Below are 57,671 nucleotides of genomic sequence, written 5' to 3' on the forward strand. Positions count from 1 at the left end.
CCTTTACTGGAACTGAACGGCCTGGAAGATGCCGTCAAAGATTTGCAAGAAGCCTGGGGAGTTACGTTAAAACACTCCATTGTGCGGGCTTCCAAGGGATAATTCCCATCGCCTCCGTCTGACTTCTCAGCGGGGGCTTTTCATTTTTTACGAATATATAATTGCCGTTTGGCATAAGTTCTCTGGCCTTCACATTGTCATTCAATGACAGATTGAGGATATCCACCAGCATTTTTTTCAATGAAGGATCAAATACAGGACACATCAGCTCAATACGTCGATTTAAGTTACGTGACATCCAGTCTGCACTGGAAATGAAAACATCGGGGTTACCGTCATTTTCAAAGTAAAACAACCGGGAATGTTCAAGAAAACGGTCTACAATACTAATGACTCGAATGTTCTCGCTCAGCCCTTCTACACCTGGACGTAAGCAACATACGCCGCGGACAATCAGGTCAATCTGCACCCCTGCCTGCGAAGCTACATATAATTGATCTATCATTTCCTGATGTGATAAAGAGTTGATCTTGGCAATGATTCGGGAACGTTTGCCTTTTAATGCATGCTCTGTTTCTCGGCGAATCAATGTGAACAACTCGTCCTTCATGCCATCTGGCGCAACACGGAATGCTTGCAGTGCCTTCGGGCCGGAATAACCGGTAATCTCGTTAAACAGTTCGGATGCATCCTCACCAATGATCGGGTTAGAGGTGAACAAACCTACATCCGTATACACTTTGGCGGTGCTTTCGTTGTAGTTCCCCGTACCAACGTGAACATATCGGCGCAACCCTTGCTGCTCCCGGCGTACAACGAGAATGATTTTTGCATGTGTTTTCAGACCGACCAAACCATAAACGACATGGCAGCCTGCTTTTTCCAGCTTCCGAGCCCATGCAATATTCCGTTCCTCATCAAATCGGGCTTTCAGTTCCACAACAACGGTAACTTGCTTCCCGCTCTCTGCAGCGAGCGCGAGCGCTGGAATAAGACGTGAGTCACCATTTACCCGGTAAAGCGTCATTTTGATCGCCAAAACCTGTGGATCTTCTGAAGCTTCCAGTATAAAATCTGTCACCGGTTCAAACGATTCATACGGGTGATGAACCAGCACATCCTGTCTGCGAAGCAGCTCAAAATGACTTTCTCTCGGCAGGAACTCAGGCGGGTATACAGGTTGTACAGGACCATATTTGAGATGTGAGAAACCTTCGAGGCTATCTACAAATCCAGCTAAAAAGCTAAGATCCAGCGGTCCATCAATTTCAAAGATCGGGTCTTGAATTTCAAACTCCTCTTGCAGCTCCTGTAGCGCGTCACTCCGGAAATCCTTGCACACTTCCAGTCTGACAGGGGCTCCGCGACGTCTGCGACGCAGCTCTTTTTCGATGGCCTCCAGCAAGTCTTCCGCTTCTTCTTCATTAATGGAGAGATCTGCGTTTCGAGTTACCCGGAACTCCTGCACAGCCAGCGATACATATCCGCTGAACAAGGTGTGCACATGCTGTTTAATCAGGTCTTCGATCAGAATGAAACTTTTTTTCTTGCTATTGGCCCTCAGAGGAACCTTCACAATGCGAGGAAGATTGGAAGGTACCTGCACGATCGCCATAAACGGCTCGCCATCCTGCTCATCTTCTTTTTGCAGCATTACGGACAGATAAACGGACTTGTTATGCACCAGCGGAAAAGGCCGACTCTGGTCGATAGCCATCGGCGTAAGCACCGGAAAAATAATGTCATGATAATATTGATCCATTGCCCGTTGCTGCGTCACATTAAGATCCACATACTCCTGGATGTGCACGCCTTTCTTGGCGAGAAGACGAATGAGCTCACGGTACGTTTTATATTGCTCCGCGACCATGGCCCCGGTTCGTTTAATGAGTCTGCGGTACAACCCCGAAGGGGTATAACCAGTGAAATCTTTTTGTGTGAATCCAGCCTTGATTTTCTCCTTGGTCTCTGCGAGCCTGACACTGACAAACTCATCCAGATTGCTAGCAACAATGCCAAGAAACCTCATCCGCTCCAGCATAGGCGTTGTAGCGTCCTGTGCCTCTTGAAGCACACGCCGATTAAATTCAACCCAACTCAAATCACGATTAACATAGTTGCCTGTTTTAATATCTTTATGCATGTATGGCCTCCGAATGTGATGCATGTCAATTCTTATTTGAACTTCTACTATAATTGTACTATTCGTAATCGACTCCAAGCGTCATCGGAATGTTAACGCAGTGTTAAATTTATGTAAATGATAACTCATGACCGCAACTTTTTCCATCCCTTTACAAAGCACTATAGACAAGGTAAAGTGAACTACAGTGTGATTTGATCGGCTGTCGTTATTATTCCAAATTCACGTTATTTTAAAGGAGTATCTCATGAAATCGAACAAACCTAGAACGTTGCAAAAAAACATCGAGTTTTTCACCGCTGCCCTGTCCCAATGTGTGGTTACCGCATGGCAGGAAGATCCCGCAGGTGTGTATTGTGAAGTCGGTCACGGCATTGTCGAGCAGATCAGTGATGACAGCGTGCGAATTCGCAATGAGGATGGAACGAAAAGCCATTATGCTCGGGACACGACGATGTTTCAAACCGAAAAATAATTTTTGCGTAAATATGAAAAAAAGACTAGCTTTCCGAAACAGAGTGTTGTATACTCTTGCCACAAGGAAAGGAGGTGCGTCAACATTTCTAATGTCATGTTGAACGTGTCCCTTACCCGATCCACTACTTCCAAATAAATTGGATGGTAATGGAGGCGCGGGATACGGATCAATGTTTTAAAAAGCGCCACGGGTAGAAAAGCCGTCTTCGGACGGCTTTTTGTTTTGTCTTTTTCTATATAATACATAGGAATGTAACATGTGAAAAAGATGAGAAGTTAAGAAAACAACCAAAATATTGGAAACGGACCCTTTAGCACCATGATTTCGGAAGGCTATAATGAGGATGCATCTCAACTTATAACCAAGGAGGCATGTTGTTATGTTTAGAAATGTAAGGGGTTTCAAGACAAGCATTTTGCTAGCTTTTGTTTTATTAATCACTTCGATCCTGCTACCTGCAGGTCAGCACGCCAGTGCCGCACCGAGTTTTGCCAAAGGAGCAGACATTAGCTGGGTTCCCGGCATGGAAGCTCAAGGGTACAAGTGGAAAGATAAAAACGGGGTACAACGGGACATCATTGATATCTTGAAAAAGGATTACCAGATTAACTCTGTTCGCATCCGTGTTTTCGTTAATCCTTCGAATGATTATGGTAACGGTTACATGAATAAAGATCGCGCTGCCGCTCTCGCACAACGTGCTAAAAATGCAGGTATGAGTGTCATGCTGACACTGCATTACAGCGATTCCTGGGCAGACCCAGGCAAACAAACTAAGCCAGCCGCATGGAAAAATTATACGTTCCAGCAGTTGATGGATGTTGTCTGGAGCTATACCCGTGACGTTATGACGACCATGCAGAGCAAAGGTGTCACTCCAGACTGGGTACAGATCGGCAACGAAACCAGCAACGGTATGTTGTGGGATGATGGTAAAGCTTCGGTTAACATGAAAAATTATGCTTGGCTCGTGAACACAGGACATAACGCTGTAAAATCCATAAGCAGTGGTACCAAAACGATAGTGCACCTTGCAAACGGAGATGACAATGCCCTGTTTGTCTGGAATATCGGTGGACTGATCAACAATGGGGCCAACTTTGACATGATTGCAATGTCTCTCTACCCTTCTGCTTCCGGCTGGAATACAGCTGTGACAAAAACGGTCAACAATGCAAAAGATATGATTAATCGTTATGGTAAAGAAATTATGATCTCCGAAATTGGCATGGACAATAATCAGCCCGCGGCAGGAAAAAGCTTTGTCGCAGCGATGAAAAATCAGATTCGCAATTTGCCAAGTGGCAAAGGAAAAGGTGTATTCTACTGGGAACCACAAGCTACTCCAGGTTATAATGCTGGTTACACCAAAGGCGCTTGGCAGTCCAATATGATGCCAACGGCTACCATGGAAGGGTTCATTGACTAAGCACAGGAGTTAGAAGCATTTTTGGGGAGGAGACTGCGAGTGGACGTTCCGGGGGGCGGGGCGTTCTTTCGATCGCTGGTTGTCCTCGGATTTCTTTTTTGAATTCCCCTCATAGGGGAAAATCCGATGACAAACGCGAACGCTTCGCTTCTACAGAATCGCTCCCGCCCCCTCCACTACACGCTGCTCCTTAAGGCAGGCTTCTAAAACGTGCTTCGGCTTTTCACGGGAGTATGTGGAAACATTTATAAAAGGCGCCCACCCATTCGGATGGCGCCTTTGGACGTTGAAGAGCGTTATTGCACCCTATTGACTGGGTGCTTGGAGATATCTACGGTTGAGCGTTTCGAGGGGCAAGTTCAAATGATCCTGCTCGAACTTACATGAACACCATAACAGCTATAAGAGATACAAAAAGACTGAGGATAGCAATCATCGCTTGAATACAGCTAAACGATATATTCTCGATCAGGATCATGTGTTTTCTCTGTACAACATACGAAAATAGAAATGAAGGAAGGATAACCGGAAGATATTGATGAAGATCCGCAACACTCGTACTTGGCAATAGTGTGCCAAGATATCCGTTTGTCGTTTCGTTCACGATTAACCACGTATAGATCATGCCACTGATTACTGAAAAAAGAAACGGAGATATGAAACGAATCCTGTTCCCCGGTAGAACGAAACGACCAGGCTTGTGCTCTGACAACTCATCATTAACCATCATCATTCTCCTCCTAATTCATCATTTGACGATTTTGTTCCTGAAATGCCCTAAAATTCAGCAAACCAGCAACAATAGCCAGAATCGTTAGTACAGCTGCAAACAAATAGAGGTTCACGATTCCTATGATTTCAGCAAGCCATGCCATGCCTAGCAAAGATATGCAAAATATGAGATGCATCATGGAGGCTTGAGCTGATAAAACCTTGGGTAACATCGGATTAGCCACACTACTTTGAATCAACGTACGTCGGTTAATCATAGCAAGCTCAGCAAATGGACCCATTAACATGACCAGGAACAACGCAACAAAAGGCTGTGAGTTTAAAGCATAAACGGCAGTTAGGATTCCATACCCTGCCATCCCTATCATCATAACTGAAAAATATCGACGTCCAATGATTCTGCCTAGGGCAAGTACCAGCAAACCACCACTAATGGTTCCAGCAAAATAAGCTGCATTGATGAAGCCCCACCATTCTTCTCCCTGTCCAAGCGCCACTTGCACAAACGCAAGCGTGAAGGCACCTACCCAAATAGAGCCGCCAAGCATGTCGATCATATCCATGAACGTAAGTACTCGCAGACGAGGTGTCTTCCATATCATTTTCCAACCTTCGGTTAACGTGTGCCATCTACTTGTGCCCAGATCAGAAGAAATATCTGCTGCTGCATTCACACGCTTCTCTGGTATCCCTCCATGCGTTGGTTCCTTAACGCCAAGTGTAAATACGGCCGCCAAGCCATAAATAACGGCTGCGATTAGCAACGTTGAACTTGATCCAATAAATGCAACAATTACGCCGCTTAGGCCCCAACCTGCAAATTGTACAACTTGATCGCTGACGCTCATGAGTCCATTGGCTTTGAGTAGACCTTGTTCATGAGTCACCAGTCGTGGAATCAGCGCATTTCGAGCTGGTGTTGTCCACCCATCGAGAAAAGACATCACAAATATAAGCGAAAACACAAGCACTAATGAGGATTCTACGCTATTAAGCTGTATGTACACTGCCAGACAGATGAACAACAAAAACTGCCCGGTTTGTGAAAAAAAGAGTAGACTGGGCAACTTAAAACGCTGAATGAATAGCGGTGCAACTAAACTACTCAACAACTGAGCCCCACTGCGAATCAATGGCAAAAGTGCCGCAGACACAAGCGAATTTGTACGATCCAATACCATAACCGTAAGGGCCATAATATACAATACGTCCGCGGCATTGGCTGCTGTTTGGGTTGTCCACAGATAATAAAAAGCACGGGTTAAATACGAGGACTTCATGAACATCTTTCTCCATTTCTATAGCATGCCGTGAAAAAGCATTAAGGGATACTCTCTTTTAGTAATTATATTATCCGTAATCTGCAACATCACTTCGCGGTCGCGCAATTCCAGCACATCCGATGTAGACAGGTCTTCCGGCGTAATCCACCTCGCGTCTGCAATTTCTATAGTATCCAGTTGCAAAGAACCGCCTATAATCTCACCGATAAAATGGAATAAAACCACCTGTTGCTGAAGACTGCTTGTGAAATTGTAAATTCCTGTTGTGGCTGTAAGTCTAACCTCATATCCCGTCTCTTCTCTGGCTTCTCGGCGTGCCGCATCCATGATGTCTTCCCCATACTCTACTCGACCCGAGGGGAAATTCCATGTATCTCGAACAGATGCTTTGTTCTCTTTGATGATAAGTACTTTGCCCTTATGTAAGATCGAGACACTCACAACCATGATAATTCCCTGCTGCCCCATCACCCTAACCTCCACCGTCGCACAAAGCTTCTTTTCTATAATTAGAACACGTGTTCCTTTATTTGTAAATAAAAAAATCCATCAAATGATCTCCATAACTTTGAACTTAAAATAAAAAAAGCCCTCCTCATCCCCGAGGATGGAAAGGCCACATAAACAGAAATGATTAGACTCTCTCTAATCATTCCATCGCTGTGAACATATTGCATTGATGAACATACGCCGCCACTTTCTGTTTCTAGACGGACTTCGCCAGTTTTGTAGCACGCATCGAAGCAATAGCATAGACGATAAGTGCTACCCAAATGAAGGCGAAACCAACCAGCAACACAGGAGAAACAGTTTCCTTAAACACAAATATGCTCAGGACCAACATAATCGTTGGACCGATGTATTGCACAAATCCGAGCGTGGACAGCGACATGCGGGCAGCTGCACGTGCAAAAAACAGCAGCGGCAATGCGGTTACAACGCCGGAAAGCAACAATTCAAAAAATATTGGCGCTGGCAATGTCCAGGCCGTTGTTTTACCCACAATGCCAAGATAAATCCAGTAACCTAATGCAACAGGCAGGACAACCGCGGTCTCTGACAGCAAGCCTACTGACTCATCTTGCTTGATCTTTTTCTTAGCCAGACCATATAAACCAAAGGATGCAGCCAGTGAAATGGAGATCCACGGGAAACGTCCGTAGTCGATCGTAATAATCAGCACGGCAAGCGCTGCAATAGCAATGGCCAGCCATTGCCCCCGGTTCGGTTTCTCATGAAGGAAAACGACGGCAAGCAGCACATTCAGCAAAGGGTTCAGATAATAACCAAGACTAGTCTCCACCACATGACCGTTGTTCACAGCCCAGATGAAAATCAGCCAGTTGATCGCAATCAACAGTCCACTAGCCGTGAGGGACAGTAAAGTTGAGCGGCTGGTCCAGATTCGTTTTACATCACTCCAGCGGCGCTGGATAGCTACTAGAATCCCCATAAATACAAATGACCACACCACCCGATGTGACAAAATCTCACCAGCCGGCACGTTGTTAAACAGCTTCCAATAAAGTGGGAGAATTCCCCACATGACATACGCAATAATGGCATTAATTAATCCGCTATTCATGAAACATACCTCTCTTTATGATCTCTGTCTGAGTCTCTATTTAATCTCTGATGTCTCAACGGATTATACGCCTCGTTCCTTACATAAGTAAAGAAATACTTATAAAAATACAATTTTGTAACAATATACATAGCAGTCTAAACACACAACTTCATTGAAGTGCATTGCTTCTCTTCATAATAGCGTATAATAAGATAAATTCTTTCTCTATGGGGGCCATGACGATGTCACAAGATATCTGGTTTAACTTGCCGGTCAAAGATGTAGAAAAGGCAACTTCTTTTTTTAATGCAATAGGATTTAAAACGACGAACGTTGGTAGCGAGAGAGCCATGATCTCCATAGGCCAAACTACAATTATGCTTTTTCCTTATGCAACTTTCGAGAAATTTACCGGAGCCAGAGCTGTGGACACTTCGCATAGCGCAGAGGTTATCATCTCCATTGGTGCTGATAGCAGAGAAGCAGTCGACTCCTTTATTCAGAATGTAGAGCGTGCCGGAGGAGGCATCTTTGGCAAGCCAGGAGAGACGGACGGTTGGATGTATGGTGCAGGGTTTTCGGATTTGGATGGTCATCGCTGGAATCTGCTGTACATGGATGAGAGCAAGATGCCAAAGCGTCAATAATGAGCCCAATCATAGATAACATCTGATAGATCATAAATAATTTTACATCAACAAAAACGGACACTCGCTTATCCAAGCAAGTGTCCGTTTGTTTTTAGTTTATCCTACAAACATATCTAATTATTACTTCGCTTCGCCAACTACAGTAAAGCGTTCATTTTTATGCTGCGGGTTCTCAATTTCATCCACAAGCGCAATCGCGTAATCGGCATAGCTGATGTAGCTGTTGCCTTCACTGTTTACCATAATTACATCGTTGCCGGACTGGTATTTTCCAGTACGTACGCCTTCCGGATTGAAGAAACCAGCCGGGCTAAGGAATGTCCATTGAATGCAGGAAGATGCTTGTAAGTCTTGCAGGTTCTTTCCTTGGTTGGATGCTGTTGCTTTGTACGCATCAGGGAATCCAGGGGAATCGACAACACGCAGCGTTTTGGACTCGTCCGTGAACAAGCTTCCCGCACCACCCACAACGATCAGACGAGTGTTAGGAGCATCTTTCAAAATGTTGATCAGGGCTTGTCCAGCTTCCACGTGCAGGTTTTCTTTGCCTGCTGGTGCACCAAACGCATTCACAACCACATCAAAGGCCTGAACATCTGAAGCCGTCAGATCAAATACGTCTTTTTCCAATACATTCAGGCTTTTGTCTTCTAATTTGGATGCATTTCGCACAATCGCTGTTACTTCGTGCCCGCGGTCTACCGCTTCTTTCAAAATAGTACTTCCCGCTTTACCTGTTGCACCAATAATTGCAATTTTCATCGTCAATCTCTCCTTCAGTATCGTTTTTTTACTACCTATTATGTTAAGGTTGTTTCCCTAATTCACAATGTAACTATAAATGTTACAACTTATCTTGTCAATACGTTTTCTTTTATCTTTTAACCATACATCCACGAAAGATGTGGAGCTGGAATGAAGTTCATTAGATAACAATGAATAAAGTTGATCCTTGCACTAAAAATAAACAGATGAATATCCTCCTGCCAATATTATTAATGCCATAATAAGAAGCCTTGTTCTCAATAAACAAGGCTTCTTTCCTTTCTTCTTCACACCATCAACTTAGGCGCTCCTACGTCCCAATCTCCAAGGGGAAGCATGGATAAACTCTACTGGCAAAGATGTCACTGGGCTGTCACCATTACTTGAAAATGTTGCTCCCGCTGGGGCTCCTGATGTGATGACACCAGCATGATAAGTGCTTACCCCAAGAGGAAATACATAATTGCGACCCCCGTTGTTATCCCAAGTACCACTTCCGTTGTTGAAAACGGCCTCCAGTCCGGTCGATGTACCTACATCGATTGTAATTTTGTTATACCCTGGCAGGTCTGATACTGGGATTGGAACACCTGGAGGTGTCGTCCATGTCCCTCCTGCCGGACGGTAATGAATGTTAGGCTGCGCGTATCCCTGCTTATAGTAGAGTGTGACACTATTGCTCTTTGGTGCAGCATCGGTCGTCACACGGACTTCCGCACTTGCTGCCGATTTGTTCTGCGCTGCATCATAAGCTACAACATAGTAAACATGAGCTGTCTCAGCGTTCAAACCTGTATCCGTATACGCAGTTGTTGTGCTTGTGCCAATGTTGACGCCATCCCGAAATATTTCGTATCCGGTTACACCTGTATTATCTGTTGATGGACTCCAAGCAAGGGATACACGATCGGAAGCTTTTGAGGTGACTGTCAGATTTGTGGGTACGCTAGGCGGAGCCGTATCTGCTTGTGGCCCACCTTGAGTGATGACCCCTGCATTATAGGTGCTCACCCCTAAAGGGAACTGATAGTTCTTTCCACCGTTGTTGTCCCACGTACCGCTGCCATTGTTGAAAACCGCTTCAAGTCCGGTAGCAGTGCCTACATTCACGGTCATTTTCATGTATCCTGGCATTTCAGCTGCCGTCATTTTTACACCCGGAGCCGTCGTCCAGGTTCCACCTGTCGGACGATAATGAATATATGGATTGGTGTAACCCTGTTTGTAATATATGGTGACCACATTGCCTTCTTTGGTCTTTACCGTGACTGACTCACTGACGGCCGAGACATTTCCTGCCGCATCGACGGCTTTGATGGTGTATACATAATTGGTTGCGGGAGCGAGAGAAGAATCGGTATACGTCAGTCGGGTTGCTTCTCCAACTTTACTTCCATCACGATAGATGTCGTATCTCGCAACTCCGTAATTATCCTGACTTGCTACCCAGTCCACAGTTACAGTGGATGAAGTAGACTCTTTAATCACAACGTTTGTCGGTGCTGTTGGTGGCTCAGTATCTGCAACGAGTGTCTGCACTTGTAAAGTTTGACTGGCATCAGATATGTTATTGGCCTTATCCCTGGCTTTAATGCTGTACGTGTAGGTTTTGGCAGGTTCAAGTCCGGTATCTGTATACTCCGTCGTCTGGGAACTGCCCACTTTGGTGCCATTCCGATAGATATCATAACCATCGACACCAACATTGTCCGTAGCTGCTGTCCATTGAAGAGTGACACTTTGATCCGTTACACGTGTGGATTTCACCCCGGTTGGAGCGGAAGGCGGCATCTGATCCACGACTAGGAATGGGTGAGTACCCTGGATCGTTCCACCCGCATCCTCCACCACTTTACCAGTGGTGTCCTTCTTGTATTTTCCGGTTCCTACATACACCGTCTGAATCTCACTGCGAGTCACATTGCCGTTACCGTCTACCGCCTCGATATAATAGTCAACCAGTTGATCCCTGAAATCGTTGAAATAGGTATAATACATATCGCCGATTTCTTGAGCTCTTACACGTTTAAACATGTCCGTACTGCTTGGTTGCCAAGCCACCCCGTTGATGTCAGGCTTCAAATCACGCTTGGTCATCGGATATTCCTTCCAAAGGCTCACTTTTGCAGGATCAATGTTGGACACACCTTTGGCTTTGAGCGCTGCCGGATCATACACACGGAAAGTGTTATCCTTCGCATCCGCCTGCTTATCCCGATGAGTCCGTACTTTCACTTTGATATCACGAATCCCGCTCACATCATAAGCGTAGGTGTAGATGCCAAACGTATTGTCAAAATAATGAAGCGTCCATCCCTCTGCCTTACTAACATTGGCACTGCCTGGATTATACGGATAACGCTGCGGCCACCAGACTGACGGGCCTGTGCGATCCTTAGTTAGCTGGCCATTAACGTATGGCTTGGAGAAAAACAGAGACTGATTAAAGGATAGTGTCGGCTTCACACCGTCATCCACATTTTCATCATAGTATCCAAAACCGGAATCCAGCGCTGGCAAAAGGAAATACCAGCTCAGCTCTGCCGGGTTCGCCCCACCCTTATAATTGTTTGCCGGATCTCCCTTGACTGGGTAAGCCATCATCCATGGATTCAGCTGATTGCCTTCGTAGGTGATCTCCCGATCCAGTGCTGTAGAAGGTTTCCAATGGTTCGGGTTGTCATCCAGCCACATTTGTTCGGCTGTCTTTGCATAGTTGAGCGCTGCCTGTTCCAGGGCAAAGTTACGCTCCAGATAGTGATAACCGTATTCAAAGGATACCGTCATGCCTTCCTGAACCCCGTCCAGATTCTTTTTGGGCTCCAGTTGAAGACCGGTAGCTTTGTTGAACGCATCAAACTGTCCTTTCCAGATGCCAAAAGGTAGACGCCAGTGATACCATGTCGGATCGGATGAGGAGTCACGCGTATCGATCCACGAGCCATCCTGCACATGTACCACATCCTCGGCTTTTGGCGTATTCGTACGCAAGTACTCGTTGATGCTCTCTCCTTTTACCCCGGGTTGTGCATAAGTCACATCGCCTGCATTGCGCCAAGTGTCCTCAGAACCTGCACGGCCTGAAGAATTATCCCCATCATGTGCAATAACAAAAAACTGCTTCTGATCCACTAGTCCCTCAAATGGTTTGAGTGCATCTGCCTTCACCGAGCCTTGGTAGCCTTCTTCCCATGATTCTGCCTGAGCTACAGGGATACCAACAATCTTCTTCTCTGCTCCGGTTTCGGGATTCACGTGCCGCACCCAGTGCGGTGTAGAGGCAAATGGGTATTTGTTGTACACGACCTGTTTTTCATTGAACATCGGTGCAGACACCCACGAACCAACACTACTGGTGTTTTGCAGATCGGCTCGATTTGGTGGAGAAATCATCGTATCCTTGCCAGGATCGTTCAACAACGGATAATCTTTGAGAGTACGTGAAAAGTGATTGTTGCCGATCACAGACCATTCAATGCCCAGCTGATCCAGCACGGGAATAATGCGTTCCGAGAAGCCAAGCTCGGTCGGGAAGAAACCTTTGGATGATTTGAAGCTGTCCCCTAGGAAAAAGGGTTGAGCCATGACTGCATTTTGGTATATCAGATCCTTGAGCAAATATTCATTACCCGCAAGTGGCCCCATAGAGTGGTGCCCGGTAAAATGAACGAGATCCATCGTACGTTCTCCATGGGTCGTTTTCAGATTGTTGTACGCGCTCTTCCAGGGAGCACCCCAAGCTTTGTTGTTGTAACCGTTTACATTATTGGTATACATAAAGCTGTCCACATTGTTAAGAAGGGAGCCTGACATGGTTACCTGCATACCTGTGGCTGGATGGTTATTTTTGAGATCACCTGCCACTTGCCATGGCCAACTGAGATAGGCTCCTGTTTTCGCATGATGCGTGTAATAAGCGACCAGATCGTCATGTGGCATCGGTGCACCACCAGGCAGAAAATACGGATAACCTGCTGGGGGATTTTTTTTCAATTCTATGACTTGCCCGTCATAGGTGTATCGGATGGGTGATCCTACAGGTGTGGAAGCATACTTGGCCGTATCGTAGTAAGCCCAGAAATTCGGCATATGGTTATGGTACACATGGGAAGCGGAGATTTCAGCATAAGCTGCTGGGGTATGTGTGGAAACAACGATGGATAATGCCAACAGAAATGCGCCTAGCCTGCGCACAAGCTTCATGTTTTTCCTCCCTTATCTGTTGCCCCTGTGGGGACCATGAATTTGAATTCATTTGAAAGTCAGTAGAACCTTGCTAACGAATCTTTTGTTTGAATGTGAAAATGAGCCTGCTATCGCGCCTCCTCTCTCCTGTAATCCTGTCATTCTTTGATTTTCTGCTAAAAAAATCTTCGAGCGATCCAAGCAAGATAACGCCTTTTTGCACAAACGTTTGCATATTTAAGAAATGAATAACCTCTTATACACCAACGATTATCGGGTATGACACCGGCAAATACGTCGATTATAAGTTTAATTATTGCAAACGTTTGCACAAAATAATATACCTACACATGGAACAAAATGTCAATATCGGAAATGCGTAATCAACCCTCCCCACTTCAGACTGGCTTAAAGTACCTATCAAACTACACGAAGCACAAAAAAGCACACTTCCAGCGAATCCTCTTCGCCGAAAATGTGCCTTGACCGTTGTATCTTTTTGAACGCTTTAATGTATTGACACGCTCAACCCCATACTATTCGCAGATTAACAATCTTTATCCGGTACCCCTGCTTCTTCACGTGTACGGAAGGATGAGCCGCAGCCGCATGTAGCTACTGCGTTCGGGTTGTGAATGGTGAATCCGCCGGACATGCCGGAATCTTCAAAATCAATTTCAAGTCCATTCAAATATTTCACATTTTCTTTTTCCACAACGACTTTCATGTCCTGAATGTCCATATATATATCCTTATCGGACTCTTTATCGTCAAAGCCCATGGCGTACGAAAATCCGGTACAACCGCCCGGTGCTACGCCAAGACGCAGGAACATTCCAGGGGTCTCTTGCTGTGCAAGCATCTCTTTCAATCGGTCTGCAGCCGTTTCGCTGATACTAATCATGCCAGGTCACTCTCCTTTTCATCACTCTTCCTTCAAATTATACTCCACTCCGTCAAGGGGCTCAAGTCATGTTTGCCCGCTTCCGCGTTCCCCATGAACTCCTTTTTCTTCCCAGTGTATTGAACCCCTGCGACACGAGGTTTATAATGGATAGGTGGTCACTCTGAAAATGTCAATATTTTGTCATGAGATATTCGGATGTTGGTCATATATGGAGTTGTAATTTTTTTCACATTTCGAGACTGGTTATCAGTCCCCAATGCATATAGAGTCACTTTGACTCCTTTTGAAAAAATAAACTTTTCGATTGCAGCACACGCTGCACCGGGTAATAAGAGTTAGTCTTTCACAGGAAGGCGGCAGTTGACCGCATCTTTGCTATGTATTTCTGTTTAATGGTTCAACACACCACAACTCGAATTCCGGTAAAGAACAGGAGGAAACAGCATGTCTACATTGGTAACACCGTTCACCGACAAAAGAATGGCTGAAATCGTTGAGAAAGTACAGAACGGCGTAAGGCTGAGCGTAGAAGACGGCGTATATCTGTATCAAACAGATGATCTGCTGACTTTGGGCCAGCTGGCCAATGAGGCCAATCTGCGGAAGAACGGCAAGAAAGTCTATTTTATTGAGAACATGAGCCTTTATTTCACCAACGTATGCGAAGCTCGCTGCGCATTTTGTAATTTCCGCAAAGACCAGGGTGAGGAAGGCTCTTATACGTTATCCGGTCCGGAAATGATCGACTATGTGGAACAGCATATTCATCCAGGCGTGCGTGAGTTCCATATTGTAGGTGGACATAACAACCATGTTCCTTTTCAATATTATGTCGATTCACTACGTGCTTTAAACGAAAAATATCCGGATGTCACGCTGAAAGCTTACACTGCGGCAGAGATTGATTTCTTCACCCGCATCAGCGGCCTGAGCATCAAGGAAGTTCTGCAGGAGTTGCAAAAAGCTGGCCTGAAAACACTGACTGGTGGCGGCGCCGAGATTCTCTCGGATGAATACCGCAAAAAAATGCGTGTAGACAAAGCCAACGTGGATCGTTATCTTGAGGTGCACCGCACAGCTCATGAGCTCGGCATGCGTACACATACGACGATGTTGTATGGATCGATCGAATCCTATGAGGACCGCGTCAATCATATGGTGCAGATTCGTGAACTGCAAGACGAGACCAACGGATTCATGGTCTTTATTCCGCTTTCCATGCAGCCAAAAAGTAAAAACGCAAGCATTATGCGTCGTAACTCGGCTTATGAGGATCTGAAAACAATTGCGATCAGCCGACTGATGCTGGATAACATCGATCATATCAAAGCATACTTCATTAACATCGGTCCACAGCTGGCTCAAGTTGCCCTTGGATTCGGTGCTTCGGATGCACATGGTACGATTGTTCGCGAACGGATTAGTCATGCCGCAGGTGCTCTCACACCTGAAGGCCTTACACGTAAAGAGCTCATATGGCTTATTAAGGGTGCGGGACGTATTCCAGTAGAACGTGATACGTTCTACAATGAAATACAAGTTTACGAATAGCTCTGATTAGTTTCATTGATCTAGGCAAGGATTACAGCAGCAGAAGCATCACTCATCAAAGAACGATACTTTCTTCAATCAGAGGGGACGTTTGATCAGAGTGATGCTTAACTGTGATCACATATTTCAAATTTTTATCTTTTCATTATGAATTATTCAAATTATCAAACTAAAACAACACACGGAGCAGCTATGTGAGGACATAGCTGCTCCGCAGGTTACAGCCCCAGCAGTGGGACTGATGCAGAAAGGAAGCCGAGTCATGAAAAATTTCGTCATTCTTGGAGGCGGTTATGGCGGCCTCACGATCATCAAGGAACTTCTGGAAGGTAAAATTCCGTCAGATACGCAAATTGTACTGGTGGATCGCAGCCCCTTTCAAGGATTAAAGACCGAATATTACGCACTCGCAGCAGGAACAGTATCCGATTACGACCTGCGTATCCATTTTCCGGTAAATGAGAAAGTAACACACCGTTTCGGTGAGGTTACAGCCATTAATCTGGAGCAGCGTCAGATTGAATTCGAAGGTCAGGAACCGCTTGAATATGACAAGCTTGTGATTGGACTAGGTTGTACGGATCGTTTCCACAATACACCTGGTGCTGAAGAATACAGCTGTACCATTCAGAGTTTCAGCAAAACACGCGAGACGTACCTGCGTCTGAATGAGGTAAAAGCTTATGGGCATGTTCACATTGTGGGCGGTGGCCTAAGTGGTGTTGAGATGGCAGCCGAATTACGCGAAAGCAGACCGGATCTGAATATCAGTATTCTGGATCGCGGTGAACGAGTATTATCCGCATTCCCTCAACGTCTCTCCTCTTATGTTCACGAATGGTTCGGCGAACATCAGGTTGAAGCACGAGGACATATTGCTATCTCGCGAGTCGAGCCTAACGCGATCTACAACCGCGATGAACAGATTCAAACGGATGCTGTTGTATGGACGGCAGGCATTCAGCCGGTGAAAGTCGTTCAAGACCTTGATGTAACGAAAGACCCACAAGGTCGTGTCGTATTAAATGAGTACTATCAGATTCCGGAGTATACCGACGTTTACGTGGTAGGTGACTGTGCCAGTGTACCTTATGCACCGAGTGGTCAGGCTGCGGAGGTTCAGGGTGAACAGATCGCTCATATTCAGCATGCCCTCTGGAAAGGCGAAAAGCCCAATCCGCAGCCTCTTAAGCTTCGCGGCACACTGGGCGCGCTTGGCAAGAAAGCTGGATTTGGGCTGATGGGCAAAACGTCCATGATGGGACGAGTGCCTCGTATTCTGAAAAGCGGCGTGCTCTGGATGTCCAAGCGTCATCTTGGTTAATTGAGGTTAATCGAGATCCAGCGCGTCCCAGGCATCCGCTTCGGCAATTTTGGCTAGAATGGCGTTATATAGATCTTCTACTTTATCTGTGGTTACGACTTCACCATTGACCAAGGCAAAAGGTGTCATATAACATTGACCACAATTGGTCAGACAGCCGTATTCAATCACGTCATAGTCCGGATTTTCATCCAGTTGATCCATGACTTCATCCGTGCCAAAATGCATATTGTTAGCACAAAATTCAATAATTGGTCTCATTTCAGTTCACCTGCTTTGTTTGACCATTTTAATTTATGGTCATTTGTAATATAATATAGGAAGGAAAGGAGTTGAACAATATGAGCGAAAACGCACAAAGCACCATGTATGATGAGGTATCTGATGTGCTTGATAAACTTCGTCCGTTCCTGCAACGCGATGGCGGTGACGTGGAACTGGTCGACGTGGAGGACGGCATCATTAAGCTGAAACTGGTCGGTGCCTGCGGCAGTTGCCCAAGCTCCACCATTACCTTAAAAGCCGGGATTGAACGCGCCCTTCTTGAAGAAGTTGAGGGTGTACAAGAAGTTGTACAAGTATTCTAATCAATCCTTCACGAAATAAACCTCAGAGAGCCTTTCGCTTCGCAAGAAGCGAGAGGCTCTTTTTTTGTAATTCCATCAGATGGTAGGCCGGATCGGATCAAGTCCTCCAGATACATCCATAATGTTGCCTGTTATAAAATCCGAATGATCTAAGCACAGGTACGTGATCACTCGCGCAATATCTTCTCCACTGCCAGGCCGACCTCTTGGTGTTTCTTTATCAGTTATGCCCGCAATCTCATCAATCATTTTCTCTTTGTTCGCACCACGAATATCTCCGGGGCAAACCATATTGACCGTAATCCCATAAGGTGCCTCTTCAACAGCAAGAGTCTTGGTAAACGAAACCAGACCTACCTTGGCAGCAGCATATACGGCACGATGAGGCCAGGATCTTGCTTCACCCGCGTGACTGAAGCCAAAATGAATAATACGTCCCCACTGCTTGCGGCGCATTTCCGGCAAAACAAGCTGATCCAGAATCATTGGCCCGAGCAGGTTGCCCTGCACTAACATCTGTACCTCTGCTTCGGAATAATCTGCGAACACCCGACGCTCTCGTACAAAAGGGCCGGCGTTATTCACCAGAATATCAATATTCCCCAACTGCGTTTGTACCGTATCAACGAGCGTATGAATCTCTTCTACTTTGGATATATCCGCCTGAACGGCAATGCAGCGCACCCCTTTAGCGATAATCTGAGCTTGCAACGATTCGGCTTCTGTTCTGCTATGCACATAATTAAGGGCAATGTGGCATCCCTGATCCGCCAGACTGAGGGCTGTCATTTTACCAAGACCTTTGGCACTTCCCGTTATGAGGGCAATCTTTCCCTTCACGTTCATCCCCCTCTTCAAAGAGCAGTCACTCATTCAGTATAAAAGATTTAGGCTTGCCTCACAACTTGCATGTGCTCACAATCTGTTCCAGTTATTTAACTAATACAAATAAGTCCTGATTATCCAAATTTATCTTGATCATCTTACATACCTGTGATAATGTCTTAACGTCGTTTCTTATCTAAAAAAACGCCATTATCATGTTCGAAAGGATCGTGTTCAATGAAGAAATGGTTCAAATTGAGTTCATTTAGACTCACAGTGCCATTAGTTCTAATGTATTCTATACTATTAGCGGATATCGGACCCGTCTCTGCTACCAATGAGCACATTACCTCATCATCCAATGAATACGAATGGGTGGATGGTCCGAATAGCGTATCTCTCGATGGCAAAGCCTCACTTGAGCTTCCAGCAAACTACTCATTTCTAGGTAAAACGGATACACAACGTTCCATGCTGGAACTTGGTAATCAACCGAACGGGAATGAGATCGGAAGCCTGTACAGTAACGACCCCATGGGTTCATGGTCTGTCATATTCGAATACGTGCAAAGCGGGCATATTCATGACGATGACGAAAATCAATTGGATGCTCACGAGTTATTAAGTAACTATATGCGTTGGGAAGTTGAACATAACCGTAATGCAACAGAAGAAAATGAACTCCATGTAACAGGGTGGGAGGTTGCACCTGATTATAATCCTTCCAGTCATCAACTGATTTATGCACTCGGATTCAAAGATAGCTACGAACAAGCCTTGGTCAATTATAATGTTAATCTTTTAACACGCGAAGGTTATATCACGGCGATTCTGGTAACCGAAAAAGCGAATTTGGAGCAAAGTCGTGCTGCTTTTGAAGAAACGGTACTTGGGCATCTTACCGTGAATCCAGGATTCAGATATGAGGATTATAATGATAAAACCGACCAAACATCACGTCTTGGCCTGAACAGTCTCGTGCTGGGGGGAATTCCTTATACCGCGGAAGAGGAAAGTATTTGGAAATTTTTGAAGCATAGATGGTATTGGGGTCTGGGTTTATTCATATTGTTATTTAGCTGGGTCAGATACCAACAGAAAAGAGATGCACTCCATCAAGAGGAAACACAGTATCCGGTGACCCGGGAATATAACTATGAAGAACACGAGCAACAACATACTGCGGAACAGAATGAACTAACGTACTACCGCTCTTCGGATAAAAATTCAAAAACAGAGAATACATAATCATAAATTCAAGTTAACCAACACAGTTTACTAACAATAAGAAAAGGCCGCGCTCTCACATTAGAGAGCCGCGGCCTTTGTTGTAATACATATCAGCAATACTTACGCTGATCTCTCAGAGAACCTTAAAATGCAGGTTCAACTGCACCTTGGTAACGTTCTTTGATGAATTTTTTCACCGTTTCGGAGTGAAGAGCTTCTGCCAGTTTTTTGATAGCGTCGGCGTCTTTGTTATCTTCACGGGACACGAGAATGTTAGCATATGGATTGCCTTGCAGATCTTCGATCAACAATGCATCTTTAGATGGATTGAGGTTTGCTTCCAGCGCATAGTTTGCGTTGATAAATACCAGATCAGCTTCATCCAGCTGACGAGGCATCATAGCTGCATCCAGTTCGATGATTTCCAGGTTTTTCGGATTCGCCGTAATGTCCTGTTTAGTGGATGCAATGTTTGTATCATCTTTGAGGGTAATCAGCCCTTTTTTCGCAAGCAACAAGAGTGCACGTCCACCATTCGATGGGTCGTTTGGAATAGCCACTTTAGCGCCATCTTTCAGTTCATCCAGGGATTTAATCTTTTTGGAGTAACCACCGAAAGGCTCAACATGGACTGGAGTCACAGCAACAAGGTTGAATCCGCGCTCTTTGTTCTCTGTATCAAGGTAAGGCTGATGCTGGAAAAAGTTTGCGTCCAGTTTCTTATCTGCCAGCTGTTGGTTAGGTTGCACATAGTCGTTAAACGTCACCACTTGCAAACGAATGCCTTGTGCTTCAAGTTCAGGTTTGATGCTTTCCAGAATTTCAGCATGTGGTGTAGGCGAAGCACCGACTTTCAATTCAACGGTACGCGGAGCACCTGCTGCGTTATCCGCACCACTGTCGGATTTCTTGTTGTTGCCGCAAGCTGCGAGCACGGCAATCATCATCAAGCTGATTAAAATAATAGACCATTTTTTCATCTGTAAAAACCCCTTCGCATTTTTATTTTTCAATCTATCTGTTATTTCCGGGTGAAATAAATGACCAGACGATCGCCAATCATCTGCAAGAGCTGAACCAGTATAATCATGGATACAACAGAAATAATCATGATCTCATTCTGATATCGATAGTATCCATAGTTAATGGCCAGTGTACCCAGACCTCCACCGCCGACCATACCCGCCATGGCCGTATAGGACACCAACGTAACGATGGTAATTGTAATTCCGGCAAGCAAGCCAGGTAAAGCCTCAGGTAACAACACCCGTCTTACGATCTGAGCTGTAGATGCCCCCATTGCCTGAGCTGCTTCAATGACGCCGCGGTCCACTTCACGTAAAGTATTCTCCACCAGACGTGCAAAATACGGAGCAGCCGAGATAACCAGCGGTGGAATGACACCAAGCACACCTGTAGCGGTGCCCACCAGCGTACGCGTAAACGGAATAAGAGCAACAATTAATATGATGAAAGGTACCGAACGTAAAATATTAACAATAACTGATAATATGATGTAGGTTAGCTTTGAACTAGGTGAAGCCGATCTGCCTGTCATAAACAGAATGACACCAAGCGGCAAACCCAAGAGAACAGTAAACAAACCGGATACAGCAAGAATCTGCAATGTTTCAATGGAGGCCGTACCGACCTCTTCCCAGCGTACTTTGGAAAAATCCATTATCGGAGCACCTCCACATCAAGTCCTTCTGCGGTTAGTTCGGACAAGGTCTGCTCAATCGCAGCGGAGTCACCTTCAAAACGCACCGTCAGTTGACCATAAGGAACCTGCTTGATTGTAGAGATTGTACCTTGCAGAATAGCGAAATCCACACCTGTTTTACGAACTGTTCTCGACAGAATCGCCTCATAGGTTTTATCTCCAAGAAATGAGACCTTCACCAACTTGGAAGAAACACCTGCTGGCAACTCTGTCCCGGCATTTGCCATAACCGCTTCCTCCAGTGCCAGTCCACCTTCGCTGTCACGTGAGACAAAATCCCGCGTGATTGCATGTTGCGGTTTCAGGAACACTTCCGTTACTGGACCTTGCTCCACAATACCACCTTGATGAATAACAGCCACCCGATCGCAAATGTTCTGGATGACGTGCATTTCGTGAGTAATTAGCACAATCGTCAGATTATACTTTTCATTGATATCCAGCAATAACTTCAGAATCGAATTGGTGGTTTGCGGATCAAGTGCCGAGGTTGCCTCATCACAGAGAAGAACATTCGGATCACTTGCCAGAGCTCTCGCTATACCTACACGCTGCTTCTGTCCGCCAGACAGCTGTGCCGGATATTTGCTGCTATGTTGCTCCAGACCAACCAGAGCGAGCATTTCCTTCACCTTGCGATCAATCGCATCCTTAGGTGTGTTGACCAGTTTTAAAGGGAAAGCCACATTGTCGTATACCGTTGCAGAAGACAGCAGATTAAAATGCTGAAAGATCATACCAATCTTGCGTCTTTGCTGCTGTAGTTCACTTTTGCTAAGCTCAGTCAGGTTAATACCATCGACCCAAACCTCACCTTCTGTCGGGCGCTCAAGTAAATTGATACATCGGATCAATGTGCTTTTCCCTGCACCTGAGTGACCAATAACTCCAAAAATCTCACCCTTCTGAATCTTCAGATCAAGGTGTGACAACGCCGTCGTTGTTTTGGCACGTCTGCCATATGTTTTGGTTAATCCAACCAATTCGATCACTAATACTGCTCCTTCCCCATCACCTACATATATCTTTACCCGAAGGAAGGGAAAACTCCCCGTTCTACGCAAAAAAAGAGCCCTTTGCAGATACAAAGATGGCTCTTCACGTGAAATGACCTTCTCATCTGCCAAAATCATGTGCAACATGATTCTGTAGGAATTAGCACCTAACATCAACAAGGATAACCATTCATGTCATCATCGTTGATCGGTTGCCGGGCTTCATCGGGCCTGTCCCTCCGCCACTCTCGATAAGAGAAATATAAAGTTGTAGGTTTATATAGTTTCATGTAGTTCGTCATGTATAATGACCGAACTGCATCAAATGCTGTATTGAAGACACGATTCCATGTAAGATTCGATCTGGAACTCAGTATAATCAAAGTATTCCGATTTGTCAAATGGTATTATTTAAAATCATTGCTATACCTAATGTTTCAAAATCTGTTTACGCCAGATTCGATTGATGTATCGATAGGCCATATTCAGTGTTTCACAGACCATATCTACACCTTGCTGCATTTCGAGAAGATGCTGATCAAGATCCTCCAGCTTCACTTTGCCACGCAACGTCTGATGTAACTGCCACAAATCATCCTGCATTTCCGAATTCATGTAATGAATCTCCATATTACGCCGCTTTCGCAATCTGCTCATCGGTTCTCGGTACGCTTCCTTAATCTTAATTAATTGCTGTGCCAACTCATGATGATCCCGATAATATTCGAATTGCCTCAGAACGGTATAATAGGAGAAATGCACTTTGGTTTTGGATGTATTTAGTTGGAAAACTTCATTCAAGACCGTACCCAATTTGTCCAGAATCGCGAAGCACCGAATAAAGGCATCTTTATAAAAATAAACGTACCGGGCATACTCAGATTTCTCAGCAGAACTCATATCGCGCGTTGAACCTGCAACTACTTTTTTACGAAAATGTACGGCTGCAAAATAACTTTGCTCCAGTTCATCCAACGAAGAGATTAGTCCCTGTGTCCATACATACAGCTTCCGATAATCATGGTTCGGATCATGATCCACATACATCTGTTTTTCAAAAGACTCCAGTGTAAACGCCATGGTATCCATGGCTTGTTTCAGTTTCCCTTGATTCACTCGTGGCTTTTCTCCCAGTAACGTACGTAGCATAGAAGACCTCCTCTTTCCACTGATGATGCAAAATATATATGTTTTCACAGCTGTTGAACAGCTGAAGATGAATTAAAGCGCTATGTGACGTTCGGTTAATCGTTACAACTTGATTTAGGTTGCCCTGCTACCTCCGACATCAAACAAAAGTCCACCTCTCCAATGATCTACATCACCGGATGGTGGACTTTCCAACATGGCCCAGCGCAGCTTCAGGACAATGTAATAAACTTACTTTTTTAAAACACAAAATTCATAAGCTGTTTAGAAACGGTTCACCGGGCGGTGCAGCTTGTACACAAGGAAGCTCATATAGGTCAAGATACCGAACAGTATAGCGATATCCAGCATATGTGCCAGCGCCACAAACATGTAAACTTCCGGGCGATTAATCGTCCACATCATGAACATACCGATAACCACTTGCAACAGAATTAAAACGACGGATAACACACCGAGTGTCCGTAGCTCGCGGTTGTCCGGGTGTTTACGGTAAGCAAAATGTCCTAGGATCGCGATTACGATCACGAGTGACACAGCTGCCAGACGATGGGCAAAGGCCACAGCTACCCCGCCAGAAAGTTCAGGCACAATCTGCCCATTACATAGCGGGAATCCGGAACACCCGCCAGCCGAATTCGTATGGCTTACAAATGCGCCTGTATACACGACCAGGTACGTATAGATGGTTGAAAACCAGACCAGGTTACGAAATCCCTTACTAACGCGAGGATACTGGTTCAGACGTTCCAAACCGCCATATCTCGCCTCTTGCCTAATCCCGAGAGCCATCATCAATGAACTGGCAAAAGCAATGAGTGCGAACCCAAAGTGTAGAGCCATGACCGCGGAAGATTGCGAGAACACAACGGCGAAAGCGCCCATAATTCCCTGAATAATCACAAATAAAAGGGTTAGAAACGAGAACAATTGCAAATCACGACGCTGCTTGCCAAAACGTAAGAAGGCAACAAAAGATGCGATGGACAACAGCCCTGCCAATGCACTGACAGCACGGTGGGAGTATTCAATCAGAGAGGCAACAGTATGTGCTGGTACAAGCTTACCGTTACATAAAGGCCACTGTGTTCCGCAGCCAAGGCCCGATTCGGTTTTCGTCACGATCCCGCCGCCAAAGGTAGCCAGGAACATAACAAGACAGGTTAATACGGTTAACCATTTAAACAATGTTAAGTGCTTCAATTTTTTCTCACCCGCTGTTGGTTTAAGATGGCGAAGAAGTTCTTCGCTTGATAATCAATGCCGATTCATTATTGTTGCTAGTGTTGTTTCCATAAGAAGGCTCATTACAGCACTTGTTTTGTACTTTGACACTAATTTCACAACTAAATCCATTATACCGGATAAAAGCATCATTGACGCCGCGCTTTGTGACAAAATGTTAACGTCTATTAAAAATTTGACCAGCAGGTCATTATATTTCGAATTTATGTATGTAGGCCCCTACCCATCTCGGTAGCCTTAAGCTACTCACCTCAAGCCAAATAAAAACAAGGCAGTCTTAAGCCTGAAGACGGCTCAACCGACAGCCTTGTATTTGCATACCTATCTTACAGTCTACCCTGTCTTGAAGACATTCATTCCCTGCGATGCACTTAGGCCTTACTTGTGAATGGTATTGTAGACCTCAACCGCACGATCCAAAAACTGCTCAATCTCTTCTCTCGACTTACGCAGCTTGTTCACATAGCGCACCAGTTCACGTCCGTCCGTGTAGGCTACAAAACTTGGAATACCCAAAATATTTTGCTCCTGACTTACTGTACCCACCTGATCAACATCCACCTCAATCAGGGTCAAGTCACGTGAATACTTCGTTTCCACCTCAGGCATAAACGGATCGATGTATTTGCAATCCCCGCACCAGTCTGCCTTAAATACGGCCACTGTCAAACGTGGAGATTGAATCGCCACATCAAATTCCGGCTTGGATGTAATCTGTTCCATTGTCACATCTCCCTTTCTGTACCTCGTCTCCCTCTAAGTGAAGCAAATTGGTGATTGGAAGTCAAATGTTCAGCGCATACTTAGAATAACCACAAGTCCTGGCATATCAAACACAGATATTCATGAAAGGATGTTCCATTCATGACTTCCACCAGAAATGACTCTTCGGAAAATCAGCATTCAGGCTCCATTGTACAGATCATTCGCTCCATTCCCGGAGCAGCTCTGGAAGTATGGCGAGGTAAACAAGCCGCCTGGCATGCGTCTGCAAGGCTTAGACATCCTTTGCGTGACCTGAATTGGAACGCAGATACAGCTGCCGCTCTGCAAGCTGAGGTGGAGAAGTTAATTCCTACAACAGGCAAGCCATCTCCTGCACGCAACAATCAGGCACAACGTGCGCTGGTGTGCGAAGAGGATTGCATCATTCTCGAAGAGATCAAAACCTTAACGCAGCAGCAGAATCGCAGTAATGTGACTCGAACCGCCGCTTATCTGGAATGCTACGAGCAGTATCCCGAGCTACATTGGGCGCTACTGGCGCATATGGTATCCCGCAACGGCGGATATCATATGACCGACCTGCACAGTGACCTGATGCATAATCTGCAAAATCAGAAGGATCGTGAGCATATGTATCGCTTGCTGGAGCGGTGCAATGCCCTTATTTTTCAGGATGCCTATCCTCAATTGCAGCTGTATATCCACAGTCGGCGGCTTGGACGAAGCTGCTTCCATCTGTTATCTCATTTTCACGTATCGTCTTTTATGACCCCGTTCTGGGAGCGGTTTTGGCTCGAACGTTGCAGCTCTATACTGAGTGTGGCCTTAATAATTAATGAGCAGAACTATATTGAGAGCCGGGTAGTGCAACATCCTTATTTTCAAAAAGTAGTACTCTCCAAACCTGCTTTTCATCTGCACAATCTGGCCGGGCTGAACCACATCGTTTTCCCTCTTGCACAAGGAGGTGGACTTACCGGACGGGTCATTGAGCATTTTGGCAAATTGAATGAACGTATCCAGTTCGGCAAAGGGCTGTATGCCCTGTTATTTGGTGTAGAGCAAGTGCTTCAGCAGGTGCTGGACTTCGCGCGAACAATACCTCATCGTGGCTCACGAGCCGAATATTGGCCAGGCCTGTTTACCAAGCACCATGAAGGGCCAACAGACCATACTCTGTACACGGATGCTTTATTGAATGAGGAATGGCTGCCGGAAGGTCAACGTCTATATTCTCCTGAGTTGCTCGCCGTGTGGGAGGACACACCATATGAACCGATTACAAGACATGACTGGCTGGAAACACGGGATTGCCTCGGATACCTCACTGCGCCACGCAGACCTTGGCTGTTTGAGATGAGTCATGAGCATCGGTACGGCATGTTAAAAACAGCACTCGCTCATGATGTACAAGTTCTTACTCACTAATTGGCAGGGGAAAAACGGTGTCCCGATACGGCTTTAACAGGATCGTAACGTCACTAAAGCAGATTGAGCAGATTCTGCTGTGTAAGGCCATAGTAGGAATAACGTTCACCTTCACGGAAACCAACCTCTTATGCAATAACAATAAAAAAGCGCGATCTGCTACAAGTGCAGACCGCGCTTTTTTACCTAAATTTATCCTCGTTGTCCGGCGCCGCGTTGCAGACGCATAAGCGGACGGAGAATTTTTTGCAGAATTCGCGGATAACTAGCCAGCTCGTCCTTACGCAAGACACGAAGAACAACCATCAACACGAGATATACCACAACCACCAGCACACCCACGACCATACAGGTTAACAGGAAAGATACCCGTGCAGGCAGGAACGCGCCAAAGATCTGGTTTCCACTCCAATTGGCCGCAAAACCGACAGCTGCCGCGAGAAACACCGTAATGATAAATCCAATCCAGCGATCCCCCATAATTGAAAAATCAACGATTTTACGTAACACACGCAGATTCAGATATGTGATGACGAGGAAACATAGCGCTGTTGCAATGATGATCCCGTAAATGCCGAAGATCGGCGCCAGGATAAGACTCGCAATCAGCTTCACGATAATTCCTGCCGCTACACTAATCATCGTGATTCGTGGTTTCCCAACCCCGAGCAACATGGAGTTCGTTGTCATCATTGTAATCTGGAAAATAGTGCCGAACGTAAGCAATGCAATAATCGGCGTGCCATCTGGAGTTGTGAAGAGCAATCCGTTTACCGAATAAGCCGCCGCACACAGGGTAATCACAATCGGCATTCCCGTCAGAATGGAAATACGTAGCGCCAGCGTTACCTGATTTTTCAGATGTAGCTCATCTTTGCGGGCAAAAGCCGCCGAAATGACAGGCACAAGGGACTGACTGAGCGCTATGGCGAGAATCGGCGGAATACCGGCTATACTCTGGGCTTTGGCACCCAGAATTGCCAGTACGCCTGTAGCTTCTTCCAGACCGATCCGTCCACTAAGCAGGGGAACGACGAGGGAAGAGTCGATAAAGTTGATTGCCGGAACAGCAAGTGAAGACAACACAATCGGAATTGAAAGTTTGAAAATATCAGTGTAAATTCCGCGCATCGGCAATTGCTCTGCACGCTCATAATGTAGCTGTGCCGCACGGTCACTTTTGCGTAGCTTTAATGTGAAGTACAGCATCACCGCAAATGCACCGATACTACCGAACACCCCACCGAAGGATGCCCCGGCTGCAATCGTCTGATCATCGTAATTCCATTGCAACATCACATAGGCCACAATAATCGCTACACCTACACGCGCAAACTGCTCCACGATCTGCGAGATACCACCTGCGGTCATATTGCCGCGTCCCTGGAAATAACCCCGCATCATTGCGATCGCCGGGAAGAGTAACAGGGCCGGAGCAAGCGCCCGGATGGCACTCACGGATTCCGGTACTTTGGAAATATGGGTGGCATAAAATGGCGCTGCGAACCATAACAGAACAGACATGACCACACCGGCCACGGCCGCAAAAATCAAGGCTGCACGGTATATCTGCTGCGCTTCGCCCGCGCGTCCGAGCGCGTAGCGTTCCGAGACCATTTTACTCAGCGTACTCGGTATGCCCGCCGTTGCGACAGTTAACAGCATTAAATACACCGTATTGGAGATCGTGAACGATGCGTTACCAATATCCCCGAGGATATGCTCCAGCGGCACACGTTGCACCAGACCCAGTACCCTTGCAATCAATGCGGCAGCCGCCAATATAAGCGTACCTTTAATAAATGTTTCCTTCTTAGACAAAACGGATTCCCTTCTTTCCCCCACACCGGACCTCTCCGGCCCTAAGCTAGCTAACCTGATATTCTAGGCGAATCGAACCACCCAGATTATAAATAGAACAATCATCACAAGTTGCAAAATAATTTTCATCACCGTGCTGGTAAACAGCCCGACGACAGATCCAAACCCAACTTTCGATGCTTTGGAAGGCGAGGAACCGCCGATCAGTTCTCCGATAAAAGCACCGATGAATGGCCCCAGTACAAGTCCAAAAGCCGGAATGACAAACGGGCCAATAATTACTCCGATGGTACTCAGCGTTGTAGACAGCTTGGAACCGCCGAACTTTTTGACTCCCCAAGCACTCACCACATAATCCGCCACGAACAGCACCACCACAATTAGAATCTGGATGATCCAGAACCATACCCCGAACGGATCAAAGCTGAAGAACCAGCCGTAGACCAGAAACGCGAAGAAAATCGCGATTGCACCCGGCAAAATCGGATATACCGTACCTGCCATACCTACTGCAAACAGCAGTACAATTAAAATCCAGCCAACGGTTGCGAGCAAAGGTTACTCCCCCTTCAAAATATGTTCACGAATCAGATGTGCAATGCCATCCTCATTGTTGCTTCCAATAATTAAATCTGCCGCTTGTTTCACTTGCTCCTGTGCGTTGCCCATCGCAACACCCAGACCGACAGCTTCAATGACAGCCAGATCGTTCAGACTGTCTCCAACAGCAACTACCTCGGACATGTCGATGCCTAGCAATTGGCATACTTCAGCTACACCGGTAGCTTTGGATACGTTCTCCGGGTTTACCTCAATGTTTACAGGAGAGGAATTGGTCATTTGCAGACCACCCATTTCTTGCAATTCCATCATGATTTGATGACGAATCTCATCATCCTCGGTGGTAAATCCGAATTTCAGCCATTCTAATCCTTCAATATTATCCGTCCAGCGATCACGGTTAAACAGCTCTTCCACGGAGTATGCCCAGTACCAACTGTTATATTTCTCCCCGATCTCATGCATCTTGCGAATTAACGCCGGGTCCATCAGATGGCGCAGGTGAAGCTCATGTGGAGCTTTCCAGACCTCGCTGCCGTTGACCGTAACCATGGGTGTTTCCAGGCCAAGTTGCACCGCATATGGCATGGCGTGGTATACGGCTCTTCCTGTAGACAAGCACACATGCACTCCGCGACGAATAGCAATCTGTATCCACTTGGCCGTCTCCTGTGTAATTTCATGATTATCATTCAGCAACGTGCCGTCCATATCCAGGGCCAGCAGTTTATATTTCAGTTCACTCATGTTGTAAATCCTCCTCCAGTATGTCTCTCTCCTCTAAAACAACAAGATCGCCCGGTATCCGCGAAATGGCGGACGCCCCGGACGTCACAGCTAACGACATTTTACCACAGATCACGCGTATGCAACAAAGTAACCTAAAAACCGGAACGCCAAAAACCGCCTGCGATGCAGACGGTCATCTAAATTTATGAAATCATGTTCAACGTGCGGCATATTTACGGCGAACATAACGAAGTACAATGCCATGTTTCGGTGACAGAAGTAACGCAAGTACAAACAGAATGCCGGCCACAGCCACCATGCAACCTGCAATAGAAGCATCCATCGCGTACGCCATCAGGTAACCACCGACAGAGGAAGCTGCACCGATCAGTACCGCATAAAGAATCATTTTACCAAGCTGATCCGTGAGCAGATAAGCCGCAGCCGCAGGTACAATCAGCATACCTACTACAAGAATAGAGCCTACACTTTCAAAAGAGGCAACGGACGTCATGGACACAAGTCCCATGAGCGCATAGTGAAATAAGACCACCGGAATACCGCAAGCCGCAGCCAAAGCCGGGTCAAACGCGCACAATTTGAACTGCTTGTAGAACAGTCCTACAACAACGAGAATAACAAGTAACGTAATGCCCAGCATCCAGACCGCTCTAGGCCCTACATCCATTCCCCACAGCGTTAACGTATCCCATTGCACATAGGCAATCTCACCGAACAATACACAGTCCAGATCCAGATCGATATGCTGTGCATTCAGGCTGATCAGGATGACCCCTACAGCAAAGAGTGCTGTAAATACTATACCAATCGAAGCATCCGAAGACAGGCCTCCAGCCTGGAGGGTCTGAATGAAGAACACCGTCAACAGTCCAAACACCGTTGCACCCAGCAACATCCACAGGGAGTCTCTGGAGCCGCTCCACAGAAACGCAATTGCGATCCCCGGAAGCACGGCGTGACTGATCGCATCTCCGACCAGAGCCATGCGCCGCAGAATCAGGAAGCAACCAAGAATGGCGCAAGCGGAGGAGACTAGTATTGCGGTGAGAATAATCCAAAATGTGGCCATCTACATCTCCCCCTGTTTCTGTGTTTGAGGCTGTGCAGCATGCACCTGTAGCGCGGCTTGCTCTTCACGCATATAAGTCGACTTCGCCTGGATGCTCCGCAACTTGCGGGCGAGTAACCCTCGCCTTGGTGCGAACAGCGCAGATCCAACAAACAGCACCGTAGCCGCAAGCACAGTTACTGGACCAGTAGGCAGATTAGGGACAAGCGTGCTTAAGAGTGTTCCTACGGCACCGCTTAATGCGCCGAACAATCCAGCCAGCAACACCATCAATGCAAGCGAATTGGTCCAGCACCTTGCTGCTGCTGCCGGGGTCACCAGCAGTGCCGCTACAAGAACTACACCTACCGCCTGGATTCCGGCGACAACAGCTATAACCGTCAGTAGCAGAATGAATTGCTCCAGTACTCCGACGGGCAATCCCATACCTCTTGCAAAACCCGGATCAAAGCTCACGAGCTTGAATTCCTTGAACCAGACTAGGCATGCGATGAGTAATACAAGACTTACCCCGCCCATCACATACACATCCGTAAGCACCATCGATGCCGCTTGCCCGAACAGGTACTTGTCAAGCCCGCTTTGGCTTCCACTTGCACTGTGCTGAATACGTGTCAGCATCACGACACCGATACCGAAAAATACCGTCAGTACGATGCCCATTGCCGCATCCTGCTTAATCCGTGAAAACCGGGTTATCCACGAAATGCCGAAAGTGGCTACAATTCCTGCAATGAGTGCGCCAAACAGAAACAATCCAATCGACTTCGTTTCCGTCAGCATAAACGCAATACAGATTCCAGGCAATGCCGCGTGTGCCAATGTATCGCCCATCAGACTTTGACGACGAAGAAAGGTAAATGAGCCGATAATGCCACTGCTGAATCCGAGGAGCAGACAACCGAGCAAAATCCAGCGTGTGTTCGGGTCTGACAATATAGAAACAACCCAATTCCACATAACTACACCTGGCCTTTCTCCGCTCGGCTGCCGATCATCGCGATGCGACCTCCGTAGGTTTCCTGTAATAAATCCGGTACAAATACTTCTCTTGTTGGCCCAGCGGCAACCAAACGTCCGTTGAGCAACAATACATGATCGAAGTATTCCTCTACCGTTGCCAGGTCATGGTGAACAACTAGAACGGTTTTGCCCTGCTTTTTTAATTGCTCTAGCAGGGAGATGATCGCTTTCTCTGTCGTTGCGTCCACTCCTGCAAAAGGTTCATCCATGAAATACAAGTCTGCATCCTGTACCAGTGCTCTGGCCAGGAATACGCGCTGTTGCTGTCCGCCGGACAACTGGCTGATCTGCCGATACATGTAATCCCCCATACCAACTTGCTCCAGGCAATGAGCCGCAAGATCTTTTTCCTTTTTTCCCGGGCGGCGGAACCAGCCCAGATGTCCATATCTTCCCATCATGACAACATCTAATGCATGTGTCGGAAAGTCCCAATCTACGGACTCCCTCTGTGGCACATAACCGATACGCCGCCTGGTTTCACGATAAGATCGTCCAAAGATCTCAATGTCACCGTGCATTTTCGGAACAAGCCCCAGAACCGCTTTGATCAACGTTGACTTGCCTGCACCGTTCGGTCCAAGAATGCCGATGAGTTGCCCTTCAGGTACATCAAAGGAAACATTGCTAAGCACCGGCTTTTTGTGATAAGCCACGGCCAGGTTCCTTACACAAAGAGGCGAAGAGACCGTTGCCTTTTCCTGTCCGAGCTGAATATTATCTATAGTTTCTAATGCTTGTTTTGTTGTATTGGTATTTTTCATCATCATAGCTCTCCTCTCTTCAGATGATATATTATTTCAAAGCCGCCGCGATCGTTTCGACATTGTGCCGCACCATTCCGATATAGGTGCCCTCTACGGTTCCCTCAGCCCCCATAGCGTCAGAGAACAGTTCGCCACCAATTTTTACGGTATGCCCCTTCTCAGCTGCCCCAGCAATAATCGCTTCCATCGCTTTAGCAGGTACACTCGATTCGATAAATACGGCTTTGATTTGATTTTCCACGAGGAAATCTCTTAGTTCACTTACATCTTTGGCTCCATATTCTGCTGCCGTACTGATGCCTTGAAGACCCATCACTTTAATGCCATAGGCTTGACCAAAGTAACCAAATGCATCATGTGCTGTGACCAGCACTCGGCTTTCCTCAGGGATCTGCCCGATTTTCTCCCGAACTTCCGTATCCAGCGCTTCCAGCTTCTCCAGATATGTTGCTGCCTGCGTCTTATACTGTTCCGCATGATCCGGATCTGCTTCCACCAGCGTGTCACGCACAGCTTCGGTTGCACGCATCCAGTGCTTGACGTTAAACCATACATGAGGATCATACTCTGTTCCACCTGTCGCTTGACCGGAATGCAGTTCCTCTACCGGGATTTTTTCGGCAACTGCGGTAACTTGTTTGCTTTTGGACATTTTCTCCAGGATACTGGTCATTTTTCCTTCCAGATGCAGGCCGTTATAGAAAATCACCTTGGCATGCTCCAGTTTGCGAATATCTCCTTGGGATGCCTTATACAAATGTGGGTCTACTCCCGGTCCCATCAATCCGGTAACCTCAACATATACTCCGCCCACCTCTCGTGCTACATCCGCAATCATGCCTGTGGTTGCCGTAACCTGCACTTTGCCGGTACCGTCTTCTCCCGAAATACTCGAACAAGCTGTAAGTACAATGACCAGAACAACGCCTATCAGCGTAATGACTCCACGTTGGATACTCCTCATCTTCACCATTAACAAATTGACCGTCCCCTTTCCCTGTCCTAAAATATTTGTCCGTAACTAATTAAGTTGTACAAGGTACCAACTTTTAAACTCGTCTAATAATGTTTCCCTTGTGCAAATTTTAGCCGATGGAAAAATAAAAGGCAAGGGATATTTTCCCCTGCCTGTCCTGTTACTTATGAGTTCAATCTAAAGCCGTTTATTCAATACTTTTATGAGCATGCCATTGTTTCCTATTATTTTATGCCCTTAATCATCAATCTTGTTCTTTATTCTGGTCCTTCTTCCCCTTTGGGATACCATCCAGGCCATACACTTCATCGTATGCATCAAAAATTTTGCGTGCGATCGGGGAAGCACTGACCGATCCAAAACCGCCTTCCGGCACGATAACCGCTACAGCCAGTTTCGGTTTGTCTCTTGGCGCAAAGGCGATAAAGACACCGTTCTCCTTTTTATTCGGTCCGGTTCCTTGCTCGGATGTTCCTGTCTTTCTGGCAAAATCATAAGGGAAACCGTCGAAGGAGCTTACTTTGGTGACCATACCCTTATGCACTTCGTTCCAGTGTGCATCCGCAAACTGCACCTCATTAAGAACCTTTGGCTCAAACTTCTTCACCACATTGCCATCCGCATCACGGATTTCCTTCACCAAGTGTGGCTCCATTCGTTTGCCCTTATTCGCAAGCATTGTGGTGTACTGGGCAAGTTGCATCGTTGTATATTTGGCTTGCTGACCAAATGACGCAAACGCAAGACGTGTCAGTGCAGACTCATTATTGTCTGCTTTATACTCCAACTGACCAAGAAATTCTTTGGGCAGATCAATGCCTGTCGAGACACCCAAACCAAAATCCTTCATGTATTCGTCCCACTTAGCAAGGGCTTTTGTGGCACCATATTTATTCAGCAAACGCTTGCCCACCATATCAATCATAAATGCATTGGACGACTTTTCAATCGCTCTCCGTGCGGTAATATTACCGTTGTAGGCCGAATGTGAGTTCTTTACTTGTCTTCCATCCTTGCCTAATACAGCGTAACCTTTATCAGGATAAGTACTCCCCGTAGTGAACAGTCCCTCTTTCAGGCCGATAAGCACACTGAGCGGTTTAATAACCGATCCAAGTAGAACAACGGACTCTGCACGGCTTGGCTTATTATCATTGGGCGGGAAAGACTCTGTCGTCCCGTTTCGGAAAACATACTTGATTTTGTCATAATCCCAGTCATTCGGATCATAGTCCGGCATACTTGCCATAGCTACCACATTGCCTGTATCCACTTCCATAGCTACAGCGTAACCTGTAATGGCCTTTGGAAGCTGTCGTAATTCATCCGTAATAGCCTTTTGCGCGGCAAGCTGAACCTCCTTGTTGATCGTGGAGATCAGACTGTACCCCTTCTCTGGTGGAGTCAATTCCATCGTGCCTGTAGGTAAATTCCTAGAGTCAATATCAATGGATTGATATCCGCTTCTTCCGCGAAGCTCCTGCTGATATTGCAGCTCCAACCCATCGAATCCAACCCTCTCATCCTGAGAGTAGACCAGTCCAGGATCACGCTGAGACCCAGATTGCTCTATGATCGATTTGTACTGCTTGAGTGTTGTGGGTACTCGCTTGAATTCCCGTGTGTAACCAACAACCTGGACAGCGACTCGATCAGGGTCATATCTCCGTACATTCTCTTCTAGCACCATTACGCCAGGATACTCCGTTTTTTTCTCTAGAAAAAAAGCAATTTCCTGGGTCGTCAGATCAGACTTGACCAGTCTTGGCACATAACCGAATGTTTTTTGGTGATCCAGATCCAGCCGTTTTATAATCTCCTCTGCATCTGGCTGCTTCTCGTCTCCCGGATTGAATCGTTTGAATATATCCGCAAGTTCACGAGCCAATCCTTCGGCTTCCTGCCTGCGATCATCATTACGATAATCTTCATATAACAGCACATACAGTGACTGTACCGGCTCCGAATAAGCAAGCGCCACTTTCCCGGTCGCATCATAGATCGGGCCGCGCACCGGGGCTAGAGGGATATCTTTTGTATTGCGCGTAGATTCCATGTACGTCAGTTCAGGCCCTTCGACAAACTGCACAAATGCCAGTCGGAAGATCAGAATGCTGAATATGACAAATGCCACGAAAAAAAACACATTCAGCCTCGCGCTGGTCGATTGATTTACCGCTCTCTCATCTTCGTTCGGCGGTTTATTTTTAAGTCGATTAAACATATGCTCCCCTCTCCGTTCTTTGTATAAGTTTAAAAATCACACGATCTATACATACCGAAACGTCATAACAGACCCCAACAGACAACAGACCAAAATGGCAAACTCTCACTTCTTAAGTGTAGCAAATGCAGACTGTAACGTCTTTCTAATTTTGGTTACATTTTCGTAATAAGAAGCCCTCTGTATATAACGTAAGAAGACTGCCTGGGTTCCATAAAAAAAGCAACAAAAAAAGGCCCCGTTCTGGGGGCCTTTTACCATATGGAGAACACGATCTCCATCACTGCATCACTGTGTACTTGTTTCTGTTTCTTTATCTTTATTTTTTTTCGGAACACCATCCAGGCCGAATTCCTGGTCGTATGCATCGAAAATCGCACGTGCAACCGGAGCCGCACTGTTGGAGCCAAAGCCCCCTTCCGGGATCATGACCGCAACAGCCAGTTTTGGATTGTTACGGGGTGCAAAAGCGATAAATACCCCGTTATCCACCAGTTTCCCTCCAATATTCTGTGTCGACGTACCTGTTTTTCTCGCAAAATCATAAGGGAAACCGCCAAAGGCAGAAACCTCGGTAGCCATACCACGCTGTACCTCATTCCAGTATGCATCACTGAAGTCCGCTGTACTGAGTACCTTCGGTTTCACCTTCTCGACCACATTGCCTTCCGAATCCCGGAACTCTTTGACAAGCTGTGGTTCCATTCGTTTTCCTTTATTGGCTAGCATCACGGTATACTGCGCGAGTTGCATGGTTGTGTATTTACCTTGTTGTCCAAAAGAAGCATAGGCTAGTTTGGTTAAAGAGCTTTCCGTTTCATTTTCATATTCTTTACGCCCAGCCCATTCATTCGGCAAGTCCACTCCTGTTTTTATACCAAGACCAAACTGCTCCATGTACTTGTCCCACACACCAACGCCCTTAGCACCATATCGCGAGTACAGCTTCTTACCGATCTCGTCAATCATAAATACGTTAGAGGAATGACGAATGGCGTCACGAGGGTACATGGCACCGTAAACGTGTCCCGATGAGTTCTGTACGCGGCGGTTATCTCCACCAAACGTGGTTGAACCTCGGTCGATATACACCGAATTAGTGGTAAAGAAACCTTCCTTCAAACCAATCAATACACTCAGTGGCTTAATCGTTGAGCCGAGCAATACGACAGATTCAGCTCTTTTTTTGGAATCACTAGGTAGAAATCCCCGGATTGTACCGTTCTGATAAATATATTTGATTTTATCATAATCTTCTGTACTGATGCTGCCCGTTCTCCACACATTGGTGTCGTAATCAGGCATACTGGCTGCCGCTACAACCTTCCCTGTATCCACTTCCATCGCTACAGCAAAGCCTGTTTTGGCATTGGGATGTAATCTGCCGGATACCGGATTGCGATGCAACCAGCTTAGCTGATCCATAATCGCTTGCTCTGTTTTCACCTGCACATTTTTATTAATGCTGGAGATCAGATCATACCCTTTTTGCGGCGGGGTTGTGCCCGCTACACCTTCAGGCAAGTTACGTAAATCAACGTCAACCGACGTATAACCACTTTTGCCCCGCAGCTTATCCTGATACTGCAGCTCCAGTCCATCAAATCCAACAAACTCATTTTCCGTATAGACCAGACCTGGATCAGTCTGCGTTTTGTTTGCTTCATCTACTTCTTTATACTTTTTCAACGTTTTGGAGCTTTTGAATTTTTTCAAATAACCAATGGATTGAACGGCCACTGTATCCGGATCGTAGTAACGTACACTTTCTTCCACAATCTGAATACCTTTGAATTCATCCTTATGCTGGAGGAAATAAGCAACCTCCCCTTCGGACAAATCACTCTTGATCAGACGTGGCATAAACCCGTTAGCCTTGCGAGAATTCAGATCCATTTCCTCCATGATTTGATCCACGGTCAAGGATTCGGAATTCGGGGTTTTATACTTTTCAAAAACATCATGCAGACGCGTAGCCATCTCTTGAACTTCACCAATTTTCGGATTCGGCTGGCCATCCACATCCCCGTAGTTTTTGTACAATGTGAGATACAGCGACTGAATCGGCTTGGAATACGCCAGTTTCACCGTCCCCGTAGAATCGTAGATGGTTCCTCTCACCGGAGCAAGCGGCACATCCTTCGTAATGTTACTTGCTTCTTCCTGACTGAGCTCAGGTCCTTCAACGAATTGTAAAAACGCCAAACGTACAATGATTACACTAAAAATAACAAAGGAAGCGAAGAAAAATACGTTCATCCGGTAACTAAAACGCCGTTTGTCCGCAAGTTCATCCTTCTCATTGGAATGCTTTTTCATTCATCCTACCTCTTTCATGACTTGATGCATACCGCAGAACCTTAACCACCGGCATGATAACCTGGCAACGTCGTCATATTCCGAACCATATCCGTGTCCGGTGTACTATCAGGCTGACTGATCTTTCAGATGCGTGTCGGCAAAGTTAGGTGGGTTAAACCAATCTCCGCTGATGGCCCACGTTGGATCAAGCGGAACCCAGCGATTCGAATCACTCAAATAGACTTCATTCCATGCATGAGGGCCGTACCCTCCCTGACCGTTATATCCCAGACCTGTAACAACCCTGACATCAAGCCCCTGAGAACGTGCCATTACCGCATATAAGCGGGCATAATCGATACATACCCCTTTGCGCGTATCAAAAGTATTCTGAGGGGTCTGTTCATGCCATATTCCCCTCTGTTCATAATCATCCACTTTCCCGTAGTCGTATTGAACCCGGGTGCCAACCCAGTCATACAGAGCTCTGGCTTTTGCCTCATCCGTCGATTTTCCTTTGACAATCTCCTGCGCGGCTTGCTCAATATCAGCTGGAATATTGTGGTCAATCACTTCATACTTCCGTTGCAAAATACCTCCGAGTTCCTTCTGCACAGCCTGCGTGAATACCGGAAGTTTGTCCTTGATAAACGTACCAGACAAAGGCTCAATCACCGATTTAGCACCCTGCATATAGATCGGAGATGCCTCCACATAACGGCTGAACATACTACCCGGATAGAGACTTACAATCATGAACAATACGGCAATCACAATGATTCCTCGGACCGAACCGATGACCGTGCCGATCACTGCGCCTGTCAGCCGGCTAAAAATCCCTTTTGGCGCAGCTTGCTCATCTCCTGCATGTCTTCTGCGAAATATGAAGGATGTTAAAAATCCAAGAATCATGCGAATCAAGCCGTAACTCAATACAAATAATACGGCAAACCGCATAAGCGGGAAATCTGCGATCGCTGTAACCAGCGTATAATACAGCTGTTCCCACCGGTTCAACTCACGATTAGGCATATCCCCGGCATGTACAGATAACCATTGCTGTACATAAGGCGCAAGCCATAACGTCAGACCGATAGATAACAAAATACCAATGACCGCCATAATACCGTCCATCAGGAAACCAAAGAGTCTCCCCGCAGAACGTGAAGCCCCTCTGGACCATCCCTGTAATAAGGATGCTGCTACGATCAGCAACAGCAGAATGGTAATCCCATTAAACTCCTTCAGGCTGTCCAGCCAAGTTTGCAGCACGTCTTCATTCCTCCTTTAAACTACGAAGCAGGTGCTGTTTTATTTTTTTGTGCCTGTTCGACAAATGTGCGGATCGTATCGTTGTCGAGTTTCCACTCACCAACAGAAATACCGCGGAAGGTCACATCGACTTTATCCGACTTCGTGCTACCCTTAAGCTCAACGTTAGGACTGGTTATCGTAAATTCACCATTTTTCCCCGCCGCATAGGTGGCCTTGGAGGCTTCCTTCAGCATGATGCTTGTTGCTTCTTTCTTGAGTGTGTCCATCGTGCTGGACTGCACGTCTGTGACGGTTTGTTTGATCTGTTCAATGGAGATGCCGCTGTATATCAGCAGAGCCGCAATAATGATGATGGCAATCGCCCATTTTAACATCGTTTTGACCACATTCAGAACAAAGAACAAAATGATCAGTGCAACGACGATCACCAGCCAGTTCTGCATCACAAACTCTTTGATTACTTCTATGTTCATGATTACACCTTCCGAATTAGAATTGATTCATGACTTCCCGAATATTATACATGATTTCCGAACCTGCTGTCAGCTAAGCCCTCTCCGGCAAAAATAAACGGTCTAAGTTCGTCCTGCGGGGCGTACAAGTAGTACCATGAGGATTCGTCCGACGAACGTGGACACGTTCAAGACCTGTGTACAAACAGGCATCGCCTAACAAGGAGGGGCTCTAGTGAAAACGGCCATCTGGCTATACCTGTTTTTGTTTCTAGCTGTGTTTGATCTGCATGCCCAGTATCCCATTCTGACGCCATTTGCGATATCGCTCGGTGCGGCTCCAACCTTTATCGGCTGGATGATGGGCATCTATTCCTTAACCCACCTGCCTGGCAATCTGATTGCTGGAACACAGATTGATAAACACGGGAGCCGTCGATATATTGTGTTCAGTCTGGTCGGTGCGGGGTTCATCCTACTTCTGCAGGCTCACATTCATACCCCTTGGCAACTGCTCGCGCTACGTTCTATTAGCGGCTTTGTATTAGCCTTTCTATCTCCGGCATGTCTGGCCCTGCTCGCTCAACTCTCCAATGACCCGGTGAAACAAGGAAAATACATGTCGGGTCACGGTGTCGTGCACACGCTGGCTTCGGTGGTGTCACCAGCCGCAGGTGCCGTGATCGTCGGTGCCATGGGGTTCTCTGCCACCTTCTCGAGTCTCGGCTATCTACTCATTCTGACAGGTGTCATTGCACTGCTTACCATGCCGCGTGGCCTCGTTCGCCAGCCGCAGCCATTGACCGAACCCGCAAGACCAGGTCTTGCGCCTTCCGGCTCGGCTAAAGCTAACTCTGATCATTCGCCAGCAGAAGCGCCAAAAGCATTCCTGCCCGTTTCCTGGCGTTATTTCATGCTACCCTTGGTTATTGCCTGCGCTCAAGGTATTCTCTTCTTTGAATTACCGCTGCGGGGAGGCGGGCATTCCTCCATGATGTCGACAGGTTTACTGTTTTCAATCATTAGCATCGGTGCGCTCTTTACACTCAGCATGCTGTTTCTTAACCGTTATTCGCCCAAACTGCGTTTAGTTGCTGGTGTACTGCTGATGTCCTTGAGTTTTTTCGTGATGGCAGCCGTTCCGCAAATTTCGTTATCCATCGTGTTATTTGTGCTCGGGATGTCCAAAGGTATCATTTTCCCCGCGATGGCTACACTTTTTATTCACTTAAGCGGTGGTAGCAAGCTTGGGCGTATTTTCTCTCTGCAATCGATTGCCACCTCTATTGGTTCGTTTATTGGTCCGATTACGGCTGGACAGCTGAGGATGGGGGTATCTCCTTATTTCATTGCTTTTATTTTGCTGATGATCGGCATCTTGCTACTCCCCTATTATACGTCAAGACATACTGCCCCGCTCTCATCTTCCGATGCGAAAAGCATCCTGGGGTGAAGTATCTAAGCTTGTCCTGACCAACTTATACGTTAGAGCCTTCTGCAGAACAATTTAAACTTTGCATCATTCCCCCATTTCCAGATACACTATAAGTACATTCAGTCGATTTTCGCTGTAACATTTCCCGGGGAATGTCGACATCAGCTCTCGAATCAGGGGTGAATAAGATGCCTATTCATGTCATTGTGGAAGGTAAGAATGATCGCAGTAAACTCAAACGTTTAGTGGGTCCAGAGATCAATATTTTGTGCACATTCGGAACGCTGAACTCCCTTAAACTGGAGACGCTGCGCAAGCAAGTAGGATATGATGAAGTTTATTTATTCATGGACAATGACAGCTCAGGTAAAAAGATACGTGGTGTACTGCGCGATGCTTTTCCCGATGCGGTACAAATGTATACAAGACGTGGGTACGCAGGGGTTGAAGGTACACCTGATGAATACATCATCTCGCAATTAGAGAAGGCAGGACTGGAGGAATATATCCAGTATCCTGACGAACCTTCGTATTAAAAAGAACAACAAATAAAAGGCTGTTTCTGGTTATAGCAACCAGAGACAGCCTTTGCTAAAGACTTCGTGCTTAACATTTTACGGTGTTATTCTTTAATCAACCTGCGAATGTCCTCTGCGATGGCTTCCGGCTGCACATCTTCTGTATTAAAAGCGTTATAAACCTTGCGAAGCTGGTTATTCTCATCCACCAGACCAATCATGTTCATATGGGCAAAATCATCCTTGTTCTCGCCTTCGATTAGAATCTGGAACGATTCTTTGGCGAACTGCTTGGTTTTATCCATATCCCCACGCAGGAAATACCAGCCAGAATAATCCGCGTGGAAACGGTCGGCAAAGGTTTTGATCTTCTCCCTCGTATCTACTTTTGGGTCGAAGGAAATCGATACAAAAGATGCCTTATCTCCGAATGTTCCATCTTCTTTCAACAAGTCCTGCACCTGAGACAGTGTAAATGTCGTAATCGGGCAAACATCAGGGCAACTGGTGAAATAAAAGTAGAACAATCGCACTTTGCCTTGCGTATCCGCCAGCGATACGTTACGACCATCCACATTTTCCATGGAAAACGATTGGATCTCCCGAATCTCGGGTAATTTCTCCTGGCTGGCAAATGCCGTATTCCACATTAAATATACCGCCATAATCAGTGCAATACCGAGCAAAATCCACGTCCATTTGTATTTCTTAATAACCTGCATCCTCTTCCCTTCCCCCTAACAATGTACTAGTGAATGCGCATACATATTTGATCCATAAAAACCCTCTGTTAAACTGCCCTGGCTTACTGATACAAAATGATTTCGGTTAACGTGATAAATTAAATCTACGTTATCATTTCAGCCAAGGGATACATATGTATAATACAGTGCCTTCATTACGGGACATATCTTGGCTAATGACAAGGTCGTTGTTCACAAAATATGTCTCATCGCGACATGTTTATTAAATCCACGCGACTTCCGATATAAATTTTATCACAAGAAACCACGGAATAGTTTGACAATGTTCGTACATTTGTTGGGAAATGGACAGATTCTTCCCAGGGCTTAGCATGTTTTGCATCCATGCGGGTGGATAATATACACTAGAATTGGGTATCACCTAGATAGAGAAGGTTAATTTTGATGACGATACACTGACGTTACACCTTATAAAGGAGAGATTTATGGATACCTCTACACATTTTGTTATGGGCATTGGTTTGGCGGGTCTCGCCTATGTTGATCCTGTCGTTGCAACCGACCCCATGCTGGCAGCCGCCGTCATGGTAGGTACGATCGCCGGCTCCCAAGCCCCTGACATTGATACTGCACTGCGTTTTAAAAGTAATTCGCTCTATATTCGAAATCATCGGGGACTGTCCCACTCGTTGCCGTTTCTGTTGTTATGGGTACTGCTAATTACGGGTGTGATCGGATTGATTTTTTCAGGAGTTTCACTTGGTCATGTTGCCCTCTGGACTGCTGTAGCTGTAGGCGTACATGTCTTTACCGACTTGTTCAATACGTATGGAACACAGGCTGCCCGTCCTTTTACAGAACGCTGGATTGCCTGGAACATCATTCATATCTTTGACCCGTTCCTGTTTATTACACATGTGATTGCGATTCTATTATGGGCTTTCGACCTTATTGCACCTGCCCCACTCTTTACTACGCTGTATATTCTGATTGGAATATATTATGTATGGCGTACCATCGCGCGGGCACTGGTGGTTCGAAAAGTGAGACGTATGGATAACAGTCCGGAACCAGCCAAATACATTGTGATTCCAACGATTTCCTGGAGCCGCTGGCATGTTGTCAAAACGAATAAGGATGGAAGTTATGAGCTTGGTAAGATCGATGGTTCTGAGCTGACCTGGAGCCTGCATGCCACCTCTTCCACTCATGCAGCCGTTGTAGCCTCACGCAAGGCACCGGAGGTTAGTGCATTCCTCTATTTCACTTCTTATGCTGTAGCCGAGGTGGAGGAACTTCCTGCCGGATATAAAGTTCGCTGGGCTGATGTTCGGTATCGACACCGGAAACAGTATCCCTTTGTCGCCGTAGTGGTCATGGATCGTAACTTCAAAACAATTGATACTTACGTAGGCTGGCTAAGTGATGAAAAAATGGATAAAAAACTTTTATCTGCTCGCCCTTGACGCAGACCTTGGTTGCAGGGCACAATCGTTATAGGAACGATTGCGCGGGAAAAGCCCGGAGCGTTATCCGCTTCGGGCTTTTACTGCTTTGGTATATAAATTATTTGCCAGACAGAGACTGCTCAGCGATTTGTACCAGACGTTTGGTGATATATCCACCCAAAGATCCAGTCTCACGGGAAGTGTAGTTACCATAGTATCCGTCTTGCGGGATAGTTACACCCAGTTCTTGTGCAGCCTCCATTTTCAATTGTTGCAGAGCTGCTGTCGCTTGAGGCACCACCAAGTTGTTAGAAGAGCGAGATCCTTGAGCCATATTTAAAATCTCCTTTCAATCTGTGTCTGTAATGTATTGCAAGCTTGCAAGATTATTATGGCTCGCACGCTTCAGGTTATACGAAAATTCAATAAATTTGTACATGGAGGTTTTTCCCAATGAGCAAAGGCTTATCCTTATGGTTTGCATTTTCTTCGATAGTTTTGTTAACGGTTACAGCAATCACGATTTCTTACAACGGCTGGCTTGCAGCCCTGCTGTTTGTTCTATCCATGGCTAATATCGTTTGGGGATTTATCATCCGGGCGAAAAAAGAACGTCAGGAAGCCCGCTCGGCTTCCGAATCAGCTTCATAAGCTATCGCTATCATATGAAGTTAATAAGTCAAAAAAGAGGAGGCGGATGGATTCATCCGTCTCCTCTTCTATGTTCACATGATTAACCGTTCATGGTCTTTATGCTAAATTGACTTTGCTGAACCTGTATTCCCAATTACAGCTTACGTCTAGGAACGAAACCCATCCGCTCTTTCACCGCATCCAGCGTCTTCGCAGCATCCTCTTCTGCACGACGTGCCGAAGTCTCTAATACATCTGCAAGCTCACCAGACTCACGAATTTCGTTGTATCTTGCTTGTAACGGTTCGATAACAGAGACAACGACTTCGGCGAGTTCCTTTTTGAATGGGCCGTACATTTTGCCTTCGTAACGCTCCGCCACCTCATTCAGTGTCATACCCGCACATTCCGCATAGATGCTCATCAAGTTGCTCACCTCTGGCTTATTCGCCGGATCATAGACAACTTCACGACCGGAATCCGTCGTAGCACGGCTAATTTTTTTGCGAATGACATCCGGCGGATCTAACAGGGCGATATAACTTCCTGCATTGGGGTTACTTTTGCTCATTTTTGAGGAAGCATCATCCAGTGACATGACACGCGCACCGACCTGTGGAATATAAGGTTCAGGAATGGTGAAATATTCTCCGTAACGATGGTTAAAGCGCCCTGCCAGATCACGAGTCAGCTCCAGATGCTGTTTCTGATCTTCCCCGACAGGCACGAGATCTGCATTATACAGCAATATATCTGCAGCCATCAGGGATGGATAAACGAACAGTCCTGCGCCGACAGAATCTTTGCCGGAAGATTTGTCTTTAAACTGGGTCATACGCTCCAGCTCACCCATAGAGGTGAGCGTTGTCATCAACCATCCGAGCTCTGCGTGCTGTGGTACGTGAGATTGCAGAAATACGTTTGATTTGCTCGGATCAATTCCTGCCGCGATGAACAATGCAGCCACAGCCTCGGACTGTTCACGCAGTGCCGCTGGCTCCTGTGCCACTGTAATAGCATGAAGATCTACAACCATAAAATGACACTTATAGTCATGCTGTAATTTCACAAAATTTTTAATCGCACCAATGTAGTTGCCCAGTGTAAGCTTACCGCTCGGCTGAATACCTGATAATACCGTTTTCATCTGATACGCCTCCCTAATTCACACATCATCTAGAATTCAAAAATTTGGCATCTTCGCTCTGCGAACGCAAAAAAGCCCCACATCCGCAAGGGACGTGAGACCGTGGTGCCACCCTTATTCGCTTTCCTCTCCGCTATCCTGATATGCAGGAATATAGCAGGAAAAAAGCCTTCATTGTTCCTTAACGTGGAATAACCGGCATAACCTAATGAGATCTCCCTGTATAGCTCGATCTGTTCAGTTATACACTCAAGGGTCCATTCAAAAAAGAGTTCACACCAGTTCACATCAACCACTGGCTTTCTGAAGAGAATACTCCTTGTCTACTTGTCCCCGTCATCGCTTTGATATCATTCAGTTCATAAAAAGCTTCTAGAATTCCATATTAATGCCCTTAAGCCTGAATGTCAAAATGAGATGAGTTTTTTTTCGCGAAGCTTGAAAATCTGTTATGATGGTATTGCTTATCCTGTGAAGGCTATGATGCTGATCGCAGGATGTGTTAAAAAGTTGGAATGATCACAATGACACGCCTGTAGCAGTTCAGCAAGCCCAACTGCATGCAGACAGATTTCAAGTGGGAAAAGGAGCATCGATATGAAACAAGTGACCAAAGGTCAATGGAATGGTTACGACACGTATATCCTACATAGCCGTGAATTGGAAATCACCCTGCTGCCTCGTCTGGGAAATAACATCATCTCGATTCGCGATTTGGTGCAGAATAGGGATATCGTTCGTCGCCCGGACGAAAATGATCTGGCTTTCTATTTACAGAAGCCCTATCATTTCGGAGTCCCGTTGCTCATACCACCAGGACGTATTCACCAGGGACAATTCGAGTATGAAGGTGTACGTTATCAGTTCGATCAGAATACGGCGAATGGCAACCATATTCACGGTCTCCATCGCAGCCAGTCCTGGTGTGTCAGTGATATTGAAGAAGATGAGGACGGCTGTGCAATCACAACCGAACTATTAACCGAAAATGAAAAACATTGGATGGAACAGTTCCCCATCCCTCTGAAACTTGAAATGACATTCAGCTTGAAAAATGCTGTACTGACCCAGCGGTTGCGTGTCACCAATTTGAGTTCAACACCTGCTCCCTTTGGGATGGGATATCATACATGGTTTTTGCTCGACGGTAAACCTGAAGATTGGACACTACAGCTACCTGTTTCCGGATTGTATGCACAAAATGAAGATCAGCTGCCTACAGGCGAAATAGAAACGTTACATGATGAATGGTCCTCTATCGGGGAAGGAATCAACATGCAGGGAAGAGACTGGGATACGTTGCTTCGTGCGGCGGAAGGTCAGCCTGCAGTTGCTCATTTGCGGAGAAATGATGGATATACACTGAAATATTCAGTAGATGAAGCATTTTTCAAACACTGGGTTTTGTATACCAAAGGAGAATCCGATCAATTCTTGTGTATTGAACCTTACACCTGGTTGCCGGATGCGCCGAATCTGCCATTGACTGAGGATTTAACTGGACTGATCCGGCTTGAACCAGAGCAACCTGTAGAGCTGTTCACCCATATCGAGGTTGTTCCACCAATTGACTAAGCAATACTTTTTTTACAATAGATGAACTACCTCGACTTTTGCTATTCTCGCAATGATGCAAAACAAGCCGATCCGCACTGGATCGGCTTTTTGAGTTGACATGCCTTCGTTTGATTATCCATATATTCCCTTACGCCATATCATGTATATTTCCTCATTCTCGATCCATACTAACATCACTAACCCACAAGGAGGTGAGACATATGTACGGAAGCCAAAACCAAGGTGGCGGAAGCCGCTCTAACAATCTGGTAGTACCTCAAGCGAACGCAGCATTGCAACAACTGAAAATGGAAGCTGCGCAAGAGCTGGGTGTAACTATTCCTCAAGATGGTTACTACGGTAACTATACTTCCCGTGAGACTGGATCTCTGGGTGGATATATTACAAAACGTCTGGTACAAATCGCTGAGCAGCAATTATCGGGTCGTTCGTAAGCTCGTAATTATTGCTTGAGTGTTGCTGAAAATGAATGGCGGCCTTCTTCGGAAGTGCCGCTTTATTTCTATTTGTACTAAACATGTGTAACAAACTTAACGATATCATTCTCTGGTTTTGCTAAATTATGAGCCAGATCCCATCCCCGAATCCAGATATGTATTCGTTCTAGGGTAGCGAATCATCAAGTTCGCCATGTTGTAATTGGATTCCATCGTCGCATCGATCATGATCATGCCTTGTCTAACGGTAAAGTCATAGCTAATTTCGCCATGTGTCCAATTCCGCTTAAATTTCAGTGTCTCCAGTGCCATAGCGCGGAAGGAAGCACGTTGCGCATGATTAAGTCCCTCACCCTCCATCTCCATCCGTCCATCTTTACCGGTTATCGGATTATGTCGAATGCCGAATTTCCCAATAACGTTATTTCGTATTTGCACAAAAACTACCCCTGAATCTAATCCTGACAGTTCCTGATCAAGCTCTTTAAACACCAGATCTAACTGTCTTGCTAATGAAAGTTGCTCCGTTTTCACGTTAACACTCCTCCTATTATGCTTTTAGTCCTATAAAGCAAGGACTTACGACTCATTATATGACATCATATACGCTTACTCAACAAATATAAACAACTTTGGGTAATTATCCCTATAATTTGCACAATTAATTGCCAATCCCCCTCCTTAAAACGAGTTTTTTCATTTATTTACGACAAAATATACATTCGACTTTAAGGGCAAATAAAAGAAGCCATAATAGATGTCTGTCAGACAATCCACTATGGCTTCTCTTTTCTCGAAATAGTTGGCTACGCTATTTTATATCTGAGGTCATCTCTAAAAATTGCTCAATATCGGCAATAACTAAATTCGCAGCATTTTGCCAGAAGTCCGGTTGTGTCAGATCTGTACCCAGATGTTTCTGAGCTAGTTCCTCCACAGTCATTCGTCCAGTATCACGCAGCAAATCATCATATTTCCCCGCAAAAGCCGTACCTTCTTGTTGTGCCCGAGCATAGATTCCCGCACTAAACATGTACCCGAAGGTGTATGGGAAGTTATAGAAAGGTACACCTGTCAGATAGAAATGCAGTTTCGATGCCCAGAAATGAGGATGATTTGATGCCAGAACGCCGCAGTATGCCTCTTCTTGAGCCTCCACCATTAATCTGCTCAACTCGTCGGCACTTACCAGGCCTTTCTTACGTTGCTCATAGAAACGATTCTCAAACAGGAAACGGGCATGAATGTTCATAAAGAACGCAACACTACGCTGTATTTTATCTTCAAGCAACGCCAGCTTCTCCTGCTCATCACTTGCAGTTTGCACCAATGCATCGGCAACGATCATCTCTGCGAATGTAGAAGCCGTCTCAGCTACGTTCATCGCGTAACGCTGATTCAATGCCGGCAGTTCTTCCATGATATGCTGGTGGTATCCATGACCAAGTTCGTGCGCGAGTGTGGATACATTCGACGCCGTTCCAGAGAAGGTCATAAAGATGCGAGTCGCTTTGCTTAGTGGCAGTGAAGTGCAGAATCCCCCTGGACGTTTACCTGGACGATCTTCGGCTTCAATCCATCGTTTCTCAAAAGCCATCTCTGCAAAGCTCGACAGTTTGGGACTGAACTTGGCAAATTGCTCCACGATTGTCTGAGCTGCCCCGTCATACGTCACTTTACCAACAGACTTGCCTACCGGTGCTTCTACATCGCTCCAGCTTAGCTTATCGACACCCAGCAATTGGGCTTTTCGCTCCAAATACTGTACAAGTACCGGTTTGGCTCCGTTGATGACTTCCCACATGGTATCCAGCGTTTGGCGTGACATCCGGTTGATGGAGAGAGGTTCTTTCAAGATATCATGCCAGCCACGCTTCTCGTACAATTTTAGACGGAAACCCGCAAGATGATTCAACGTGTCTGCGCAGAAATCCTCCACATCTGTCCAGGCCTGCTCCCAGGATGCATATACCTGCTCACGCACTGCACGATCACTGTCACTGAGCTTGTTAGCGGCCTGTCCTGCGGACAGCATAACTGTCTCCCCATCCTGTTCAAACGGGATATTCACTTTACTTACAATTGTATTGTAGAATTTGCCCCAACCATGATAACCATCCACAGCCAGATCCAGAGCAAGCCCTTCCAGCTCCGGTGACAATTTTTCTTTCGCTTGTGTACGACTCTCGTTTAATACAAAGGACAAAGGTTGGATTTCAGGACGTTCAAGCCATTCCGCCCATACATCTTCTGGCATCTGGCTAAGTATATTGTCGAATTTGGATTTACTGCTGCTGAGCATCGCAGCAATGGAACTAACAGTCCCTTGAAGTTGAGTCGCTTTTTTATCTTGCTGATTTTGAGCGGACAGACAAGATACGAACGCAGACCCTTCAGAGATTCGAACATAACAGTTTTGCAACAGTTCAAGAATAGGATCAAAAGCCTCTGTATCTTTCAATGTTGCTGGAGCAACCGTTTGATTCAATGTTTCTTGCAACTTTCGCACATCCGTTTCCAGCTTACTCAGATATGCGGCGAATGCTTCGGAAGAAGAACCTCCACTAAAGATGGACTCCAGATCCCATACAGGATGTAATGGCATTTTCATCTAATAAGGCACCTCTTTCTATAGATTCGGGTGAATAGAATTGAATTAAAAACTGGTTTTATACGCAACGTATCTCTATACTAGAGAAATAATAAGCAACTTTTTCAGGAGGTAAGTGTATGAAACCTTTACAAGTATCGGCTGAAACAGCCGTCAAATTAGCAGCATCTCTGGGCGTGCCTCTGGAACATCTGATGCATATGCCTCAACATATTCTCATGCAGAAGATTGCAGAACTGGCCAAGGAAGAGGCCGCTAAATCTTCAGATCAGGAAGACAAATCCGAATGATTCCTTTTGAGAACAGTTGGCCATACGATGTCATTATGGGGGATATCTATGTACAGCAATGCCCTTTTTGCGGTGCAAACAATGTGCTACTTCCCCTCAAACCCAAGGAACTCATCCGTATCCGTGAAGGAAAAAAGAAATTGCTTGTCTTTCCCTGCTGTAATAGCAGCATGACCGTCATTGATACCGATAACGATTACCTGTTGTCCAGTCGTCCTGTTCGATAAATACATCCTGCAATACACTTAGAGAGGGCTGCGCTTTGCAGCCTCTTTGTCTGCTTCCAGCATCTCTTGTGGCAGTTCCATTTTTCCTGATATCATCTGTTCACGTAGCAACGCCCATTGTTCTCTTGACGCACGAATCATCGCTGCATCTGTAATGCGTTTGTCATGAATGACTCTACCGAACCATTGAACCGCTTCATGGAACCTTCCTACTCTGCGATTCAGTTCTCCAAGCAGATATAGTAACTTCGCCTCATTACCGCCTGTTCCTTCCCGTTCAAACACCTTGATATAAGCTTCCAGGCTGAACTCGAGAAAACGATGCTCCTGTGTATGATCTTCCATATACCGATACAACCAGGCTATATGATGCAACAGGCCAGCAACGACACGATCCTTTTCCTGAATAACCTGAGCACATAGCAGACCCAATTTGTACGTAGCAAGTGCCTGTTCCAGATTTCTTGCTCCACTATAATCTCGCTTAACCCAGCGGTTTCCGATCTGCTCGATGAACGCCTTGCGCTGTATCTCATTCAGATTACCTGAAGAATTTTCGGTAGAGGCAAATCCACACGAAGGACAGATTCGGACAACATAAAAATCCGGATTTTCCTGTTTGTAATAAGCACAAAAATCAGAATCCGTTCGGTAAGGCCGTTTCAAGCTCGGTCTTACTCGTGACGTTTCAAATTCATTCTCGCAATAATGACATGTCACCTTCACCTTATACAGCGGCTCTAATTCCACTTGTTCCATCCCTCTCCCGTAAGGCTTGTCGTATATTTGGAACTATGGCGTATTCACAAAATGGTGAGCTGGCCCCGATAAACGCTGCAAAATAAACGAATGCAACGGTTCTTCCACACCAATTTGTGTTAACGCTTGATTCATACATGCAAGCCATGCCTCTGCTCGCTCTACCGTCACCTCAAAGTGCATATGACGAGCACGCATCATCGGATGTCCGTAGGCCTCAGAGAACAATGCAGGACCACCAAAAAATTGAGACAGGAACATGTATTGCTTGTCCATTACCGGAGTAATATCTTCCGGGAAGAGCGGTGCTAGTTGTTCATTCTGCAATACGATTGGATAAAAAGCCTCCACCAGCGCCCGAACACCTTGTTCACCGCCAAGATTGTCATAAATACTTAAACTGGAATTCATACTTCTTCCCTCCTTCAATATGTCGAATTTTGTAATATAACACATGCTACAGGAACATGATAAACAACAGATCAACAAGCTGGCCCTAAAAGCCAGCATCTTCATTCTATCAAAAAAAACCAAAAAGTCCTATATCACATGAAAGATCAGATTTGACCAGAGCCTTACGTACCAAGGAGTTCCGGGCCAAAATGACAAAAAAAGCGCCAACCTTCAAGGCTGGCGCATCACATATTCCATTAATAACTTCGCCAATCTTCCTCTTCAGTACGCACCAGCGAGGCACGTATCACATACACAAATGCACAGACCAGGACTCCGGCGACAAGACTCATGATCATCACTCCATCCTTATTGATTCCACCTTTATGGCAATTAGGTGACGTTCAGGCGTTTTTACCATTTTAGCATACATCATTCAAAAACACAGCCACTTTTGCAAGCGCTTTCCCATTATTATTTTGTACTGTTTGTCCGATCTTTTTCATATATTTATGGCAAAAGCTCCATCATGGACTGTGATTCCTGCATCTTAACCCTAAAAGGAGAGAAATTCATGAACGTTTCAAAGCGCATCATGCAAATCCTGGTCATCCTTGCTCTCCTTTTCTTTTGTGTTCTGATGGCTTTGTACCCATCTGAAACTTGGCATGCCAGTGTGAGGGGACTATCGATCTGGTGGGATGTTCTGTTCCCTTCCCTTTTTCCATTTCTGGTTTTATCCGAGTTGCTACTCGGTTTTGGTATTGTGCATTTTTTGGGTACATTGCTTAATCCACTTATGCGCCCGATATTCCGCGTTCCCGGAAGCGGCGGGTTTGTCTTTGCCGTAAGCTGTGCTTCTGGTTACCCTACAGGGGCTAAACTGACCGCACAATTATGGGAACAGAAACTGGTTACAAGAGAGGAGGGTGAGCGCTTGGTTGCTTTCACTACCTCATCTGATCCGATCTTTATGATTGGGGCTGTGTCTGTCGGTTTTTTCCACAATACGTCCATCGCTCCAATTCTTGTGGCCTCCCATTACTCTGCGGCTATTCTTGTAGGTGTGCTCATGCGTTTCCATGGCCGTCCCGCTGCAACTCTACCGTCTGAATCCCCTCCCGCTCACGGAGAGCATCGCAACCGTTTCCTGAGTGCGATCTATGCGATGCACGAAGCGAGACAAGCCGATGGGCGGACCTTAGGGGAATTGCTTCGGCATGCTATATCCTCTTCCCTCCGGCTTATTATTATCGTAGGCGGGCTAGTTGTATTCTTCTCCGTCATTATGGAATTATTGGTTCAGACCGGATGGCTAGGCATGCTATACACTCTAACGGAACAAGGACTTCAACTTGCCGGTTTACCACCATCCCTGTCCCACAGTCTGGTCGGCGGATTATTTGAAGTGACACTTGGAGCCAAAGAAGCTGGAGCTGCATCCACCTCCATTCCTCTTGTCTTTAAAGTTGCTGCCGCTGCATTTGTACTTTCCTGGGGCGGGTTATCCGTACATGCGCAAATTATGAGCGTGTTAAGCAATACGCCAATGCGATACGGGCCTTTTTTACTGGCTCGAGCAATTCATGCGGCAATTGCACCTCTACTCGTCATTTTGTTATGGCCGCTATTCATGAACATATCGGCCTCGCCTGCATTTCTGGAGAACACGCTGAACCCTTCTGTCTTCGATCACACACCCGGATGGAATGTCATTGGAATAACAGGAATAAAGATGTTCGTCGGTATGCTCGCTACTCTCTTATGTCTTACCTGGATTCGTTCGTTACTGATTCCCAAACGGAGCGAAAAATAGGGCTTTGTCCAAATAGTTTGCCCAGAAGTTGAATCGGACGTTGTGTTCTGGCGCGGAATTGATTATCATCGGTAGTATAATGACCACAAAGGAGCTTTCATCTTGAGATACTATGTTCAAGACCGCGGAGACCAGTTATCGATTGATCTCAGTCAGCAGTTTCATGCGCTGGCGAAGGAAGAAGGATTCAAGCTGGATGCAGAATCGCCGGAGATTGTCATCTCCATCGGAGGCGATGGAACGATGCTTCAAGCTTTTCACAATTTCATCGACCGCATTCCGGATATTGCTTTTGTTGGGGTTCATACGGGCCACCTCGGCTTCTATGCCGATTGGAAGAAGGAAGAATTAAGGGAATTGGTTCGACTTATGAGCGGTAAAGGGGATCCCGATCTCCTTAAACCTCGTATTGTGAAGTATCCATTGCTCGAACTGGAGATTCGTAAGAAATCAGGTAACGCCTCGTACATCGCCCTGAATGAATTCACGTTAAAAGGGGTAGATGGTACCGTCGTAGCACAAGTGGACATCAACGACGTTACATTTGAGATGTTCCGGGGGGACGGGATCTGCGTTTCCACTCCTTCAGGTAGTACGGCGTACAATAAAGCACTCGGCGGAGCCATGGTACATCCAACGATTGAAGCTATTCAGATTGCTGAGATTGCATCCATTAACAACCGTGTCTACCGGACGCTCGGTTCACCTGTCATTTTGCCCAAGCATCACCATTGTGACATTTTCTCACGTAAAGATCAGCGTCTGTTGCTAACCATTGATCATGTCAATGTAATGGTGGAGGATCTGATCTCCGTTCGTTGCCAGGTCTCGGAGCAGAAGGTCAGTTTTGCGCGTTTTCGCCCATATCCGTTCTGGAACCGGGTTCGCACAGCCTTTCTTGATTAGGCAACATGTCTGACCAGCCAAAAGTTTATGTATACGCATCAAAAAAGCGGTCCTTCTCAGGAACCGCTTTTTGCTTTGGCTTGTGGCTGCTCTTTGCACTTCTGCAGTACGAAGTATGCACAGCCAAAGTTACAGTACTCGTTAATGTAATCCACAAGATAAGAGATGGTTGAATCCTTCGTTGCTTTGGGGTGATTGTCTCGATAAAAGCCTTTGAGTCTAAGCTGGCTATAACCCCAGTCACCAATAATATAGTCGTAACGCTCCAGCACTTCGCTGTACCGGTCACGGAACACTTCAGGGTTCCAACCCTGCTTGTGGTTCTGTACAATTTCATAATTTTTACCGCCGACTTGAACAATGACGGGTGCCTTAGGCTTTTCCTGCTCCTGTACAGACTCCTGTTCCGTTTCCTGTAGCTGTTGCTCGTTCTGTTGCTCGTTCTCCAGCTGTTCTTCCGTGTTTTTATTCTGTTCCAATCCGGATTCCTCCATCACGCGTGTGTTGCCGCCTGTTCCGTATGCTGATTCGCTGATTTTACCTGTTCATGGGCATGATAAGAACTGCGTACCATCGGACCGGATTCGACGTGACTGAATCCACGCTTCAATCCTTCTTGTTTCAATGTTGCAAATTCTTCAGGCGGATAATACTTCTCAACAAACAGATGTTTCTCGGATGGCTGTAAGTACTGACCAATCGTCATAATGTCACAGTTCACCGCACGAAGATCATCCATCGTTGCCAAAATTTCGTTATATTCTTCACCTACACCGAGCATAATACTCGATTTCGTTGGGATGTTAGGTTGCATCTCTTTGGCACGAGCGAGCAATTCCAGTGAACGTTTATACTTGGCTTTGGCACGCACCTTGTCTGACAACCGTTCAACGGTTTCGATGTTATGGTTCAAGATGTCCGGTTTGGCATCCATAACGATCTGCAGTGAATCCCGATCACCCATAAAATCCGGAATAAGCACTTCCACACTACACAGTGGCAGACGCTTGCGTACAGCTTTTACCGTTTCGGCAAAAATGGTTGCTCCTCCGTCCTTCAAATCATCCCGGGCCACACTTGTAATGACACAATGTTGCAGGTTCATTTGTTCAGCTGCTTCGGCTACACGTTCCGGTTCCTGTAAATCGAGTTCCGTAGGCAAACCGGTATTGACCGCGCAAAATCGGCATGCTCTTGTGCAAATATCGCCCAAAATCATAAAAGTCGCTGTTCGATTCGCCCAGCATTCATAAATATTCGGACAACGTGCTTCCTCACATACGGTATGCAATGTTTTGGAACGCATCATGTTTTTAATTTCCTGGTAGTTATCTCCGGTTGTCAATTTGATCCGAATCCAATCCGGTTTCGGTTCTTTAACACGTTTAGCCAATGCATAAACCTTCTTTCTACTGAAGTTAGGCTGTTGCTCGGAACATATTATACCATGAAAGGCTTGGAAAAACCCCCATTTGTCACATCTTGTGCTTACACAACGAAATGGATAAAAACAGAACGTTTGAAGAACGCTAAGATATCGCTTGATTTATCGGGCATAAGTGCATCATCTTAACGGAAAGGGGCTGCTTCCCTGTGCAACATCAGTGGATACTCCGAAATACGTACAGCTTTTGCATCAAAACGTTACTCGCAGGCGCGATGCTTCTCCCATTCCTGCCTGCTGATGTTTACGGTGAGTCTGTCCATACAACAATGACCCAACCCCAAGCTGCAGAGACCAAAGCAACCGACATTTTTGCCGCACGTCGACATCTGTATGAAAGTATTGGTCAGATGACCCAAATTCCATGGTACAGGCTGGCCGCCATTGATCAGTATGAACGAACGATTACACGAGCACATCCCAAAGATCGTAAACACCCTGAACGTTTGACCGGTATTTTCTTGACGTCTCCGGCTTGGAGAGGCTGGCTGAACCCGGATGAGACAGACCAGCATCCGCAATCGATTCTTTTTTTCAATGGAAAAGGCAGAGATGGTTCAGGAGACGGGATTGCGGACTCCAACAACGATTTGGATGTACTCTACAGCATGGCGTCAATCATGCAGCAATACGGAAATAAACAGGAGGACTTTGGCATAGGCCTGTGGGAGTACTATCACAATTCAAGAGCCGTGCAGCGAATTCAGCAATTTGCGAAATTATATGAGCATTTTGACAATCTGGATCTATTCGGACATGCCTTTCCCGTTCCTTTGGGTACCAATTATTCCTATCGCAGCACATGGGGAACCAAACGAAGTTGGGGTGGATATCGCATTCATGAAGGTACAGATATCTTTGCTCCACATGGTCTGCCTGTTCGCAGTACATGTTACGGCATTGTGGAGATCAAGGGTTGGAATCCATTCGGTGGATGGCGGATTGGTATCCGGGATTTGAACAACCACTATCATTATTACGCTCACTTGTCCGGCTTTGATAAAGGAGTTCGGATCGGTGATGTGGTCACTCCCGGGCAGGTTGTAGGCTGGGTTGGCAGCTCTGGCTACGGCAAGCCGGGAACTCAAGGCAAGTTCCCCCCGCATCTTCATTACGGCATTTACCGGGACAGCGGTCTGCATGAATGGTCTTTCGATCCCTATCCGTTACTCAGAAACTGGGAA

Annotated in this window: 56 protein-coding genes, 1 riboswitch and 1 other annotated feature (2 of these 58 only partly in view); of the genes, 20 read left to right on the forward strand and 36 right to left on the reverse strand. The window is 46.1% G+C overall.

Annotated elements, in window-relative coordinates; all coding sequences use genetic code 11:
- Positions 1-102: the end of a Ppx/GppA phosphatase family protein gene (locus tag ACT89M_RS23165; RefSeq protein WP_308723070.1), read on the forward strand. Its footprint begins 1,428 nt before the window's first position; the window shows 102 of its 1,530 coding nt (coding positions 1,429-1,530); its start codon lies off the left edge, out of view; it ends in the stop codon at positions 100-102.
- Here ACT89M_RS23165 and ppk1 read toward each other — a convergent pair.
- Entirely contained in the window at positions 62-2,143 is a 2,082-nt protein-coding gene (gene ppk1 / locus ACT89M_RS23170; protein WP_090919514.1) for a polyphosphate kinase 1, read from the reverse strand. The genes ACT89M_RS23165 and ppk1 overlap by 41 nt on opposite strands.
- Before the next feature lie 247 nt (positions 2,144-2,390).
- Here ppk1 and ACT89M_RS23175 point away from each other — a divergent pair, with 247 nt between their 5' ends.
- Together ACT89M_RS23175 and ACT89M_RS23180 are read left to right on the forward strand one after the other, a co-directional pair.
- Complete coding sequence (locus ACT89M_RS23175) at positions 2,391-2,618, forward strand: hypothetical protein (RefSeq protein WP_090919517.1); 228 nt, start codon at positions 2,391-2,393, stop codon at positions 2,616-2,618.
- A 382-nt stretch (positions 2,619-3,000) separates the two neighbouring features.
- Positions 3,001-4,050 carry a glycoside hydrolase family 53 protein gene (locus ACT89M_RS23180; protein WP_154985062.1) on the forward strand — a complete coding sequence of 350 codons (1,050 nt, stop codon included), beginning with the start codon at positions 3,001-3,003 and terminating at the stop codon, positions 4,048-4,050.
- Positions 4,051-4,429: 379 nt separating this feature from the next.
- Here ACT89M_RS23180 and ACT89M_RS23185 read toward each other — a convergent pair whose 3' ends face one another.
- From ACT89M_RS23185 to rarD, 4 genes are all read right to left on the reverse strand, one after another.
- Entirely contained in the window at positions 4,430-4,783 is a 354-nt protein-coding gene (locus ACT89M_RS23185; RefSeq protein ID WP_154891063.1) for a hypothetical protein, read from the reverse strand.
- Between the two features lie 7 nt (positions 4,784-4,790).
- Complete coding sequence (locus ACT89M_RS23190; RefSeq protein ID WP_308723069.1) at positions 4,791-6,062, reverse strand: MFS transporter; 1,272 nt, start codon at positions 6,060-6,062, stop codon at positions 4,791-4,793.
- Positions 6,063-6,080: 18 nt separating this feature from the next.
- Positions 6,081-6,533, reverse strand: a complete 453-nt coding sequence (locus tag ACT89M_RS23195; RefSeq protein ID WP_308723068.1) for an NUDIX hydrolase — start codon at positions 6,531-6,533, stop codon at positions 6,081-6,083.
- Between the two features lie 238 nt (positions 6,534-6,771).
- On the reverse strand, positions 6,772-7,650 hold the full coding sequence (gene rarD / locus ACT89M_RS23200) for an EamA family transporter RarD (protein WP_308723067.1): 879 nt from the start codon (positions 7,648-7,650) through the stop codon (positions 6,772-6,774).
- Between the two features lie 224 nt (positions 7,651-7,874).
- Here rarD and ACT89M_RS23205 point away from each other — a divergent pair, with 224 nt between their 5' ends.
- Positions 7,875-8,279, forward strand: a complete 405-nt coding sequence (locus ACT89M_RS23205) for a VOC family protein (protein WP_308723066.1) — start codon at positions 7,875-7,877, stop codon at positions 8,277-8,279.
- Positions 8,280-8,402: 123 nt separating this feature from the next.
- Here the strand turns inward: ACT89M_RS23205 and ACT89M_RS23210 are convergent, their stop codons facing one another.
- From ACT89M_RS23210 to ACT89M_RS23220, 3 genes are all read right to left on the reverse strand, one after another.
- Positions 8,403-9,044: an NAD(P)-dependent oxidoreductase gene (locus ACT89M_RS23210; protein WP_308723065.1), complete on the reverse strand. Its 642-nt coding sequence runs from the start codon at positions 9,042-9,044 to the stop codon at positions 8,403-8,405.
- A 303-nt stretch (positions 9,045-9,347) separates the two neighbouring features.
- Positions 9,348-13,250, reverse strand: a complete 3,903-nt coding sequence (locus ACT89M_RS23215) for a carbohydrate binding domain-containing protein (RefSeq protein ID WP_487344845.1) — start codon at positions 13,248-13,250, stop codon at positions 9,348-9,350.
- Positions 13,251-13,779: 529 nt separating this feature from the next.
- Entirely contained in the window at positions 13,780-14,136 is a 357-nt protein-coding gene (locus tag ACT89M_RS23220; RefSeq protein ID WP_308723062.1) for a HesB/IscA family protein, read from the reverse strand.
- A gap of 447 nt (positions 14,137-14,583) precedes the next feature.
- Between ACT89M_RS23220 and mqnE the strand changes: the two genes are divergently transcribed.
- Both mqnE and ACT89M_RS23230 read left to right on the forward strand, forming a co-directional pair.
- Positions 14,584-15,690 (forward strand): aminofutalosine synthase MqnE, encoded by a 1,107-nt coding sequence (mqnE, locus tag ACT89M_RS23225; protein WP_090919549.1) that lies wholly within the window; start codon positions 14,584-14,586, stop codon positions 15,688-15,690.
- Between the two features lie 262 nt (positions 15,691-15,952).
- Positions 15,953-17,014, forward strand: coding sequence for an NAD(P)/FAD-dependent oxidoreductase (locus ACT89M_RS23230; RefSeq protein ID WP_090919552.1), 1,062 nt, complete (start codon positions 15,953-15,955; stop codon positions 17,012-17,014).
- Between the two features lie 6 nt (positions 17,015-17,020).
- Here the strand turns inward: ACT89M_RS23230 and ACT89M_RS23235 are convergent, their stop codons facing one another.
- Complete coding sequence (locus ACT89M_RS23235; RefSeq protein ID WP_090919554.1) at positions 17,021-17,275, reverse strand: YuzB family protein; 255 nt, start codon at positions 17,273-17,275, stop codon at positions 17,021-17,023.
- An 80-nt stretch (positions 17,276-17,355) separates the two neighbouring features.
- Between ACT89M_RS23235 and ACT89M_RS23240 the strand changes: the two genes are divergently transcribed.
- On the forward strand, positions 17,356-17,601 hold the full coding sequence (locus tag ACT89M_RS23240) for a NifU family protein (RefSeq protein ID WP_053783253.1): 246 nt from the start codon (positions 17,356-17,358) through the stop codon (positions 17,599-17,601).
- A 75-nt stretch (positions 17,602-17,676) separates the two neighbouring features.
- Here ACT89M_RS23240 and ACT89M_RS23245 read toward each other — a convergent pair whose 3' ends face one another.
- Positions 17,677-18,441, reverse strand: a complete 765-nt coding sequence (locus ACT89M_RS23245) for an SDR family oxidoreductase (protein ID WP_154891069.1) — start codon at positions 18,439-18,441, stop codon at positions 17,677-17,679.
- 222 nt (positions 18,442-18,663) lie between these two features.
- Here ACT89M_RS23245 and ACT89M_RS23250 point away from each other — a divergent pair, with 222 nt between their 5' ends.
- The gene (locus tag ACT89M_RS23250) at positions 18,664-19,674 is read left to right on the forward strand and encodes a DUF2167 domain-containing protein (RefSeq protein ID WP_487344846.1); all 1,011 of its coding nucleotides are present in this window, start codon (positions 18,664-18,666) and stop codon (positions 19,672-19,674) included.
- Between the two features lie 125 nt (positions 19,675-19,799).
- Here ACT89M_RS23250 and ACT89M_RS23255 read toward each other — a convergent pair whose 3' ends face one another.
- From ACT89M_RS23255 to ACT89M_RS23280, 6 genes are all read right to left on the reverse strand, one after another.
- Positions 19,800-20,636, reverse strand: coding sequence for a MetQ/NlpA family ABC transporter substrate-binding protein (locus ACT89M_RS23255; RefSeq protein ID WP_154891071.1), 837 nt, complete (start codon positions 20,634-20,636; stop codon positions 19,800-19,802).
- Between the two features lie 41 nt (positions 20,637-20,677).
- On the reverse strand, positions 20,678-21,337 hold the full coding sequence (locus ACT89M_RS23260) for a methionine ABC transporter permease (RefSeq protein ID WP_090919566.1): 660 nt from the start codon (positions 21,335-21,337) through the stop codon (positions 20,678-20,680).
- The gene (locus tag ACT89M_RS23265; protein ID WP_090919792.1) at positions 21,337-22,371 is read right to left on the reverse strand and encodes a methionine ABC transporter ATP-binding protein; all 1,035 of its coding nucleotides are present in this window, start codon (positions 22,369-22,371) and stop codon (positions 21,337-21,339) included. The genes ACT89M_RS23260 and ACT89M_RS23265 overlap by 1 nt, the downstream gene beginning before the upstream one ends.
- Positions 22,372-22,492: 121 nt before the next feature.
- Positions 22,493-22,632: riboswitch (SAM riboswitch) on the reverse strand.
- Between the two features lie 171 nt (positions 22,633-22,803).
- Positions 22,804-23,523, reverse strand: coding sequence for a Cthe_2314 family HEPN domain-containing protein (locus ACT89M_RS23270; protein ID WP_154985068.1), 720 nt, complete (start codon positions 23,521-23,523; stop codon positions 22,804-22,806).
- Between the two features lie 264 nt (positions 23,524-23,787).
- Positions 23,788-24,726, reverse strand: coding sequence for a COX15/CtaA family protein (locus ACT89M_RS23275; protein WP_139168884.1), 939 nt, complete (start codon positions 24,724-24,726; stop codon positions 23,788-23,790).
- Positions 24,727-25,146: 420 nt separating this feature from the next.
- Positions 25,147-25,491, reverse strand: a complete 345-nt coding sequence (locus ACT89M_RS23280) for a thioredoxin family protein (RefSeq protein ID WP_090919572.1) — start codon at positions 25,489-25,491, stop codon at positions 25,147-25,149.
- A 141-nt stretch (positions 25,492-25,632) separates the two neighbouring features.
- On the opposite strand from ACT89M_RS23280, the gene ACT89M_RS23285 reads away from it, so the two are divergent.
- On the forward strand, positions 25,633-26,922 hold the full coding sequence (locus tag ACT89M_RS23285; protein WP_154959696.1) for a DUF2515 family protein: 1,290 nt from the start codon (positions 25,633-25,635) through the stop codon (positions 26,920-26,922).
- A gap of 192 nt (positions 26,923-27,114) precedes the next feature.
- Here the strand turns inward: ACT89M_RS23285 and ACT89M_RS23290 are convergent, their stop codons facing one another.
- The 11 genes from ACT89M_RS23290 to ACT89M_RS23340 form a co-directional block, all read right to left on the reverse strand.
- Positions 27,115-28,743, reverse strand: coding sequence for a putative polysaccharide biosynthesis protein (locus ACT89M_RS23290; RefSeq protein ID WP_154891075.1), 1,629 nt, complete (start codon positions 28,741-28,743; stop codon positions 27,115-27,117).
- Positions 28,744-28,806: 63 nt separating this feature from the next.
- Positions 28,807-29,298 carry a DUF456 domain-containing protein gene (locus tag ACT89M_RS23295; protein ID WP_487344847.1) on the reverse strand — a complete coding sequence of 164 codons (492 nt, stop codon included), beginning with the start codon at positions 29,296-29,298 and terminating at the stop codon, positions 28,807-28,809.
- Positions 29,299-29,301: 3 nt separating this feature from the next.
- Positions 29,302-30,051, reverse strand: a complete 750-nt coding sequence (locus ACT89M_RS23300) for a Cof-type HAD-IIB family hydrolase (RefSeq protein WP_154985070.1) — start codon at positions 30,049-30,051, stop codon at positions 29,302-29,304.
- Positions 30,052-30,250: 199 nt separating this feature from the next.
- The gene (locus ACT89M_RS23305) at positions 30,251-31,123 is read right to left on the reverse strand and encodes a metal ABC transporter permease (RefSeq protein WP_090919579.1); all 873 of its coding nucleotides are present in this window, start codon (positions 31,121-31,123) and stop codon (positions 30,251-30,253) included.
- Positions 31,124-32,083: a metal ABC transporter permease gene (locus ACT89M_RS23310; RefSeq protein ID WP_154985071.1), complete on the reverse strand. Its 960-nt coding sequence runs from the start codon at positions 32,081-32,083 to the stop codon at positions 31,124-31,126.
- Positions 32,084-32,085: 2 nt separating this feature from the next.
- Complete coding sequence (locus ACT89M_RS23315; protein WP_373323275.1) at positions 32,086-32,916, reverse strand: metal ABC transporter ATP-binding protein; 831 nt, start codon at positions 32,914-32,916, stop codon at positions 32,086-32,088.
- A gap of 25 nt (positions 32,917-32,941) precedes the next feature.
- On the reverse strand, positions 32,942-33,886 hold the full coding sequence (locus ACT89M_RS23320) for a metal ABC transporter solute-binding protein, Zn/Mn family (protein WP_154891114.1): 945 nt from the start codon (positions 33,884-33,886) through the stop codon (positions 32,942-32,944).
- Between the two features lie 247 nt (positions 33,887-34,133).
- On the reverse strand, positions 34,134-36,113 hold the full coding sequence (locus ACT89M_RS23325) for a peptidoglycan D,D-transpeptidase FtsI family protein (protein WP_308723060.1): 1,980 nt from the start codon (positions 36,111-36,113) through the stop codon (positions 34,134-34,136).
- 288 nt (positions 36,114-36,401) lie between these two features.
- Complete coding sequence (locus ACT89M_RS23330; RefSeq protein ID WP_154891078.1) at positions 36,402-38,432, reverse strand: peptidoglycan D,D-transpeptidase FtsI family protein; 2,031 nt, start codon at positions 38,430-38,432, stop codon at positions 36,402-36,404.
- Between the two features lie 108 nt (positions 38,433-38,540).
- Entirely contained in the window at positions 38,541-39,686 is a 1,146-nt protein-coding gene (locus tag ACT89M_RS23335; protein ID WP_154891079.1) for a transglutaminase family protein, read from the reverse strand.
- 20 nt (positions 39,687-39,706) lie between these two features.
- On the reverse strand, positions 39,707-40,162 hold the full coding sequence (locus ACT89M_RS23340; protein ID WP_090919599.1) for an ATPase: 456 nt from the start codon (positions 40,160-40,162) through the stop codon (positions 39,707-39,709).
- A gap of 214 nt (positions 40,163-40,376) precedes the next feature.
- On the opposite strand from ACT89M_RS23340, the gene ACT89M_RS23345 reads away from it, so the two are divergent.
- Both ACT89M_RS23345 and ACT89M_RS23350 read left to right on the forward strand, forming a co-directional pair.
- Complete coding sequence (locus ACT89M_RS23345; protein ID WP_308723059.1) at positions 40,377-41,594, forward strand: MFS transporter; 1,218 nt, start codon at positions 40,377-40,379, stop codon at positions 41,592-41,594.
- A 170-nt stretch (positions 41,595-41,764) separates the two neighbouring features.
- On the forward strand, positions 41,765-42,112 hold the full coding sequence (locus ACT89M_RS23350) for a toprim domain-containing protein (protein WP_090919605.1): 348 nt from the start codon (positions 41,765-41,767) through the stop codon (positions 42,110-42,112).
- An 86-nt stretch (positions 42,113-42,198) separates the two neighbouring features.
- On the opposite strand, the gene ACT89M_RS23355 is transcribed toward ACT89M_RS23350, so the two are convergent.
- Positions 42,199-42,816, reverse strand: a complete 618-nt coding sequence (locus tag ACT89M_RS23355; protein ID WP_154891081.1) for an SCO family protein — start codon at positions 42,814-42,816, stop codon at positions 42,199-42,201.
- A 467-nt stretch (positions 42,817-43,283) separates the two neighbouring features.
- Between ACT89M_RS23355 and ACT89M_RS23360 the strand changes: the two genes are divergently transcribed.
- Positions 43,284-44,264, forward strand: a complete 981-nt coding sequence (locus ACT89M_RS23360) for a metal-dependent hydrolase (protein WP_221789977.1) — start codon at positions 43,284-43,286, stop codon at positions 44,262-44,264.
- Between the two features lie 100 nt (positions 44,265-44,364).
- Here the strand turns inward: ACT89M_RS23360 and ACT89M_RS23365 are convergent, their stop codons facing one another.
- On the reverse strand, positions 44,365-44,580 hold the full coding sequence (locus tag ACT89M_RS23365) for an alpha/beta-type small acid-soluble spore protein (protein WP_090919614.1): 216 nt from the start codon (positions 44,578-44,580) through the stop codon (positions 44,365-44,367).
- A 119-nt stretch (positions 44,581-44,699) separates the two neighbouring features.
- Here ACT89M_RS23365 and ACT89M_RS23370 point away from each other — a divergent pair, with 119 nt between their 5' ends.
- The gene (locus ACT89M_RS23370; RefSeq protein ID WP_090919617.1) at positions 44,700-44,897 is read left to right on the forward strand and encodes a hypothetical protein; all 198 of its coding nucleotides are present in this window, start codon (positions 44,700-44,702) and stop codon (positions 44,895-44,897) included.
- A 136-nt stretch (positions 44,898-45,033) separates the two neighbouring features.
- Here ACT89M_RS23370 and trpS read toward each other — a convergent pair whose 3' ends face one another.
- Positions 45,034-46,026, reverse strand: a complete 993-nt coding sequence (gene trpS, locus ACT89M_RS23375) for a tryptophan--tRNA ligase (RefSeq protein WP_090919620.1) — start codon at positions 46,024-46,026, stop codon at positions 45,034-45,036.
- An 85-nt stretch (positions 46,027-46,111) separates the two neighbouring features.
- Positions 46,112-46,375: a binding site (T-box leader), on the reverse strand.
- Positions 46,376-46,623: 248 nt separating this feature from the next.
- On the opposite strand from trpS, the gene ACT89M_RS23380 reads away from it, so the two are divergent.
- Complete coding sequence (locus ACT89M_RS23380) at positions 46,624-47,601, forward strand: aldose 1-epimerase (protein ID WP_308723058.1); 978 nt, start codon at positions 46,624-46,626, stop codon at positions 47,599-47,601.
- Between the two features lie 203 nt (positions 47,602-47,804).
- On the forward strand, positions 47,805-48,038 hold the full coding sequence (locus ACT89M_RS23385) for an alpha/beta-type small acid-soluble spore protein (protein ID WP_090919627.1): 234 nt from the start codon (positions 47,805-47,807) through the stop codon (positions 48,036-48,038).
- Positions 48,039-48,164: 126 nt separating this feature from the next.
- On the opposite strand, the gene ACT89M_RS23390 is transcribed toward ACT89M_RS23385, so the two are convergent.
- Together ACT89M_RS23390 and ACT89M_RS23395 are read right to left on the reverse strand one after the other, a co-directional pair.
- Positions 48,165-48,575 (reverse strand): O-methyltransferase, encoded by a 411-nt coding sequence (locus ACT89M_RS23390; protein WP_090919630.1) that lies wholly within the window; start codon positions 48,573-48,575, stop codon positions 48,165-48,167.
- A 277-nt stretch (positions 48,576-48,852) separates the two neighbouring features.
- On the reverse strand, positions 48,853-50,652 hold the full coding sequence (locus tag ACT89M_RS23395) for a M3 family oligoendopeptidase (protein ID WP_487344848.1): 1,800 nt from the start codon (positions 50,650-50,652) through the stop codon (positions 48,853-48,855).
- A gap of 119 nt (positions 50,653-50,771) precedes the next feature.
- Here ACT89M_RS23395 and ACT89M_RS23400 point away from each other — a divergent pair, with 119 nt between their 5' ends.
- Together ACT89M_RS23400 and ACT89M_RS23405 are read left to right on the forward strand one after the other, a co-directional pair.
- Positions 50,772-50,942, forward strand: a complete 171-nt coding sequence (locus ACT89M_RS23400) for a YycC family protein (protein ID WP_154891084.1) — start codon at positions 50,772-50,774, stop codon at positions 50,940-50,942.
- On the forward strand, positions 50,939-51,169 hold the full coding sequence (locus tag ACT89M_RS23405; RefSeq protein WP_090919639.1) for a hypothetical protein: 231 nt from the start codon (positions 50,939-50,941) through the stop codon (positions 51,167-51,169). The genes ACT89M_RS23400 and ACT89M_RS23405 overlap by 4 nt, the downstream gene beginning before the upstream one ends.
- An 18-nt stretch (positions 51,170-51,187) precedes the next feature.
- On the opposite strand, the gene ACT89M_RS23410 is transcribed toward ACT89M_RS23405, so the two are convergent.
- Entirely contained in the window at positions 51,188-51,919 is a 732-nt protein-coding gene (locus tag ACT89M_RS23410) for a DUF2225 domain-containing protein (RefSeq protein WP_154891115.1), read from the reverse strand.
- Between the two features lie 42 nt (positions 51,920-51,961).
- The gene (locus tag ACT89M_RS23415; protein ID WP_090919642.1) at positions 51,962-52,339 is read right to left on the reverse strand and encodes a globin domain-containing protein; all 378 of its coding nucleotides are present in this window, start codon (positions 52,337-52,339) and stop codon (positions 51,962-51,964) included.
- A gap of 556 nt (positions 52,340-52,895) precedes the next feature.
- Between ACT89M_RS23415 and ylbJ the strand changes: the two genes are divergently transcribed.
- On the forward strand, positions 52,896-54,137 hold the full coding sequence (gene ylbJ / locus ACT89M_RS23420) for a sporulation integral membrane protein YlbJ (protein WP_154891085.1): 1,242 nt from the start codon (positions 52,896-52,898) through the stop codon (positions 54,135-54,137).
- 102 nt (positions 54,138-54,239) lie between these two features.
- Entirely contained in the window at positions 54,240-55,043 is an 804-nt protein-coding gene (locus tag ACT89M_RS23425; RefSeq protein ID WP_090919650.1) for an NAD kinase, read from the forward strand.
- Positions 55,044-55,099: 56 nt separating this feature from the next.
- Here ACT89M_RS23425 and ACT89M_RS23430 read toward each other — a convergent pair whose 3' ends face one another.
- Both ACT89M_RS23430 and lipA read right to left on the reverse strand, forming a co-directional pair.
- Positions 55,100-55,522 carry a YutD family protein gene (locus tag ACT89M_RS23430; RefSeq protein WP_244159298.1) on the reverse strand — a complete coding sequence of 141 codons (423 nt, stop codon included), beginning with the start codon at positions 55,520-55,522 and terminating at the stop codon, positions 55,100-55,102.
- A gap of 14 nt (positions 55,523-55,536) precedes the next feature.
- Complete coding sequence (lipA, locus tag ACT89M_RS23435; RefSeq protein WP_090919653.1) at positions 55,537-56,436, reverse strand: lipoyl synthase; 900 nt, start codon at positions 56,434-56,436, stop codon at positions 55,537-55,539.
- A gap of 266 nt (positions 56,437-56,702) precedes the next feature.
- Here lipA and ACT89M_RS23440 point away from each other — a divergent pair, with 266 nt between their 5' ends.
- Positions 56,703-57,671 carry the 5' portion of a M23 family metallopeptidase gene (locus ACT89M_RS23440; RefSeq protein ID WP_154891116.1) on the forward strand. Its footprint extends 39 nt past the window's final position, so 969 of the gene's 1,008 nt are visible here — the first part of the coding sequence; its start codon is at positions 56,703-56,705; the stop codon falls past the right edge of the window.

This window comes from Paenibacillus sp. NN59 (genome assembly GCF_057597225.1).

Coding starts and splice junctions, on each gene's coding strand:
- ACT89M_RS23325 (WP_308723060.1), bottom strand. CDS start 36,113: ATGTTTAATCGACTTAAAAATAAACCGCCGAACGAAGATGAGAGAGCG.
- ppk1 (WP_090919514.1), bottom strand. CDS start 2,143: ATGCATAAAGATATTAAAACAGGCAACTATGTTAATCGTGATTTGAGT.
- ACT89M_RS23240 (WP_053783253.1), top strand. CDS start 17,356: ATGAGCGAAAACGCACAAAGCACCATGTATGATGAGGTATCTGATGTG.
- ACT89M_RS23370 (WP_090919617.1), top strand. CDS start 44,700: ATGAGCAAAGGCTTATCCTTATGGTTTGCATTTTCTTCGATAGTTTTG.
- ACT89M_RS23320 (WP_154891114.1), bottom strand. CDS start 33,886: ATGGTGAAGATGAGGAGTATCCAACGTGGAGTCATTACGCTGATAGGC.
- ACT89M_RS23395 (WP_487344848.1), bottom strand. CDS start 50,652: ATGAAAATGCCATTACATCCTGTATGGGATCTGGAGTCCATCTTTAGT.
- ACT89M_RS23280 (WP_090919572.1), bottom strand. CDS start 25,491: ATGGAACAGATTACATCCAAGCCGGAATTTGATGTGGCGATTCAATCT.
- ACT89M_RS23195 (WP_308723068.1), bottom strand. CDS start 6,533: ATGGGGCAGCAGGGAATTATCATGGTTGTGAGTGTCTCGATCTTACAT.
- rarD (WP_308723067.1), bottom strand. CDS start 7,650: ATGAATAGCGGATTAATTAATGCCATTATTGCGTATGTCATGTGGGGA.
- ACT89M_RS23300 (WP_154985070.1), bottom strand. CDS start 30,051: ATGAGTGAACTGAAATATAAACTGCTGGCCCTGGATATGGACGGCACG.
- ACT89M_RS23400 (WP_154891084.1), top strand. CDS start 50,772: ATGAAACCTTTACAAGTATCGGCTGAAACAGCCGTCAAATTAGCAGCA.
- ACT89M_RS23305 (WP_090919579.1), bottom strand. CDS start 31,123: ATGGCCACATTTTGGATTATTCTCACCGCAATACTAGTCTCCTCCGCT.
- ACT89M_RS23205 (WP_308723066.1), top strand. CDS start 7,875: ATGTCACAAGATATCTGGTTTAACTTGCCGGTCAAAGATGTAGAAAAG.
- ACT89M_RS23220 (WP_308723062.1), bottom strand. CDS start 14,136: ATGATTAGTATCAGCGAAACGGCTGCAGACCGATTGAAAGAGATGCTT.
- ACT89M_RS23255 (WP_154891071.1), bottom strand. CDS start 20,636: ATGAAAAAATGGTCTATTATTTTAATCAGCTTGATGATGATTGCCGTG.
- ACT89M_RS23360 (WP_221789977.1), top strand. CDS start 43,284: ATGGATACCTCTACACATTTTGTTATGGGCATTGGTTTGGCGGGTCTC.
- ACT89M_RS23355 (WP_154891081.1), bottom strand. CDS start 42,816: ATGCAGGTTATTAAGAAATACAAATGGACGTGGATTTTGCTCGGTATT.
- ACT89M_RS23285 (WP_154959696.1), top strand. CDS start 25,633: ATGACTTCCACCAGAAATGACTCTTCGGAAAATCAGCATTCAGGCTCC.
- ACT89M_RS23310 (WP_154985071.1), bottom strand. CDS start 32,083: ATGTGGAATTGGGTTGTTTCTATATTGTCAGACCCGAACACACGCTGG.
- ACT89M_RS23380 (WP_308723058.1), top strand. CDS start 46,624: ATGAAACAAGTGACCAAAGGTCAATGGAATGGTTACGACACGTATATC.
- mqnE (WP_090919549.1), top strand. CDS start 14,584: ATGTCTACATTGGTAACACCGTTCACCGACAAAAGAATGGCTGAAATC.
- ACT89M_RS23215 (WP_487344845.1), bottom strand. CDS start 13,250: ATGAAGCTTGTGCGCAGGCTAGGCGCATTTCTGTTGGCATTATCCATC.
- ACT89M_RS23260 (WP_090919566.1), bottom strand. CDS start 21,337: ATGGATTTTTCCAAAGTACGCTGGGAAGAGGTCGGTACGGCCTCCATT.
- ACT89M_RS23185 (WP_154891063.1), bottom strand. CDS start 4,783: ATGATGATGGTTAATGATGAGTTGTCAGAGCACAAGCCTGGTCGTTTC.
- ACT89M_RS23350 (WP_090919605.1), top strand. CDS start 41,765: ATGCCTATTCATGTCATTGTGGAAGGTAAGAATGATCGCAGTAAACTC.
- ACT89M_RS23415 (WP_090919642.1), bottom strand. CDS start 52,339: ATGAATTCCAGTTTAAGTATTTATGACAATCTTGGCGGTGAACAAGGT.
- ACT89M_RS23365 (WP_090919614.1), bottom strand. CDS start 44,580: ATGGCTCAAGGATCTCGCTCTTCTAACAACTTGGTGGTGCCTCAAGCG.
- ACT89M_RS23270 (WP_154985068.1), bottom strand. CDS start 23,523: ATGCTACGTACGTTACTGGGAGAAAAGCCACGAGTGAATCAAGGGAAA.
- ACT89M_RS23315 (WP_373323275.1), bottom strand. CDS start 32,916: ATGATGATGAAAAATACCAATACAACAAAACAAGCATTAGAAACTATA.
- ACT89M_RS23180 (WP_154985062.1), top strand. CDS start 3,001: ATGTTTAGAAATGTAAGGGGTTTCAAGACAAGCATTTTGCTAGCTTTT.
- ACT89M_RS23340 (WP_090919599.1), bottom strand. CDS start 40,162: ATGAACATAGAAGTAATCAAAGAGTTTGTGATGCAGAACTGGCTGGTG.
- ACT89M_RS23230 (WP_090919552.1), top strand. CDS start 15,953: ATGAAAAATTTCGTCATTCTTGGAGGCGGTTATGGCGGCCTCACGATC.
- ACT89M_RS23190 (WP_308723069.1), bottom strand. CDS start 6,062: ATGAAGTCCTCGTATTTAACCCGTGCTTTTTATTATCTGTGGACAACC.
- ACT89M_RS23250 (WP_487344846.1), top strand. CDS start 18,664: ATGAAGAAATGGTTCAAATTGAGTTCATTTAGACTCACAGTGCCATTA.
- ACT89M_RS23405 (WP_090919639.1), top strand. CDS start 50,939: ATGATTCCTTTTGAGAACAGTTGGCCATACGATGTCATTATGGGGGAT.
- trpS (WP_090919620.1), bottom strand. CDS start 46,026: ATGAAAACGGTATTATCAGGTATTCAGCCGAGCGGTAAGCTTACACTG.
- ACT89M_RS23330 (WP_154891078.1), bottom strand. CDS start 38,432: ATGAAAAAGCATTCCAATGAGAAGGATGAACTTGCGGACAAACGGCGT.
- ACT89M_RS23235 (WP_090919554.1), bottom strand. CDS start 17,275: ATGAGACCAATTATTGAATTTTGTGCTAACAATATGCATTTTGGCACG.
- ACT89M_RS23385 (WP_090919627.1), top strand. CDS start 47,805: ATGTACGGAAGCCAAAACCAAGGTGGCGGAAGCCGCTCTAACAATCTG.
- ACT89M_RS23210 (WP_308723065.1), bottom strand. CDS start 9,044: ATGAAAATTGCAATTATTGGTGCAACAGGTAAAGCGGGAAGTACTATT.
- ACT89M_RS23175 (WP_090919517.1), top strand. CDS start 2,391: ATGAAATCGAACAAACCTAGAACGTTGCAAAAAAACATCGAGTTTTTC.
- ylbJ (WP_154891085.1), top strand. CDS start 52,896: ATGAACGTTTCAAAGCGCATCATGCAAATCCTGGTCATCCTTGCTCTC.